This window comes from Paraburkholderia oxyphila NBRC 105797 (assembly GCF_000685075.1).
GTDB classification, from domain to species: Bacteria; Pseudomonadota; Gammaproteobacteria; order Burkholderiales; family Burkholderiaceae; genus Paraburkholderia; species Paraburkholderia oxyphila.
The window spans coordinates 1-55,909 of sequence record NZ_BAYD01000019.1 but is presented as its reverse complement, the minus strand read 5'-3'; the positions used below and the strand labels follow the sequence as shown (position 1 = coordinate 55,909).

55 protein-coding genes and 1 pseudogene (1 of these 56 cut by a window edge) are annotated in these 55,909 nt (G+C 66.9%); 32 read left to right on the top strand and 24 right to left on the bottom strand.

The annotated features are described in order from the left end of the window. On the top strand, positions 1-204 hold the 3' end of the coding sequence (locus BO1_RS15025) for an NADPH-dependent FMN reductase (protein ID WP_028218251.1). The gene continues 351 nt to the left of window position 1, outside the view; only the last 204 of its 555 coding nucleotides appear in the window; its start codon lies beyond the left edge, outside the window; it ends in the stop codon at positions 202-204. 147 nt (positions 205-351) lie between these two features. Here the strand turns inward: BO1_RS15025 and BO1_RS15020 are convergent, their stop codons facing one another. Together BO1_RS15020 and BO1_RS15015 are read right to left on the bottom strand one after the other, a co-directional pair. Then, the gene (locus BO1_RS15020) at positions 352-1,125 is read right to left on the bottom strand and encodes a hypothetical protein (RefSeq protein ID WP_028218250.1); all 774 of its coding nucleotides are present in this window, start codon (positions 1,123-1,125) and stop codon (positions 352-354) included. 143 nt (positions 1,126-1,268) lie between these two features. Then, on the bottom strand, positions 1,269-3,662 hold the full coding sequence (locus BO1_RS15015) for a response regulator (RefSeq protein ID WP_028218249.1): 2,394 nt from the start codon (positions 3,660-3,662) through the stop codon (positions 1,269-1,271). Between the two features lie 655 nt (positions 3,663-4,317). Between BO1_RS15015 and BO1_RS15010 the strand changes: the two genes are divergently transcribed. The 9 genes from BO1_RS15010 (at position 4,318) to BO1_RS14970 (ending at position 12,589) form a co-directional block, all read left to right on the top strand. Continuing rightward, entirely contained in the window at positions 4,318-4,686 is a 369-nt protein-coding gene (locus tag BO1_RS15010; RefSeq protein WP_028218248.1) for a response regulator, read from the top strand. After that, a complete protein-coding gene (locus BO1_RS15005; RefSeq protein ID WP_028218247.1) occupies positions 4,679-5,302 on the top strand; it encodes a chemotaxis protein CheC in 624 nt (207 codons plus the stop codon). Before BO1_RS15010 ends, BO1_RS15005 begins: the two co-directional genes overlap by 8 nt. Before the next feature lie 41 nt (positions 5,303-5,343). Then, positions 5,344-6,285, top strand: coding sequence for a GGDEF domain-containing protein (locus BO1_RS15000; RefSeq protein WP_028218246.1), 942 nt, complete (start codon positions 5,344-5,346; stop codon positions 6,283-6,285). A 340-nt stretch (positions 6,286-6,625) separates the two neighbouring features. Beyond that, entirely contained in the window at positions 6,626-7,477 is an 852-nt protein-coding gene (hpnD, locus tag BO1_RS14995; RefSeq protein WP_028218245.1) for a presqualene diphosphate synthase HpnD, read from the top strand. Next, complete coding sequence (gene hpnE, locus BO1_RS14990; protein ID WP_028218244.1) at positions 7,477-8,748, top strand: hydroxysqualene dehydroxylase HpnE; 1,272 nt, start codon at positions 7,477-7,479, stop codon at positions 8,746-8,748. The genes hpnD and hpnE overlap by 1 nt, the downstream gene beginning before the upstream one ends. Before the next feature lie 23 nt (positions 8,749-8,771). After that, positions 8,772-10,814 (top strand): squalene--hopene cyclase, encoded by a 2,043-nt coding sequence (shc, locus tag BO1_RS14985; RefSeq protein WP_028218243.1) that lies wholly within the window; start codon positions 8,772-8,774, stop codon positions 10,812-10,814. A 47-nt stretch (positions 10,815-10,861) separates the two neighbouring features. Continuing rightward, positions 10,862-11,566, top strand: a complete 705-nt coding sequence (locus BO1_RS14980; protein WP_028218242.1) for a phosphorylase — start codon at positions 10,862-10,864, stop codon at positions 11,564-11,566. 129 nt (positions 11,567-11,695) lie between these two features. After that, on the top strand, positions 11,696-12,181 hold the full coding sequence (locus BO1_RS14975; RefSeq protein ID WP_028218241.1) for an acyl-CoA thioesterase: 486 nt from the start codon (positions 11,696-11,698) through the stop codon (positions 12,179-12,181). Between the two features lie 159 nt (positions 12,182-12,340). Further along, positions 12,341-12,589: a type II toxin-antitoxin system Phd/YefM family antitoxin gene (locus BO1_RS14970; RefSeq protein ID WP_028218240.1), complete on the top strand. Its 249-nt coding sequence runs from the start codon at positions 12,341-12,343 to the stop codon at positions 12,587-12,589. 16 nt (positions 12,590-12,605) lie between these two features. On the opposite strand, the gene BO1_RS14965 is transcribed toward BO1_RS14970, so the two are convergent. From BO1_RS14965 to hpnN, 4 genes are all read right to left on the bottom strand, one after another. Beyond that, positions 12,606-12,986, bottom strand: a complete 381-nt coding sequence (locus BO1_RS14965; RefSeq protein ID WP_028218239.1) for a type II toxin-antitoxin system VapC family toxin — start codon at positions 12,984-12,986, stop codon at positions 12,606-12,608. Further along, positions 12,983-13,189, bottom strand: coding sequence for a type II toxin-antitoxin system VapB family antitoxin (locus BO1_RS14960; protein ID WP_028218238.1), 207 nt, complete (start codon positions 13,187-13,189; stop codon positions 12,983-12,985). Before BO1_RS14960 ends, BO1_RS14965 begins: the two co-directional genes overlap by 4 nt. A gap of 128 nt (positions 13,190-13,317) precedes the next feature. Continuing rightward, positions 13,318-14,400, bottom strand: coding sequence for an MlaA family lipoprotein (locus tag BO1_RS14955; protein ID WP_043284941.1), 1,083 nt, complete (start codon positions 14,398-14,400; stop codon positions 13,318-13,320). Next, positions 14,397-17,027, bottom strand: a complete 2,631-nt coding sequence (hpnN, locus tag BO1_RS14950) for a hopanoid transporter HpnN (RefSeq protein ID WP_028218236.1) — start codon at positions 17,025-17,027, stop codon at positions 14,397-14,399. Before hpnN ends, BO1_RS14955 begins: the two co-directional genes overlap by 4 nt. 218 nt (positions 17,028-17,245) lie before the next feature. Between hpnN and BO1_RS14945 the strand changes: the two genes are divergently transcribed. Further along, complete coding sequence (locus BO1_RS14945; RefSeq protein WP_028218235.1) at positions 17,246-17,854, top strand: MlaC/ttg2D family ABC transporter substrate-binding protein; 609 nt, start codon at positions 17,246-17,248, stop codon at positions 17,852-17,854. 95 nt (positions 17,855-17,949) lie between these two features. On the opposite strand, the gene BO1_RS14940 is transcribed toward BO1_RS14945, so the two are convergent. Both BO1_RS14940 and BO1_RS51180 read right to left on the bottom strand, forming a co-directional pair. Continuing rightward, a complete protein-coding gene (locus tag BO1_RS14940) occupies positions 17,950-18,600 on the bottom strand; it encodes a response regulator (protein ID WP_028218234.1) in 651 nt (216 codons plus the stop codon). 28 nt (positions 18,601-18,628) lie between these two features. Beyond that, the gene (locus BO1_RS51180) at positions 18,629-20,200 is read right to left on the bottom strand and encodes a cache domain-containing protein (RefSeq protein ID WP_043284963.1); all 1,572 of its coding nucleotides are present in this window, start codon (positions 20,198-20,200) and stop codon (positions 18,629-18,631) included. Between the two features lie 104 nt (positions 20,201-20,304). On the opposite strand from BO1_RS51180, the gene BO1_RS62020 reads away from it, so the two are divergent. The 6 genes and pseudogenes from BO1_RS62020 to BO1_RS14910 all read left to right on the top strand — a co-directional run bounded on the left by BO1_RS62020 (position 20,305) and on the right by BO1_RS14910 (position 26,388). Continuing rightward, positions 20,305-20,571 carry a PI-PLC domain-containing protein gene (locus BO1_RS62020; RefSeq protein WP_156992264.1) on the top strand — a complete coding sequence of 89 codons (267 nt, stop codon included), beginning with the start codon at positions 20,305-20,307 and terminating at the stop codon, positions 20,569-20,571. A gap of 148 nt (positions 20,572-20,719) precedes the next feature. Continuing rightward, a complete protein-coding gene (locus BO1_RS14925; RefSeq protein WP_028218232.1) occupies positions 20,720-22,807 on the top strand; it encodes a carbon starvation CstA family protein in 2,088 nt (695 codons plus the stop codon). Between the two features lie 36 nt (positions 22,808-22,843). Beyond that, entirely contained in the window at positions 22,844-23,050 is a 207-nt protein-coding gene (locus BO1_RS14920) for a YbdD/YjiX family protein (RefSeq protein ID WP_028218231.1), read from the top strand. Between the two features lie 205 nt (positions 23,051-23,255). After that, positions 23,256-23,708: pseudogene (locus BO1_RS57540) on the top strand (STM2901 family protein). Continuing rightward, positions 23,708-24,055, top strand: coding sequence for a DUF1493 family protein (locus tag BO1_RS14915; protein ID WP_028218230.1), 348 nt, complete (start codon positions 23,708-23,710; stop codon positions 24,053-24,055). The pseudogene BO1_RS57540 and the gene BO1_RS14915 overlap by 1 nt, the downstream one beginning before the upstream one ends. A 320-nt stretch (positions 24,056-24,375) precedes the next feature. Continuing rightward, positions 24,376-26,388 carry an SMP-30/gluconolactonase/LRE family protein gene (locus BO1_RS14910; protein WP_028218229.1) on the top strand — a complete coding sequence of 671 codons (2,013 nt, stop codon included), beginning with the start codon at positions 24,376-24,378 and terminating at the stop codon, positions 26,386-26,388. Positions 26,389-26,419: 31 nt separating this feature from the next. Here the strand turns inward: BO1_RS14910 and BO1_RS14905 are convergent, their stop codons facing one another. The 3 genes from BO1_RS14905 to ispH all read right to left on the bottom strand — a co-directional run bounded on the left by BO1_RS14905 (position 26,420) and on the right by ispH (position 31,320). After that, on the bottom strand, positions 26,420-29,059 hold the full coding sequence (locus BO1_RS14905; protein WP_052409472.1) for a tetratricopeptide repeat protein: 2,640 nt from the start codon (positions 29,057-29,059) through the stop codon (positions 26,420-26,422). Positions 29,060-29,211: 152 nt separating this feature from the next. Further along, the gene (gene hpnH / locus BO1_RS14895) at positions 29,212-30,363 is read right to left on the bottom strand and encodes an adenosyl-hopene transferase HpnH (RefSeq protein ID WP_028218227.1); all 1,152 of its coding nucleotides are present in this window, start codon (positions 30,361-30,363) and stop codon (positions 29,212-29,214) included. A 12-nt stretch (positions 30,364-30,375) separates the two neighbouring features. Next, positions 30,376-31,320, bottom strand: a complete 945-nt coding sequence (ispH, locus tag BO1_RS14890) for a 4-hydroxy-3-methylbut-2-enyl diphosphate reductase (protein ID WP_028218226.1) — start codon at positions 31,318-31,320, stop codon at positions 30,376-30,378. 381 nt (positions 31,321-31,701) lie between these two features. Here ispH and hpnC point away from each other — a divergent pair, with 381 nt between their 5' ends. Together hpnC and BO1_RS14880 are read left to right on the top strand one after the other, a co-directional pair. Further along, positions 31,702-32,571, top strand: a complete 870-nt coding sequence (gene hpnC / locus BO1_RS14885) for a squalene synthase HpnC (RefSeq protein ID WP_028218225.1) — start codon at positions 31,702-31,704, stop codon at positions 32,569-32,571. Next, complete coding sequence (locus BO1_RS14880; RefSeq protein WP_028218224.1) at positions 32,568-33,746, top strand: glycosyltransferase; 1,179 nt, start codon at positions 32,568-32,570, stop codon at positions 33,744-33,746. The genes hpnC and BO1_RS14880 overlap by 4 nt, the downstream gene beginning before the upstream one ends. A gap of 126 nt (positions 33,747-33,872) precedes the next feature. Here BO1_RS14880 and BO1_RS59135 read toward each other — a convergent pair whose 3' ends face one another. The 3 genes from BO1_RS59135 to hpnA form a co-directional block, all read right to left on the bottom strand. Beyond that, positions 33,873-34,592 carry a hypothetical protein gene (locus BO1_RS59135; RefSeq protein WP_028218223.1) on the bottom strand — a complete coding sequence of 240 codons (720 nt, stop codon included), beginning with the start codon at positions 34,590-34,592 and terminating at the stop codon, positions 33,873-33,875. Between the two features lie 150 nt (positions 34,593-34,742). After that, positions 34,743-35,141: a VOC family protein gene (locus BO1_RS14870; protein WP_028218222.1), complete on the bottom strand. Its 399-nt coding sequence runs from the start codon at positions 35,139-35,141 to the stop codon at positions 34,743-34,745. Positions 35,142-35,245: 104 nt separating this feature from the next. Beyond that, positions 35,246-36,268 (bottom strand): hopanoid-associated sugar epimerase, encoded by a 1,023-nt coding sequence (gene hpnA / locus BO1_RS14865; RefSeq protein WP_028218221.1) that lies wholly within the window; start codon positions 36,266-36,268, stop codon positions 35,246-35,248. 295 nt (positions 36,269-36,563) lie between these two features. Here hpnA and BO1_RS14860 point away from each other — a divergent pair, with 295 nt between their 5' ends. Beyond that, positions 36,564-36,860 (top strand): acylphosphatase, encoded by a 297-nt coding sequence (locus BO1_RS14860; protein ID WP_028218220.1) that lies wholly within the window; start codon positions 36,564-36,566, stop codon positions 36,858-36,860. Between the two features lie 134 nt (positions 36,861-36,994). Here the strand turns inward: BO1_RS14860 and egtD are convergent, their stop codons facing one another. After that, on the bottom strand, positions 36,995-37,996 hold the full coding sequence (egtD, locus tag BO1_RS14855; protein ID WP_043284938.1) for an L-histidine N(alpha)-methyltransferase: 1,002 nt from the start codon (positions 37,994-37,996) through the stop codon (positions 36,995-36,997). 443 nt (positions 37,997-38,439) lie between these two features. On the opposite strand from egtD, the gene rarD reads away from it, so the two are divergent. Continuing rightward, on the top strand, positions 38,440-39,339 hold the full coding sequence (gene rarD, locus BO1_RS14850; RefSeq protein WP_028218218.1) for an EamA family transporter RarD: 900 nt from the start codon (positions 38,440-38,442) through the stop codon (positions 39,337-39,339). A 57-nt stretch (positions 39,340-39,396) separates the two neighbouring features. Here the strand turns inward: rarD and BO1_RS14845 are convergent, their stop codons facing one another. Beyond that, positions 39,397-39,948 (bottom strand): Mpo1 family 2-hydroxy fatty acid dioxygenase, encoded by a 552-nt coding sequence (locus tag BO1_RS14845; RefSeq protein WP_028218217.1) that lies wholly within the window; start codon positions 39,946-39,948, stop codon positions 39,397-39,399. Positions 39,949-40,130: 182 nt separating this feature from the next. Here BO1_RS14845 and BO1_RS14840 point away from each other — a divergent pair, with 182 nt between their 5' ends. The 3 genes from BO1_RS14840 (at position 40,131) to BO1_RS14830 (ending at position 43,225) form a co-directional block, all read left to right on the top strand. Beyond that, a complete protein-coding gene (locus BO1_RS14840) occupies positions 40,131-40,931 on the top strand; it encodes a Crp/Fnr family transcriptional regulator (RefSeq protein ID WP_084687982.1) in 801 nt (266 codons plus the stop codon). 288 nt (positions 40,932-41,219) lie between these two features. Further along, positions 41,220-41,864 carry an HAD family hydrolase gene (locus BO1_RS14835; protein WP_028218215.1) on the top strand — a complete coding sequence of 215 codons (645 nt, stop codon included), beginning with the start codon at positions 41,220-41,222 and terminating at the stop codon, positions 41,862-41,864. Between the two features lie 122 nt (positions 41,865-41,986). Further along, positions 41,987-43,225 carry a dienelactone hydrolase family protein gene (locus tag BO1_RS14830; RefSeq protein WP_028218214.1) on the top strand — a complete coding sequence of 413 codons (1,239 nt, stop codon included), beginning with the start codon at positions 41,987-41,989 and terminating at the stop codon, positions 43,223-43,225. Between the two features lie 58 nt (positions 43,226-43,283). On the opposite strand, the gene BO1_RS14825 is transcribed toward BO1_RS14830, so the two are convergent. Further along, positions 43,284-43,544, bottom strand: coding sequence for a hypothetical protein (locus BO1_RS14825; protein ID WP_028218213.1), 261 nt, complete (start codon positions 43,542-43,544; stop codon positions 43,284-43,286). A 293-nt stretch (positions 43,545-43,837) separates the two neighbouring features. On the opposite strand from BO1_RS14825, the gene BO1_RS60210 reads away from it, so the two are divergent. From BO1_RS60210 to BO1_RS14810, 3 genes are read left to right on the top strand one after another with little or no spacing between them, the layout of a single operon-like run. After that, positions 43,838-44,044 carry a hypothetical protein gene (locus BO1_RS60210; protein ID WP_043284936.1) on the top strand — a complete coding sequence of 69 codons (207 nt, stop codon included), beginning with the start codon at positions 43,838-43,840 and terminating at the stop codon, positions 44,042-44,044. Between the two features lie 2 nt (positions 44,045-44,046). Then, on the top strand, positions 44,047-45,015 hold the full coding sequence (locus tag BO1_RS14815; protein WP_043284933.1) for a M23 family metallopeptidase: 969 nt from the start codon (positions 44,047-44,049) through the stop codon (positions 45,013-45,015). A gap of 22 nt (positions 45,016-45,037) precedes the next feature. Next, positions 45,038-45,652, top strand: coding sequence for a BPSL1445 family SYLF domain-containing lipoprotein (locus BO1_RS14810; protein ID WP_028218211.1), 615 nt, complete (start codon positions 45,038-45,040; stop codon positions 45,650-45,652). A gap of 90 nt (positions 45,653-45,742) precedes the next feature. On the opposite strand, the gene BO1_RS51170 is transcribed toward BO1_RS14810, so the two are convergent. Next, positions 45,743-46,528, bottom strand: a complete 786-nt coding sequence (locus BO1_RS51170) for a DNA/RNA non-specific endonuclease (RefSeq protein ID WP_043284931.1) — start codon at positions 46,526-46,528, stop codon at positions 45,743-45,745. 343 nt (positions 46,529-46,871) lie between these two features. Continuing rightward, positions 46,872-47,231, bottom strand: a complete 360-nt coding sequence (locus BO1_RS14800; RefSeq protein ID WP_028218210.1) for a DUF3564 domain-containing protein — start codon at positions 47,229-47,231, stop codon at positions 46,872-46,874. 353 nt (positions 47,232-47,584) lie between these two features. Between BO1_RS14800 and BO1_RS14795 the strand changes: the two genes are divergently transcribed. The 3 genes from BO1_RS14795 to BO1_RS14785 all read left to right on the top strand — a co-directional run bounded on the left by BO1_RS14795 (position 47,585) and on the right by BO1_RS14785 (position 50,165). Continuing rightward, the gene (locus BO1_RS14795) at positions 47,585-48,007 is read left to right on the top strand and encodes a rubrerythrin family protein (protein ID WP_028218209.1); all 423 of its coding nucleotides are present in this window, start codon (positions 47,585-47,587) and stop codon (positions 48,005-48,007) included. A gap of 141 nt (positions 48,008-48,148) precedes the next feature. Further along, complete coding sequence (locus tag BO1_RS14790; RefSeq protein WP_028218208.1) at positions 48,149-49,498, top strand: heterodisulfide reductase-related iron-sulfur binding cluster; 1,350 nt, start codon at positions 48,149-48,151, stop codon at positions 49,496-49,498. Between the two features lie 85 nt (positions 49,499-49,583). Next, entirely contained in the window at positions 49,584-50,165 is a 582-nt protein-coding gene (locus tag BO1_RS14785) for a DUF3501 family protein (RefSeq protein ID WP_028218207.1), read from the top strand. Positions 50,166-50,190: 25 nt separating this feature from the next. Here the strand turns inward: BO1_RS14785 and BO1_RS14780 are convergent, their stop codons facing one another. Beyond that, positions 50,191-50,652: a GNAT family N-acetyltransferase gene (locus BO1_RS14780; protein WP_028218206.1), complete on the bottom strand. Its 462-nt coding sequence runs from the start codon at positions 50,650-50,652 to the stop codon at positions 50,191-50,193. A gap of 50 nt (positions 50,653-50,702) precedes the next feature. Further along, positions 50,703-50,960: a hypothetical protein gene (locus BO1_RS61140; protein ID WP_028218205.1), complete on the bottom strand. Its 258-nt coding sequence runs from the start codon at positions 50,958-50,960 to the stop codon at positions 50,703-50,705. Positions 50,961-51,051: 91 nt separating this feature from the next. Here BO1_RS61140 and pdxR point away from each other — a divergent pair, with 91 nt between their 5' ends. Continuing rightward, a complete protein-coding gene (pdxR, locus tag BO1_RS14770) occupies positions 51,052-52,539 on the top strand; it encodes a MocR-like pyridoxine biosynthesis transcription factor PdxR (RefSeq protein ID WP_028218204.1) in 1,488 nt (495 codons plus the stop codon). Between the two features lie 179 nt (positions 52,540-52,718). Next, on the top strand, positions 52,719-53,072 hold the full coding sequence (locus tag BO1_RS14765) for a hypothetical protein (RefSeq protein ID WP_084687969.1): 354 nt from the start codon (positions 52,719-52,721) through the stop codon (positions 53,070-53,072). Between the two features lie 28 nt (positions 53,073-53,100). On the opposite strand, the gene BO1_RS14760 is transcribed toward BO1_RS14765, so the two are convergent. The 3 genes from BO1_RS14760 to BO1_RS57530 all read right to left on the bottom strand — a co-directional run. Further along, the gene (locus BO1_RS14760; RefSeq protein ID WP_028218202.1) at positions 53,101-54,405 is read right to left on the bottom strand and encodes an NAD(P)/FAD-dependent oxidoreductase; all 1,305 of its coding nucleotides are present in this window, start codon (positions 54,403-54,405) and stop codon (positions 53,101-53,103) included. Then, the gene (locus BO1_RS14755; RefSeq protein ID WP_028218201.1) at positions 54,405-55,697 is read right to left on the bottom strand and encodes an NAD(P)/FAD-dependent oxidoreductase; all 1,293 of its coding nucleotides are present in this window, start codon (positions 55,695-55,697) and stop codon (positions 54,405-54,407) included. The genes BO1_RS14760 and BO1_RS14755 overlap by 1 nt, the downstream gene beginning before the upstream one ends. A 60-nt stretch (positions 55,698-55,757) precedes the next feature. Then, on the bottom strand, positions 55,758-55,909 hold a 152-nt coding region (locus BO1_RS57530), incomplete at its 5' end, for a DUF3138 family protein (RefSeq protein WP_156992263.1).

Genomic DNA, 55,909 nt, shown 5'->3' with positions numbered 1-55,909 from the left:
GGCACGGCGCTTGCACAGTCGCACCTGCGCAACGTGCTCGCCTATCTCGACGTGCCGACGCTCGGCCAGCCCGAGATGTTCATCAAGCACGATGCCACGCGGATCAACGAAAAAGGCGAGATTGTGAACGACGATACGCGCAAGTTCCTGCAGGCGTTCGTCGATCGTTATGCCGAATGGATCAAGCGTCAGTTGGGCCGCTAGGCAACGGCCGCGGCGCGGCCGAGCCGGTGGGGCCGCGGCAGAGAGTGGCCGGTAGCGGCAGGTAGCGGGTCGTGCCGCGGCGCTCACACTACATGCGCCGCGGCAAGCGCTGCGCACGCAGTGTGGCGCGCGCAGGCGGCAGCTTCTTTAATGCAGCGTCGGACGCTGCCCGGTCACGGGCCGATCCGGCGCGTCCGATGCACGGTGGTCGTGCGAGTCTTCTTCGTATTCGATGAATTCGTCGGGGATGCGCGGCGCGGCAGCACCTGCGGGTTGCGTCGCCTGCGGCGCCGCAGGTACGTCGACGCGCGCCCCGACTGTCCTCCCCATCACGGCGCCCGCGCCCGGCGCACTGGCCGATGCGAGCACGGTGGCCTCGGCCTCGTTCACCGGCCGTGACGGTTGTGCCGTGGCCTCGGTTGACGAGCGCGCAGATTCACCGGCGGCGCCAGGCCGAACCTCGTTCGCTTCGTCCTGCGCCGACTGTGCTACGCGCCGACGCATGGCTTCAGCCAGATTGGCGAGGCCAAGCTCGTCGAGTGCCGAATGCTCGCGTGCAACGGGATCGGCAGCGTCCGTCGCGGCCCATGTCCAGTTGCCGCCGCGCACGGCGACTTCGAGTGCGTGCTCGCCGCGCAGCGTATTGCACGCGAGGTCCACGCGCGCTTCGTCGGCGACGCGCACGCCGATCAGCACATTGCCCGCCGGTGCTTCGGGTTCGGGCGGCGCGCCCGTATTCGCGCGCACGTCGCCCGTCGTGGAGAAGAAGCTCGCGACGATCCGCTCGATGCCGGCCAGCACACCTGACTCGTGTACCGGCAATTCGATGTCGCTGGCAGGGAAGCCGCATTGCAGCAGCGCTTCCTGCGCATGCCGCGCCTTGTCGTAGGTCTCGAAGAGACCGGTCACGGTCTGTTTCATGGCTCGTTCCTCCTCATAGCCGTTTCCACGTGCCGCAGACGGATACCGCAATCCGCGTGCCACGAAGCTCGCTCATGCGTAGCCCGCCGTGCGCACGGCGCACACCGGCCGCGTGCCCAAGGTGCCCCGCGTGCCATTTCGACCTACAGTGTCGCGTCCCGTTCCCGCCGCGCGCGCCCCTGGCGATCGTGCTGGATCGCCTCCAGCATTTTCTCCAGCAGGGCGATGTCGAACGGCTTCGAGAGCACGCGCACATCCACGCCGCGCGTGCGCTCCAGCTCTTCCGCGTAGCCCGTGACGAGGATCACCGGCAAGCCGGGCTCGCGCGTCTGCAGCGCTTCCGCGAGATCGATGCCGTTCATCGTGCCCGGCATGTGGATGTCCGAGAGCACGAGGTCGAAGTGCGGCGCATCGTCGTCGCTAGCGCGCGCGGCGCGGGCCGCATCCACGAACGCCAGCGCACTCGCCGCGTCGTTCGCGCAGGTGACGTGATGGCCCATCATCTGCAGCAGCGCCTCGGTGCCCGCCGCGACTTCGTCGTTGTCCTCGACGAGCAGCACGCTCAGCCCTTGCGGCGGATTCGTGCTGTGCTCGCGCGGCTCGGCTTCGCGTTGCGCGGCCGGCGCGGCGCTCGCGCGCGGCAGATAGAGATGCACCGAGGTGCCGGCGCCAATCGCGCTGTCGATCGCGGCCAGCCCGCCCGAGCGCTCGCAGAACGCGAAGACCTGCGGCAGCCCGAGCCCCGTGCCCATGCCCTTCGGCTTGGTCGTATAGAGCGGCTCGAAGGCGCGCGCGAGCACATCGGGCGGCATGCCGACGCCCGTGTCCTCCAGCGCGACGTGCACGAACTCGCCGTCGAGCGGGAAGCCTTCGCCCGGCCGGAACGAGATATTGCGCGCCCGCACCGTGAAGCGTCCGCCATTGGGCATGGCGTCGCGCGCATTGACGGCGAGATTGATGAGCGCGAGCTCGAACTCGGCGACGTCCACCCGCACGGGCCACACGGCTTCGTCGACGTCCATGACGAGCGCGACCTTCGCGCCGAGCGAGGCGCGCAGCAGCTCGCGCGACGCGGGCAGCCAGCGGCCCACGGGAATCGTCTCGTTGCGCAGCGGCTGCTTGCGCGCGACGCCGAGCAACTGGCGCGTGAGCGACTGTCCGCTCTTCAGCGCGCGCTCGACGGCGGAGATTTCACGCTCGAAGCCCGTCACGCCGCGCCGTCGCGCGATCTGCACATTGGCCGAGACGATCATCAGCAGATTGTTGAAGTCGTGCGCGACGCTGCCGACGAGATTGCCGAGCGCCTCCATCTTGCGCGACTGCCGGTAGGCCGATTCGATCGAGCGGCGCATCGCGGCTTCGGCCTGCCAGCGTTCCCAGGCTTCCTCCTCGGCGGCGAGGCGGCGCAGCGAAAGCCAGATCACGCACCACAGCGCGATCGACGGCGTGAACATCGAGATGATCAGCACGCTCAGGTGCCGGTACCACGCGGACCAGACCGCCGAGGTGCGGTAGAGGCAGGCGACATAGACCGGATACGCGCCCACGCGCCGGAAGGCGACGATCGCGTTGTCGCCGAGCAGCCGTGAATGCATGCGCACGACGCCCGCTTCCTTGTCGAGCGCGAGCGCGGCTGCGAGCGGCGAGTCGGCCGTGATGGCGGCCGGCGTGGCGGCGCCAGATACGCCGGTGCTGCTCGACGGCGCCGTGCTCGCCCCGGTCGCAGATCTGGCGCTATTAGAGGATGCGGCGCTCGCCGAGGCCTGCGCAAGCGTCGCGCGAGGCGCGCGTGCACCCGGCGGCGGCTCGAATGCGAGGATCGCACCGTCGCTGCGCACGAGGCCGAGCGCCATCGGCGAGTCGTCGCCCAGCAGCTCGCTGTAGAACTTGTCGAAGTAGCTGGGCCGCAGCGCGACCGAGACCAGCCCGGCGAACTGGCCCACGGCGTCGTGGCGCGCGATGCCGGTGTTGAAGACGGTTTCGCCGCTCACCTGCCCTTGCATGACGCGCGAGACGTGGTCGAGCATGCGGCCATCGCGGATGCCCACGAAGTCGTCGCGCGTGGCGATCGACACGCGCGGCGGCGGCGAATAGCGGCTGCTCGCGAGCAGCTCGCCGTCGCGGCCGAAGATCGAGACGGCCGCCACCTGCGGATAGCCGCCGCCGATCGCGTCGAGTTTCTCGTGGATCTGCGCCTCGTTCGCGCGGATGCCGTCGTCGTCGAGATCTTCCACGCCATCGACGATGCGAGCATCGAGCGCATCGTTCATGTCGAACACCTTGAGCGCATGCTCTTCCGCCACGCGCACGGTGCGCAGCGTGGCGTCGGTGGCGTCGGCCTCGCGCGTGCGCAAGTCGTTCCACGCCATCGTGGCGACATAGATGCAGGGCAGCACGATCGCGGCCAGCAGCAGCGCGATCAGCGTGCGGCGGCGTACCGTGAAATCGTGGCTGGGCGCCGCCGGAAACGGCACTTCGTCGGCGCGCGGCGGCGGCAGCGAGCGATCGTCGGGCCCTGCGGGCCGGTCGGGATTCATCGTAGGGATAAGGCTGAAGACGGCGGCGGACCTTTGACATGATAAACGACCGGGCTCGCGCTTCGGGCCGTTCGAGCCTCGGATGCGCTTTCCATCTGCGCGGACGATGCGTGCGCCGGCTAAGCAGGCGGCCATCATGCGCCGCCGCAAAGTGGATTTAAGCGCGCGCTACGGCGTGCAGTTAGAACGATTTCTCCTGGTGACCCCGTGATTGCGCGACGTTCCGCGTAGCGCAAACGTACACAAAAGCATAATCGCCGGCCTTTAATTAGGGGATGGATTGATTATTTCTTGAAATCGACAAAAACAAGTCATTTTTGTTCGTCGAACGATTGTCGACGAGTTGCATTTGGTTCAATTTGCTTCGAAAATCGCTGCCACGATAATTAACATGCGCAAAAATGGCCGTTGCCTGGCGCACAACAGGCCGTGTTTTTCGGGGTGTCCTCAATCTGTAAGGCAAAGAAAGCGGCCTAAATACGCAGCCGCTTCGCATCGGTCGGGCGCGCGTCGAGCCGCGCCATCGATTCAATCAGTCAGCCGACGGTTCCATACAGTACGCATAAAAATGTGCGCGCACGCTAAAGAACTCGCGTTCGCAGCCGTTAATACGCCTTAACGCATTCCGTCCCACGCACATTCAATCTGCATAGCCATGTCCTTGCCCATCGTGATCGCCGACGACTCGCTGCTTGCCCGCAAGGTGCTCACGAAGGCGCTGCCCGAGGGCTGGGACGTCGAGATCTCCTACGCGTCGAACGGACAAGAAGCGCTGGCGTTGTATCGCGCCGGGCGTGCGCCGGTCATGTTTCTCGACCTCACGATGCCTGACATGACGGGCTTTCAGGTGCTCGAAGCCTTGCAGCACGAGGATCTGAACACGTTCGTGATCGTCGTTTCAGCCGACGTCCAGCCGCGCGCCCAGGAGCGCGCGCTCGCGCTCGGCGCGATGGCGTTCGTGCCCAAGCCGGTCACGCAGGAGGCGCTGCTACCCATCCTCAAGGAGTACGGGTTGTATGCCTGATCGAGTGTTCACGGAATTGCAGCGCGACGCGCTCCAGGAGATCGCCAATCTCGGCATGGGCCAGGCCGCGACGCGACTGTCGGGGCTCCTCAACGCCTTCATCGAGCTCTCGGTGCCGCGTGTGCGCGTGGTCGCCGTGAGCGAGGCGGCGCTGGCGCTGCGCGAGATGACCGGCATCGACGGCCCGGTCACGGCGGTGCGCCAGGGCTTTCGCTCCGAGATCAAGGGCGAGGCGCTCGTGATCTGCCGCAGCGGCGAGATCGCCGAGCTGGGCGCGCTGATCGGCGGCCCGTACGCGCACGCCACGCGCGATGCGCTCACCGAGCAGGAGCTGATCTTCGACGTGGCTAACGTGCTCTCGGGCGCGTGCGTCTCGTCGATGCTCGATCAGCTCGGGCGCATGCCGGTGTTCTCGCAGCCGGGGCTGCTGGGCGAAGCCATCATGCTCGACGAGGTGTTCCAGCCCGGCATGCTCGCCTGGGATCTCGCGCTCCTCGTGGAAGTCAACTTCGCGCTGGAAGACCAGCGCTTTCGTGCGCATCTGGTGATGCTGATGGCCGAGGAATCGATCCATCACGTGAGCCGGGCCATCGACGCGTTGTTGCACAGCCTATGAATACCCGTGACCTGCCGGACCCGCCGCCATCGACGCCCGCCATGCCGCTGTCGCTGTCGGACCTCGTCGTGGAGCGCGTAGGCTTTGGCATCTTCGTGCTCGACCGCGACATGAACGTGCTGATGTGGAACCGCTTCATGCAGGACCACAGTGGCGTGGCGGCCGCCGACGTGATCGGCCGGCCGGTCTTCGAGCGCTTTCCCGACCTGCCACGCGCCTGGCTCACGCGCAAGGTCGAGAGCGTGTTCCAGCTCGGCAGCTTCGCGTTCAGCTCGTGGGAGCAGCGGCCCTACCTGTTCCGCTTCGATCACGACCGTCCCATCACGGGCGGCGTGGACTACATGCAGCAGGACTGCACCTTCATGCCGCTCATGCGCGAGCGCGAGGTGATCGCCGTGTGCGTGACCGTCTCCGATGTCACGCATGTGAGCGTCATGCAGCGCGAGCGCGAGGACGCGGTGGCGCGGCTGCGCGAATACGCCGACCGCGACGGCCTCACGGGCATTGCGAACCGGCGCTTTTTCGAAGGGCGGCTCGCCGACGAATTCGCGCGCTGGCAGCGCTATGGCGGCGAGATGTCGGTGTTGCTCTTCGATCTGGACCACTTCAAGAAGATCAACGACGAATTCGGCCACGTCGCCGGCGACACGGTGCTGCGCGCCATGGCGCAGCGCGTGGCGCAGGTGGTGCGCAAGCAGGACGTGTTCGGGCGCTTCGGCGGCGAGGAGTTTGCGCTGCTGTTGCCGTGCACGACGCTCGACGACGCGCTGCACGTGGCCGAGAAGATCCGTCACACGATCGGCGACGCGCCCGTGGAGGTGCAGGGCGTGGTCGTGCCCGTGACGGCGAGCGTGGGCGCCGCCGCCGCGCGGCCCGGCGCCCCCGATTATGAGGTCATGATCAATGAAGCCGACGCGGCGCTCTACCGGGCCAAGCGCCAGGGGCGCAACCGCTGCGTCGCGCTGGTTCACGAGCTTTCCTAATTTTTTGGCTGTAGATGGCCGAAAATCACGGCAATTCAAGCTGATTTGATGTAATTCGCGTCATGCGGTCATCCGTGTGATTGCGCGTCTCCTCGCGCGGCGCCTGCGCCGGGTCCAGACCCCCGCCTTTCCCCGCTCTGTCCCCGCCGCCGTTGACCGGGCCGCGACTGCGGCGGCCGGCAAAGGTTGCTATACTTTTGCCCGTTTCCGGCCTCGGACCCTGAACGGTGTTCCGGCAGGGCCGGTGCCTCGCGCGTGTCCGCGCGCGCGGGCGACCCGCGGCATGCGGGCCCGAATATCTGAAAAGCCCCGTCGAGGGCGACCCCAGCGGAGAAGCGTCTTGGCCGTTTCCAACCTCGTCGTGGACGATACACATCAAACCGACGCCGCCGCCGCTTCGTCGGGCAGCTCGTTTTATCTGGCGATGCGGATCCTGCCGGCTGCGCAGCGCGACGCCATGTATCAGGTCTACGCCTTTTGCCGTGCTGTCGACGACATCGCGGACAGCGACCTGCCGCGCGCCGAGCGTGCGGCGGGGCTCGAGCAATGGCGCGCCGACATCGACGCCTGCTACGCCGGCACGCCGCGCGCCTCGCTCGCGGCGCTCACGCGCCACATCCATACGTTCGGGCTCGCGCGCGAGGACTTTCACGCGATGATCGACGGCATGGCCATGGACGCCGCGGAGGACATCTGCGCACCGGACGAGGCCACGCTCGACCTCTACTGCGACCGCGTCGCGAGCGCGGCGGGCCGCCTGTCGGTGAGGATTTTCGGGATGGACGAGGCGCCCGGCCGCCTGCTTTCGCATCACCTCGGGCGCGCGCTGCAGCTCACGAACATCCTGCGCGACATCGACGAGGACGCGGGCATCAACCGCTGCTACCTGCCGCGCGAGCTGCTCGCGCGCGAGGGCATCGCGGCGTCGAACCCGCACGACATCGCCGCCGATCCGTCGCTGCCGCGCGTGTGCGCGACGCTCGTGAAGCGTGCGCTCGGCCACTTCGCCGAGGCCGACGCCATCATGGACCGCACGCCGCGCGCGCAGGTCAAGGCGCCGCGCATCATGTCGGGCGTGTACCGCGTGCTGCTCGAGCGCACCGTCGAGCGCGGCTTCGATCTGCCGCGCCCCAAGGTCGTCAAGCCGCGCGCGCGGCTCATGTGGATCGTCGCGCGCTACGCGTTATTCTGATGCCCCGGCTCGTCCACGTGATCGGCGCGGGGCTTGCGGGCCTCGCGGCGGCCATCCGGCTGCAGCGGCGCGGGGTCCAGGTCGCGCTGCACGAGGCAGCCTCGCAGGCAGGTGGACGTTGCCGTTCGTACTATGACCGCACGCTCGCGGCCACGCTCGACAGCGGCAATCATCTCGTGCTGGCGGGCCATGAAGCCACGCTCGACTACGTGCGCACGATCGGCGCCGCCGACGAGCTCGCGGGACCGGCCGAGCCGGCCTTCGCGTTCATGGACCTCGCGGCGCGCTCGTGCTGGACTGTGCGCTTTTCGCGCTCGCGCGTGCCGTTCTGGATCGGCGACGCCAACGCGCGCGTGCCGGGCACGAAGGTGTCGGACTATCTCGCGCTGCTGCCGCTCCTGTTCGCCAAGCCCGGCCGCACGATGGCGCAGACCATGCGCTGCGACGGCCTGCTCTGGGAGCGCCTGCTGCGCCCGCTGTTTCTCGCGGCGCTCAACGTCGAGCCGCGCGAGGCCAGCGCGGAGCTCGCGGCCACGCTGCTGCGCGACGTGCTGTCCGCGGGCGGCGAGGCGTTCCGGCCGCTGGTGGCGCGCAACGGTCTGTCGAGCGCGTTCGTCGATCCGGCGCTGCGGATGCTCCAGCACGGCGGTGCGGCGATCCGGCTCGATTCGCGCCTGAACGGGATCGCGTACGACGACGCGGCGGGCCGCGTCGTCGCACTCGATTTCGAGAGTGGCCGCGTCGCATTGGGCGCCGATGAGGCCGTCGTGCTGGCGGTGCCGGCCGCCGCCGCCGCCGCGCTCGTGCCGGCGCTGCAGACGCCGCAGCGCCACACGGCCGTCGTCACGGTGCACTTCGCCGTGACGCCGCCGCCGGGACTGGCCACGCCGATGGCGCTGGTGAGCGGCACGGCCGATTGGCTGTTCGCGGGCGCCGGCCGCATTTCGGCGACGATCCACGATGCCGCCGCCGTCCGCATGTTCAATGCGTTCGATGCGCTCGACGCGGGCACATCCGAGGCGCTTGCGCGGCGCGTCTGGGCCGACGTGGCGGGCGCGGCGTCGCTGCCGCCCGAGCCGCTGCCCGCGTGGCAGATCTCGCGCGAAGCGTGCGCGACCTTCGCGGCCGTACCGCAAGAAGAGCTGCGCCGCCCCGCGGCGCGCACCCGCTGGACCAACTTGACGCTCGCAGGCGACTGGACCGCCACCGGCCTGCCTGCGACGATCGAAGGGGCAATCCGCTCGGGCCGCAAGGCTGCGGATCTGCTTTAAGTCTTAAAAATCAGGATGTACCGATGAACGATCTTTCAGAGGCCATGCCGGCCGACGACCTCGCGAACGCGCTCGGCGCGGCGCCGACGCTCGACAACGCGAGCGCGCTTTTGCGCGCCGCGGCGCCCGCCGACGTGAGCGACGCGCTCGATGCCGCCGTCATGCGCGCGACCGACGCGATCCTCGCCGACCAGCGCGCCGATGGCCACTGGGTGTACGAGCTCGAAGCCGACGCCACGATTCCCGCCGAATACGTGCTGCTCGTCCATTACCTGGGCGAGGAGGCGAACCTCGAGCTCGAGGGGAAGATCGCGCGCTACCTGCGCCGCATCCAGCTGCCCGGCGGCGGCTGGCCGCTCTTCACCGACGGCGCGATGGACGTGAGCGCGAGCATCAAGGCTTACTTCGCACTCAAGATGATCGGCGATGCGGAAGATGCCGAGCACATGGTGCGTGCGCGCGAGGCGATCCTCGCGGCGGGCGGCGCGGAAAAGGCCAACGTGTTCACGCGCATCCTGCTCGCGCTGTACGGCGTGGTCAGCTGGTACGCGGCGCCGATGATGCCGGTCGAGATCATGCTGCTGCCCAAGTGGTTCCCGTTCCATCTCTCGAAGGTCTCGTACTGGGCGCGCACCGTGATCGTGCCGCTGCTGGTGCTGGGCGCCAGGCGCCCGGTGGCGAAGAACCCGCGCGGCGTGCGCATCGACGAGCTGTTCCGCGGCGCGCCCGTCACCGTGGGGCTGAACGAGCGCTCTCCGCACCAGAGCAAGGGCTGGTTCGGCTTCTTCCGCGCCGTGGACGGCGTGCTGCGCATCACCGATCCGTTGTTCCCGGCGTATCTGCGCCAGCGCGCGATCGACGCGGCTGTTGCGTTCGTCGACGAACGCCTGAACGGCGAAGACGGCCTGGGCGCCATTTTCCCGGCCATGGCCAACGCCGTGATGATGTACGACGTGCTCGGCTATCCCGCTGATCACCCGCATCGTGCGATCGCGCGCCAGTCGGTGGAAAAGCTCGTGACGGTCCATGCCGAGGAAGCGTACGTCCAGCCGTGCCTCTCGCCGGTGTGGGACACGTCGCTGGCCGCGCACGCCCTGATCGAAACGGGCGACGCGCGCGCGCATGAAGCGGCGCGGCGCGGCCTCGAATGGCTGCGCCCGCTGCAGATTCTCGACGTGCGCGGCGACTGGATCTCGCGCCGTGCCGACACGCGTCCGGGCGGCTGGGCATTCCAGTACGCGAACCCGCACTACCCCGACGTTGACGACACAGCCGTGGTCGTGGCGGCGATGCGCCGCGTCGACCAGATCGACAACACCAGCGATTACGACGAGCCCATTGCGCGCGCACGCGAATGGGTGGTCGGCATGCAGAGCAGCAACGGCGGCTGGGGCGCGTTCGAGCCCGAGAACACGCACGAATACCTGAACAGCATCCCGTTCTCCGATCACGGCGCACTGCTCGATCCGCCGACGGCCGACGTCTCGGGCCGCTGCCTCTCGATGCTCGCGCAGCTCGACGAGCTGCCGGCGGCGAGCGAGCCGGCGCGCCGCGCCTACAACTACATCCTCGCCGGGCAGGAAGCGGATGGCAGCTGGTACGGCCGCTGGGGCATGAACTACATCTACGGCACGTGGACGGCGCTGAGCGCGCTGAACGCGGCCGGCCTCGAGCACGCGGATTCGCGCATGAAGCGCGCGGCGCAGTGGCTCATTGCCATCCAGAACGACGACGGCGGCTGGGGCGAGGACGGCACCAGCTACAAGCTCGAGTACCGCGGCTACGAGCGCGCAGCGAGCACGGCGTCGCAGACGGCGTGGGCGCTGCTCGGCCTGATGGCGGCGGGCGAGGTGAACCATCCGGCGGTGGCGCGCGGCGTCGCCTGGCTGCAGGCCACGCAGCGCGAGCACGGGCTCTGGGACGAAACGCGCTTCACGGCCACGGGCTTCCCGCGCGTGTTCTATCTGCGCTACCACGGCTATCGCAAGTTCTTCCCGTTGTGGGCGCTCGCGCGCTACCGCAACCTCAAGCGCGACGGCATCACGCACGTGCGCGTGGGCCTGTGACGATGGTGGTTGCTTCTGCCACCCCAGCCGCTGCACGCCCACGCGCCATGAATGGCACGCTGCCCGTGATCGCCGTGACCGGCATGGCCTTCGAGGCGAGCATCGCGGCGGGCAAGGGCGCCGACGGCATCGAGGCGGTCTACGCCGCGCGCGCCGACCTGCTCGAACGCGCGCTCGCGGCCGCGCTCGATCGCGGCGCCTCGGGCGTCATCAGCTTCGGCACGGCGGGCGGCCTCGGGCCGGACCTCGAGCCGGGCACGCTCATCATCGCCAGTGCCGTGGACGGCCCGTTTGGCCGCGTCGCCTGCGATGCGGCCTGGAGCGAGCGCATGGCCGCGGCCTTGCTCGACTCGCCGCTGGCCGCGCAGACGCGGCGCGGCGTGGAAGCCGCCGTGGCTGCGCCGCTCACCGGCGCGGCGGACAAGGCCGCGCTTCACCAGTCGAGCGGCGGCGCACTGGCCGTCGACATGGAGTCGCATCTGGCGGCCGCCGCCGCCGCCGCGCGCGGCCTGCCGTTCGCGGTTTGCCGCGCGGTGGTGGATCCGGCCTGGCGCAGCCTGCCGAAGGCGGCAATGGCCGGCCTGCGCGACGACGGCTCCACCGCCGTCCTGCCGATCCTGCGCGAACTCGCGCGCGACCCGCTGCAACTGGGCGGCCTGCTGCGCGTGGCCGCCGACGCCGGCGCGGCGCGCAAGGCGCTGACGGCCGCGCGGCGCGTGCTCACTGCATCTGGCGCTTTTTTTCCTGGCTGATCCGGCGGTTTGTCGGAGCGGGCTATTGCAATACCTAGGGAAAACCCTATATCTGGTAACATACTAAGTGTTAACCCTAGGTCTGTCTTTGAGATCTGGGGGACAGAGCATGTACAGGAGTTACCAGCCATGAATTTTCATACCCGCAAATGGGTCAAGCCCGAAGACCTCAATCCCAACGGCACGCTGTTCGGCGGCAGCCTGCTGCGCTGGATCGACGAAGAAGCGGCCATCTACGCGATTTGCCAGCTCGATAACCAGCGCGTCGTGACCAAGCTGATCTCGGAGGTGAACTTCGTGAGCTCGGCGCGTCAGGGCGACATCATCGAGCTGGGCATGAAGGCAACGCACTTTGGCCGCACGTCGATCACGCTGCGCTGCGAAGTGCGCAACAAGGTCACGCGCAAGAGCATCCTGACGATCGAGAAAATGGTGTTCGTGAACCTCGGTGCGGATGGCAAGCCGGCGCCGCACGGGCGTGAGCAGATCCGTTACGCTGATGAGGCTTACGAGCGCTATCGCCAGACGGTGCAGTCGGCGGCTGATGCCACGGCGATGGCGGCGGCGAATGAGGCCGAGCGCGAGGCGGAGCGCGACGAGGAAGCGGTGCACTGAGTTGAGTGGCACGGCGCCTTGAAAAGAAAAACCCGGCAGGCTTGTGGCCTGCCGGGTTTTTTTGTGCCTGTGTCCATATCAATTGAGATTGAAACTTGAACGCGATACCTCGCCGACCAAGTTAACCTTCGATTGAGGATGAATATCATGAGGCGCTTCATGAACTACGTGAATATGCGGGATGCCAAGACGTCTTTGTCGCGGCTCGTTGAGGATGTCGAACTCAGGCGAGAAACGGAAATCATCATCGCTCGCGGCGGCCGGCCAGTTGCGCGTCTCGTGCCGCTCGCTCCGGTCACATCTGTTGAGCGGCGCATCGGTGTTGCCAAGGGAATATTCGAAGTTCCCGACGATATCGATGCCCGCGATGATGAGGTCGCCGCGCTGATCAACGGGAGGCGCGAGTGAACATGCCGTTCACTCGTCAGTGCATCTCTTTCGGAAACGCCACGTTGAACTGACGCGCAAGCCTTTCGAGGCGACGATCCAGGGTCCAAAGACTCGCGCCGGGCGTCATCAACGTCGATGCGAGCAAGGTGAGATCGACGCCTCCACAACCCCGCCCGTAAAGCTGCTCGGCTTCGACAAATTGCATGACTTCCGACGATGTCGCTTGCTGTGCACGACGGAGCAATCCGATATCGCTGAGTGTGCGGGCGCGAGGCGCAGGCGGGGTGCCGCACGCCAATTCGAGGAGTACGAGCGAGTGCGTCAGCGCCTGGTCGCTCGTGATGAGCTGGATGAGCGTCTCGTTACGCTGCCGAAAATGGTCTACCCACACTGAGGTGTCGATCAGAACGTTCATCCGGCGCTCGGCTCGCTGCGGCGTCGGGGAATCTCGGGCATGTCGGGCGCCGTTCCTCCGAGCGCTGCGAGGCGCTTTGCCGCCTGGACCCGGACGAAAGTCTGTATAGCTGCGCGGAACAGTTCAGCCTTGTCCATGCCAGGTTCGGCAAGCTCAAGTGCTTGTTCGTACAGCGCGTCGTCAATAGTGACCGTTGTTCTCATGGCAGCCCCCAAGTTGATGCGTGTATGCATCAATATTAGCATCAAATAACAAGGGGCTTGGAGAAAACGTTCCGGCAACAGGGAGGGCGCGCCGCCCGCTCACAGGCGGCGCTAACGTGAGGCGCGTATCAGGGCGCCGATGCAGGCTGCGCAGGCACTGCCGCCGCGCCTGGCGCCGAAGCGGCGGCGGGCGCCGTGGCCGAAGCCGCCACGGGCGCGGAAGCCGAATGCGCGGCCGCCGCAGCGGACGCCGGTTGCGCGGGTGCAGCCGCCCCCGACGTTTCACCCGGATCTTCGTAGTTCGGCAGCCCGTTGTTCGAACCGCCGGACCCGCCCGATCCACCCGGCGCACCGGGTGCGCCCGCACCGCCCGAATCACCCGGATCCTCGTAATTCGGCAGCCCGCTGTTCGACTTGCCAGCCGCTCCTGCAGCCCCAGCCCCAGCCCCAGCCGCCCCCGCCCCGCCCGACGTGCCCTCGCCGGCACCCGGTTCTTCGTAATTCGGCGGCGGCGCGTTGTTGTTCTGCGAGCCACGAATCAGCGATTCGCGCTGCTGGCGGTACGCGTCGCGCACGAACGAATACGGGTCGAGCGCCGCCTGCTTGAGCAGGTCGGTGGCGCCGAGCAGGTTCGCGCGCGCGCTCACGAACTGCGCGAGATACAGCGGGTTGCGCACCGCGGGCTCGATGTAATTGATGACGTTGAACTTCACGTCCACGCCCATGCCGATGCCGTCGCGAACGTCACTCGGCCCGAACAGCGGCAGCACGAGGTAGGGGCCGGCCGGCACGCCGTAGTGGCCCATCGTCAGGCCGAAGTCCTGATGGTGCTTTGGCAGCCCGGCGAGCGTGGCGAAATCGATCAGGCCGCCCAGACCGAAGGTCGAGTTCATCGCGATGCGCATGAGGTCTTCGGTGGCGTCGGTGATCTTCAACTGCAGCAGGTTGTTGGCGAAGTTGCTGACGTCGCCGAGATTCGAGAAGAAGTTCGTGATCGCCTGGCGCAGCGGCTGCGGCGTGACCTTCTGATAGCCCTTCGCGATCGGCTGCGCGACGTAGGTATCGAGTTTGTCGTTGAACTTGAAGATCGCGCGATTCGCGGGCTCGAACGGGTCGCCCGGCTTGCGCTCGGGTCCCGTGGCGCAGCCCGACGTCACGAGGAGCGCCAGGCTCGCCGCCGCCATGGTCAGCGCGGCTTGTTTTTTAATCATTGATCGATCCCCTGGATTTGCGATCGTGCGCGCTTGGCGCGCGGCTTGCCCATCAGCACCGGCTGGAACACCACGGCGCCGATCAGCGTACAGAACAAGGACAGCGCGAGCAGCTTGCCCATGCTCGAGGTGCCCGGATGATGCGAAAGCCACAGGCTGCCGAACGCCGTGGCCGTGGTGGCGGCCGAGAACAGCACTGCATGCGTGAGGCTCGAATGCAGGAGGCCCGTCTGCCCCGCGCGCCAGGCCATCACGAAGTAGATTTTGAACGCCACGCCCACGCCCAGCATCAGGGGAAGCGCGATGATGTTGGCGAAATTGAGTTGGATACCGAACACAACGCACAACTCGAGCGTCACCAGCGCGGAAACCAGCAGCGGAATCAGCGTGCGCAGCACGTCGCCGAAATGGCGCAGCGTGATCCACAGCAGCGCCGTGATGAGCAGCACCGACCAGCCCGCCGCCTGGAAGAACGCGAGGATGATCACGTTGGCCGAATGCAGGACCGAGATCGGGCCGCCGATCGCATTCGGCTCGGCTTTCTTCACCGCGTGCGCGAAGCGCGCGAGCATGACGTCGTCGTTGGGATCGACGCCCGCCGGCACGCGCGGCGCGATATCCACGATCGCCTGGCCCGTGATGGGCGAGACCCAGTCGTCCACCATGGCGCGCGGCAGGTTCTCGCGCGTTATCGGCGAGGGCTGCAGCAGCCGCGCGAGCTGCGCGAAGGCGAGCTTGAGCGGCTGGCTGAAGGCCGCTTCGGCGCGATCGCGCGTGGCCGCGTTCGCGTTGGCGAGCTTCATGAGGCCGTCGGAGAGGTGTTTTGCCTCGGCGGCGCCCGGCCCCGGGTGATCGCCTGCCGCGAGCACGAGCTGGTTGGCCGCGCGCTTGAGGATGTCCACGCGCACGGCGTCGGTGACGGGTGCGGACGGCTGCTGCGTGAGCGCGGGCAGCAATTGCTGCGCGGCGCTCGCGATCAGCATGAGCTTTTGCTGCTGGTCGTCCGGGATCAGCGCGCTGAGCGTGGTGGCGCGGGCCACTTCGGGCAGCCTGGATAGCTTTGCTGCAATCTTGTCGGCTTCGGCCAGGTTCGGCGCAAGCACGCTCACATCGTTGATCGAGATGACCGGCGAGTTCTTGAGCGCGATGAGCGTCGCCATCGACTCGGTATGCGGATCCTTCAGATGCAGCGGATTGAAGTCGAAGCGCAGATGCAGCAGCAGCGGCGTCGCGCCCAGCACCACGATCAGTGTGCTGATCAGGACCGGCTTGCGATGTTCGGCGAGCCACTTGTCCACGGGCGCGAGGAACGCGAAGCCCGGGGAGGCGCGCTCGCCCTTGGGCTTGAACACGCGGATGAGCGCGGGCAGCACCGTCATGTCCGCGAAGTACGCGACGAACATCCCCACGCCGGCGATCTGGCCGAGCTCGGAGAGGCCCTTGTAGGCGGTGGGCAGGAACGAAAAGAAACTTTCGGCGACGGCGATGGCGGCCAGCGTGAGCGGCACGCCGATGGTGCGCGCGGTCTTCAGGAGCGCGGCGTCCAGGCGGTCGTCCTCGAAGCGCTCTTCGCGGTACTTCACGCCGAACTGCACGCCGAAGTCCACGCCGAGCCCCACGAACAGCACCATGAACGCGACCGACAGCATGTTCAGCGAGCCGATCATCATGAGGCCGAGCGCGGCGGTGATGACGAGGCCGATCACGAGCGTGATGAGCACCGCGGCGATCAGGCGGCCCGAGCGCAGCGCGAGCCAGAGGATCACGAGCACGACGATGGCCGTGATGGCGCCGTTGAGGGCGGCGCCGTCCTGCACCGAGGCGAACTCCTCGTCGGCGAGCGGCTGCTCGCCGGTCAGGCGCACGCGCGCGCCGAATTCGCTGTCCAGATGCAGCGAGGCGGCCGTGTCGCGGATCGCCTGCGAGGCGCTCGCGCCGGCTTTGAGCGCCGCGAAGTTCAGCACCGGCTGAACCGTGACGAACGCGAAGGCGGGCTTCGCGGCGGCATCCTTGTCGACGAGCGCGCGCCACGAGAACGCGGCCGGCTTGCCGGCGAGCACCTGGTCGACCACGTCGGCGGCGTTGCCGAGGAGCGAGGCCATTTGCGGCAGCTTCACCTGGCCGATCGTGAGCGGCAGTTGCAGCGTGGTCGTGAGCGTGCCGGCGAGGCCTGCCAGGCTCGGATCCTTCGCGAGCTGATTCACGAGCGGGCGCGCCTGCACGAGCTGGCCCGTCGTGGAGAGCACCGTTTGCGTGGACGGAAACAGCAGCCCGTTGTGCTCGAAGAACGGCCCGCCCGCGGGCTGCGAAACGGCGCTGAATTCGCGCGTATCCTGCTTGAGGGCTTCGGCGAGCTTGTCGGCGGCGGCATCGGCGAGCTCGGGCGCCTGCGCCTCGACCACCACGAGCAGCGACGAACTGCCGTTCGGAAACGCCTTGTCCTTGGCGTCGCTGAGGGCGGCCCATTCGCCCTTGTTCTCGACGAGGCCGCTGACGTCGGTGTTGATCTTGAAATGCTTCACGACGTACACGCCGCTCAACGCGGCGAGAACGAGCGCGAATGCGATGACCCACGCCGCGCGGCGTACCGACCAGGCGACGAGGTGAATGATGAATGGCTTCAGCATAAAGGCGAGGCGGCCTTGTTAATTGACTGTTCTTGATGTGAAGCGCTCAAGTATACCGGCCTCGCACATCGCGGCGCGCCTCGCGCACACGAGCCCATGCGTCAAAGCCGTTATACTGGCCTGGCCGGGGCGGGATCGGGCCTCGGGTGAGGCCACCGATCGAAGCTTTTTTCGTGCTGCCGTGCCGGCGCCCGTTATTCACTGTTCCAAGAACGCGTATGAAACGTTATCTGACCGCATTCCTCGCCGCCGCTTTCCTGTCGGGCGTTTCTGGCGCCGCCCTCGCGCAGTCCTCGCCGGACGCCATCGTCAAGAGCGCGGTGGAAGGCACCGTGAAAGCGATGCAGGCCGACCCGCAGGCGCGTGGCGGCGACATGAACAAGATCACGAGCGTGGTCGAGACCCATTTTGTGCCGGCCACCGACTTCCAGCGCACCACGCGCATCGCGATCGGCAAGGCCTGGACCACGGCCACGCCGGAGCAGCAACAGAAGTTGTATGAGCAATTTCAGCTCCTGCTCGTGAAGACCTACGCGTCGTCGCTTTCGCAGCTGCGCGACGCCCAGGTCACCTTCAAGTTCTTGCCGTCCAACACCGGCGGAGGGGCGAAAGACACCGTCGTGCAATCGCACGTGATCAGCAACGGCGGCGACGATGCCATCGATTATCGCCTCGCGCGCACCGCCAACGGCTGGAAGATCTACGACATCAACATGATGGGCGCGTGGCTCATCCAGGTCTATCAGACCCAGTTCGCCGACCAGATCGCCAAGGGCGGCATCGACGGGCTCATCAAGTATCTCATCGAGCATAACGCACGCAGCTAAGGCGTCGCGCTGGCGCGGCCGCCGCCGCCGCGCCCACTTCGCTCTTTGCCCGTGACAGACGGCGCGTCCTCCGCAAGAGGCGCGCCGTTTGCATTTCAGGCGCCCGCGCGCTTCCTGCGGTTCTCCACCGCGAACTTGATCAACTCCGCCTGACCTTCGATATCGAGCTTGCGCTTGAGATTGAGCCGATGCGTCTCGACCGTGCGCACCGAAAGCCCCGCGCGTTGCGCGATCTGCTTGCTCGACAGGCCTTCGGCGAGCGCATCGAGAATGTCCAGCTCGCGCGGCGTGAGGCGCTCGATGGGCGTCTCCTTGAGCGATGCCTGCAGCATGCGCGCGCCCAGTCCCGCGCTGAAGTACGTCTGCCCCGCCAGCACCGCCTCGATCGCGCGCACGATCTCGGTGGCCGGCGAGTCCTTCAGCACGTAGCCGCTCGCGCCCGCGCGCACGGCTTGCGTCACGTACTCGACGTTGTCGTGCATCGAGAGCATCAGCACGCGGATCGCCGGGAAGCGCTCGTGAAAGATGCCCGCGAGCGCAATGCCGTTCATGCCGGCCATGCCCACGTCCATCAGCGCGAGATCGGGCTCGAGCGCGGCGGCGAGCCCGATGGCTTCGTCGGCGTTGCCCGCCTCGCCCGCGACTTCGAGGCCCGGCACGGCTTCGAGGCGCGCGCGCAGGCCGTCGCGCACGAGCGGATGATCGTCGACGAGCACGAGGCGCGCCGGTTTGCCTGATTCGTTCATGGCGTCTTTTCTTCTCTTGTAGCGTGGTTCAGGCCGTATCGCGCGATGCCGCGCCGGCGGCGTCCGCCGTCGTGTGTTGCGTAGCGTTCGCCATGCTGGCGGGCCGTATCGGCACCCATGCGGCGACCACGGTGTGGCCCGGCTTCGAGCTGAGCGTGAGCCGCCCGCCGAGCGGCTCCAGCCGCTCGCGCATGTTGCGCAGGCCCATGCCCGCGCGCGGATCGGCCAGCGCATGCGCCACGTCGAAGCCGCGGCCATTGTCGGCGATGGTGAGCGTCACGCTGTTCTGCGCGATCTCGAGCGTGAGCGCGGCGCGGCGTGCGCCGGCGTGCTTCACGATGTTGGTGAGCGCTTCCTGGGCGATGCGGAACAGCACCGTGTTGACGGCGTCGGGCAAGGGCGCCGCACCCATGTTCGTGCGCGGGCCGGCAGCGTTGGACTTGGCGCCCGACTGCGTGAAGCCGATCTCCATTTCCGACTCCTCGGCCAGTTCGCGCGTCAGTTGCTCGAGCGCGGCGGCAAGGCCGAGGTCGTCGAGCATCGCGGGGCGCAGCGCGTGCGAGATGCGGCGCACTTCGCGCAGCGTGTCCGAGAGCCGCGCGAGACCGGTGGACAACGAGGCTTCCGCCGCGGGGACGCGCGCCTCGCCGCGCTCGAAGCGCGCGAGCGCCGACTCGAGCAGCAGCTTCGCGGAAACGAGCATCTGGCTGATGCCGTCGTGCAGCTCGCGCGACAGGCGCGCGCGCTCCTGCTCCTGCGATTGCACCACTTGCTGCGCGAGGCGCTTGAGCTTCGCGTCGGTGCTGCGGTACTCGCTCACGTTGAGCACGAGCGCGCCGAGCGCGAACACGCCCACGCCCGCGAGGGCGATGACGCCGAGCCATTGCAGCGTGCGCTCGATATTGGCCGAGGCGCGCTCGTCGATATGCGCGAGCGCGGAGTCGACATCGTCGAGATAGATGCCGGTGCCGACCATCCAGCCCCAGCGCGGCAGCGCGACCACGTAGCCGAGCTTCGGCGCGAGTTTGCCCGTCGATGGCCGGTGCCACATGTAGCGCACGAAGCCGCCGCCGTGCGAAGCCGCGTTCACGAGTTGCTGAATCGTGAGCGCGCCTTGCGGGTCGCGCAGGTTCCAGAGATCCTGGCCGACGAGGCTGGGCTCGCGCGGATGCATGAGCGAGCGGCCGTGCATGTCGTAGACGAAGAAGTAGCCGTCCGGGCCGAAGTCCAGCTTTTGCAGCACGGCGAGCGCGGCGCGCTGGCGGGCGGCGAGGTCGGCGGGCACGGGCACGGATAGCGCGGCGGCGCTGGCCGAGGAGGCGGCATGGGTGGAGTCGGCGCCCGGGGCGGCTTTATCGCCGGCTTCGGGCGCATACAGCGGCGCGATCGCGCTCGTCGCGAGCTCGACGTAATGGCGCAGCTCGACTTCCTTGCTCGACAGATACGCCGCCTGCATCGTGGCATGTTGCGTGCGCGCGAGCGCGGTCGCCTGCTGCCGCACGCCGATCCCGATGCTCGCAATGGCGGCGAGAAACGGCACCACCGCGAGCAGGAAGATCTTCGTCTTCAGGCGGTCGTTGAAGAAAAATGGGGCGGGCATGGCGACGTTCGGATGCTGAGCCTGCAAGCATACCCGGAGATACTTGCAGGCGGCGCGCACCCACATTTTTCGAGATTACCGGGCAGGCGATGATGGCGGGCGGCGTGGCTGCGGGACCTTTCTCGCCGCGCCGAACGGGGGCAGCGCCGCTCGTGCTTCCGTCGCCGGCATCGTTCGATGCCGTCTGGACGGCGCCGGCGGTCCAGTGCTTCCGTACGAACCCGGGCGTGCACATCGTGGCGATCGCCGTGAACACCGAAGCCGACTACAAGGCGGCGGCCTGCGCGGGCGTGGACGCGGTGCTGGCCGATTCTCCCAAGCAGATGGTGCCGCTGCGCGAGGCCTTGCGACGTGGCTACACCTGCCCTTGAGGACGCAACAACCTACGTAGTTGTACGTAGATTGCTTACGTAGTTGTGCGCTTGTGGCAGGCGGTGCGAAGGCGAATACTACACGGCCATGCGGTGGGCATCGACGACCCACTCGACCTAAAACCATAAAACCGGAACAGGAGACGGCATGAGTCGGACATCCAGCCTTATCGTCTGGACGCTAGTCGCGCTGCCAGGCGCGTTCGCGTTCGGCACCATCGCGCTCGCGCACGGCGAGCGAATCAGCGCACTGTGGATCGTGATCTGCGCCGTGTGCGTCTACCTGATCGCGTACCGCTTCTATAGCCGCTTCATCGCGAGCACGGTCCTGCAGCTGGACGGTTTGCGCATGACGCCGGCCGTGCGCCACAACGACGGGCTCGACTACGTGCCCACCAACAAGTACGTGCTGTTCGGCCACCATTTCGCGGCGATCGCGGGCGCGGGCCCGCTGGTGGGCCCGGTGCTGGCCGCGCAGATGGGCTACATGCCCGGCATGCTGTGGATACTCGCGGGCGTGGTGTTCGCGGGCGCCGTGCAGGACTTCGTGGTGCTGTTCCTCTCCACGCGCCGCGATGGCCGCTCGCTCGGCGACCTCGTGAAGATGGAGCTCGGGCCGATCCCCGGCGTGATCGCGCTGTTCGGCACCTTCCTCATCATGATCATCATCCTCGCGGTGCTCGCGCTGATCGTGGTGAAGGCGCTCACGAACTCGCCGTGGGGCACGTTCACCGTGGCCGCGACGATTCCCATCGCGATCTTCATGGGCCTCTATGTGCGCTACATCCGCCCGGGCAAGATCGGCGAGATCTCGATCATCGGCTTCGTGCTGCTGATGGCGTCCATCGCGTTCGGCCAGCACGTGCATGATTCGCCCACGCTCGCCGCGATGTTCACGTTCACGGGCACGCAGCTCACGTGGATCCTGATCGGCTACGGCTTCGTGGCCTCGGTGCTGCCGGTGTGGCTGCTGCTCGCGCCGCGCGACTACCTCTCGACGTTCCTGAAGATCGGCACGATCCTCGCGCTCGCGATCGGCATCCTGATCGTCGCGCCGGAGCTGAAGATGCCGGCCTTCACGAAGTTCATCGACGGCACAGGCCCGGTCTGGTCGGGCAACCTGTTCCCGTTCCTCTTCATTACGATCGCGTGCGGCTCGGTCTCGGGCTTCCATGCGCTGATCTCGTCGGGCACGACGCCCAAGCTGCTCGACAACGAAACCAACGCGCGCTTCATCGGCTATGGCGCGATGCTGATGGAATCGTTCGTCGCGATCATGGCGCTCGTGGCCGCCTCGGTGATCGAGCCGGGTGTGTACTTCGCGATGAACGCGCCGCTCGCCGTGCTCGGCACGACGCCCGACGCCGTCGCGCACACGGTGGGCCAATGGGGCTTCATGCTCACGCCGGATATGCTCACGCACACCGCGCAGGCCGTGGGCGAGACCACCATCGTCGCGCGCGCGGGCGGCGCGCCCACGCTGGCCGTGGGCATGGCGCAGATCCTGCACCAGGTGATCGGCGGCGAGGCGATGATGGCGTTCTGGTATCACTTCGCGATCCTCTTCGAAGCGCTCTTCATCCTGACCGCCGTGGACGCGGGCACGCGTGCGGGCCGCTTCATGCTGCAAGACCTGCTCGGCACGTTCCACCCGGCGCTCAAGCGCACGGAGTCGTTGCCTGCGAACCTGATCGCGACCGCCTTGTGCGTGGCCGCCTGGGGCTACTTCCTCTATCAGGGCGTGGTCGATCCGCTCGGCGGCATCAACACGCTGTGGCCGCTGTTCGGCATCTCGAACCAGATGCTTGCCGGCATCGCGCTGATGCTTGCCACCGTCGTGCTCTTCAAGATGAAGCGCGAGAAGTTCGCATGGGTCACCGCCCTGCCCACGTTGTGGCTGCTCATCTGCACGCTTACGGCGGGCTGGCAGAAGATTTTCGACAGCAATCCCAAGGTGAGCTTTGTCGCGCACGCGCAGAAGCTTTCGGCGGCCATCGCGGACGGCAAGATCGTCGCGCCCGCGAAGTCGCTCGAGCAAATGCAGCGCATGGTCTTCAACGACTATGTGGACGCGGCGCTCTCGGGGCTCTTCATCTTCGTGGTGGTGAGCATCGTGGTGTACGGGCTGATTGCGATTGCGCGCGCACGCCGCATCGACCGTCCGACTGTGCAGGAAACGCCGTATGAAGCGATGCCGGCGGGCGGCGCGGCCGTCGCGGCGAATCGCGTGCATTGAGCCGGCGCCACGGACTGGAACTGGACGGAGCACATCATGTTCTCGGGACTTCGCGACAACGTGCAAACGGCGGGCCGCTATCTGGGCCAGGCGATGCGTCTGATGGTAGGGCTGCCGGATTACGAGGGCTACGTCGCGCACATGCGCGCGACGCATCCCGACCGGGCGCCGATGACCTACGAGGAATTTTTCCGCGAGCGGCAGAACGCGCGTTATGGGTCGGGCGCGGGGAAATGCTGCTGAGGACCGATTGAACGGAGACGTTCGCTAACCTGGCCATGTACGATACGAAGCGCGACGGTGAAGACCGCCGCGCTTTTTTATTCCTGGTTGCGGATTGGTGATGAATGTGGAAAGACGTTGATCGGGAGTCGTTGATCAGGTTCTGCGTCGTTGAATCAATTTTGATTGACGGATATATTTATCAGCTGAATCTATCAGGTGAAATATGAGCACTGACAACGCTGCATCTGCCAATGTGTATCAATTTGGCGTCCATCAGAATCTCAGCCCTGCGGAATTGTTTTTCTAAGTTGCCGTCGAGGAGACATGCAAACAGCTCGGGGTAGAAGATGTTGAGGCCGTCGTGGCAATTCTTTGTGGACAAAACTGGATACCCACGCGCGCCAAACCAAACGGGGTTACGAAAGGAACATCCGTTGCGTCTCTGGTATCGCGCAAGCTATTGAATTACGATCTCAAACGCAAAATTTTGCCGACACTGACCAATGCGAGCGTCAAAAAGCTCAAAGTGATGATGGTCAGAAACGTTGGCACTTTTGTAGGACGTACCGTTCCGGTAGTAGGATGGGCCATCGTCTCTCATGACGTGGTCATGATCGGTATCAATTCGGTTCAGCATTACAATCGACTCGTCAAACGAGAAGACAGGGTTTTCTAATGACGACTCAGACCTGGATGGAGCTCGAATCTTTCACCAGAACAGAGGCAGGTGTTCGGGCGAGCAAGCCGGTCACTGCGTCTGACCGGTTGGAGGATGATCTGGACTTGACTGGAGACGATGCCGATGAATTCATGGGCAAGTTCTTCGAGCGATTTCCGGTAAAACCCGGTGACTACGAATTCAGTCGATATTTCTCGGAAGAAGGTTTTAACCTGCTAGCCATTCTCGCCATGCCGTTTTCAAGGAAGCAACAAAAAAAATACGATAAACAACCACTGACGGTGGGTATGTTGGAACGCGCGATTAACCTCGGCGTGTGGGACAGTGAAAAATTGGCAGGTTGAGCAGCACTACCCACATGTTCGAATGACCTCGCGGTAGTGACAACCGGCCGCGATCAGGCCGTGCCGAAAAGGCACGATCGAGACGCTTCGTTGCGACACCAGGCACGATCGCAGGCGCCACCTCTACGCGAGGCGCAGCGCTCAATTTCCGCCCCGCCTCGCCGTTAACCCGAACGAGATTCCACACCAATTCGACGCATGACGCCGCTGTGGCGTGATGCAAGGATTCGAATCGTCGGGAAAGCGGATTGCAAGTTTGCCGGGGCAACACCTCACCTTGCACGCCACGCACAGCATGGCGTCCTATGAAGAAATCACTCATGGTCTTGCATCGACTGGGCGCCGCCTCGCTTGCGCTCATCCTGGCCGCAACGGTTGCACCCGTTTGCGAAGCTCAATACACCACTGACTGGGTGGCCAACACTTACGGCACCAATGCGACCCGCGTGGGCAACGTCGCGCGCTCGATGTGGGTCGCACCCGAAGGCATGATCTACACCTCGTCGATGTGGGACGAGAACGAGGGCGGCGTTGCCCTCTACCAGAACGGCCAGAGCCAGGGCTCGATCGGCGGCCACGGCGATTTCCAGGGCGGCGCGATCACGGGCAACGCCACGTCACTGTTCGTCGCGATGCAGTACAGCACCGCTTACGGCAGCGGCAACGTCGGCCGCTACAACCGCGCGAGCGGCACGCGCGATCTGCTCATTCCCGTGAGCGCCGACACGACCGAGAAACTCGCCGATGTCATCACCGGGCTCGCGACCTCCGGCACGCTGCTCTATGCCAGCGACTTCCCCGGCAACCGCGTGCGCGTGTACACCACGGCCGGCGTCTGGCAGAGCGACATCGGCGTGACCGGGCCGGGCGCGCTCGCCGTGGACGCCGGGGGCAACCTCTGGGTCGCGCAAAAGAGCGCGGGCGCGGTGCTAGAGTTCAGTCCGGGCGGTCAGCTTCTGAATACCATTCAGCTGGCTTCCACCGCGCAGCCGTCGTCGCTGTATTTCGATTCGCAGAACGTACAGTTGATGATCGGCGACTCCGGTCCCGACATGAACATCAAGATCTACAACGTGACGGGCACGCCCGCTCTTGCCGGCACGTTCGGCATTCAGGGCGGCTATCTCGACACGACCACCGGCATCAAGGGGCAAGTGGGCGCCAAACGCTTTACGCGCGTAGCCGGCATCGGCAAGGACGCCGCGGGGAACCTGTACGTGCTGAACAATCCGTGGGGCGGCTCGTGGGATCTCGGCCGCAATGGCGGCACCGATCTGCACGCCTACGATGGCAGCGGCAATCTGCGCTGGATGCTCCAGTCGGTGAACTTCGAAGGCAACGCGGTGCCGGACCCGGCCACCGACGGCGCGATGTTCTACAGCGGCATGAACGTGTATTCGGGCACGGCCGGGGGCACCTTCGTGGCCAACACCATCGACCCGATCACCTATCCGAACGACCCGCGCATCAATCTCGCCGACCCCGCGCGCGGCGAGCATTTCGCGCAATTCGCGAACGTGGGCGGACAGCGCATTCTCGTGGCCGCCGGCCAGAATCCCGATACGTTCTACTTCTTCCACTTCAATCCGGCGGGCGGCTATATCGCCATTCCCGACTACACGCTGCCGGGGCCGGCGTTCAACACGACGGCGCCGGTCCGCAATGGCTTTTGCCTCGACAGCAAGGGCGATCTCTGGGTGGGGCTCGACAAGACCAACGTCATTTCCCACTATCCGCTGACCGGTTTCAATGCAAGCGGCCAACCGCAATGGGGCGCCGCGATCACCACGCCGACGCCGGCCACGCTCTCGCGTCTCACGCGCATCATCTACCTGCCCGAAAGCGACACGATGATCCTCGCGGGCATTACCGGCAGCACCGACTGGACCGCGGTGGGCTCGCGCGTCGAGGTGTATCACGGCTGGCTCGCCGGCAATACGACGGCGCCGAATCCGGTGATCACCCTCACGAGCGCGAATCCCAAGTCGATTACGGCCGCCGGCAATGAGCTGTTCGTGGGATACGTGCACACCGTGCCCAATATCGACGCCTTCAACCTCACCACGGGCGCGCTCGATACCACGCTCATCGACAGCAGCCCGAATACGGTCTACGTGGGCAACGACGTGGACTCGATGTACGGCCTGCGGGCGTATCTGCGTTCGACCGGCGAGTACGTCGTGACGAAGGACAACTACAACGGCTCGAGCATCGTGGTCCAGCGCTGGACGCCGCCGGCCGCAAGCACGGCCGCAAGCACGACCGCGACCGGCGTGAGCGCGGCCATGACGGCGGTGAAGGCGCTGCTGGTTTCGCCGTTCAGCGCGAAGTAATGGCATCGCCGGGCCGCCGCGACGGCGATGCCTACGCAGCCTCGCGCCGCGCGGCGTCGTCGCAGTGCCTGAGCCACATGTGCCGATACGCGCTTTCGATATTCGCGGCAAAGCGCGGTGCATCCATGAGCGGCGAAGCCTCCATGCGGGCGCGCAGCCCGGCGCGCAGCCCGGCCAGCCGCGGCCGGTCGCGCGCCAGTTCGACGGCGATGCGCACGAACTCGTCATCGGTGTGCGCGACGAGCTCGGGTACGCCGAGGTTCGCCGCGATGCTCCAGCCGCCGCGGCTTGCCGCCGAGCGGCCCGTGCGCGTGACGACGGGCACGCCCATCCAGAACGCGTCGAGACTCGTGGTGTGGCCGTTATACGGAAACGAGTCGAGCGCGAGGTCGATGCGGTGGTAGGTCTCCAGATACTGGTGGCGCGTCTGATGGCCGACGAACGCCACGCGCTCCGGGTCGATGCCCTGCGCTCGCGCGCGCTCTCTGAGCGTCTCGCGCGGTACGCCCGGCGGCGCGAGCAGCAGCAGGCGCGCATCCGGCACGGCGGCCAGCACGCCGCTCCACAGGCGCAGCGCGTGGTCGGTGAGCTTGGCCGGATTGTTCAGGCAGCCGAAGGTGAGCGGCGCGCCCGCCGCCGCCGGCAGGGCGTTGACCTCGAGGCCGGCAACCTGCGCCTCGTAGCACCAGAACGCGTCCGGCAGGCGTAACGAGCGCTCGCTATAGAGCGCGTCGCGGCCGGGCTCGCCGGCCGGGTCGAGCCATGGGTCGGTGAGCCGGTAGTCCATCGCCGTGCTGCCGGTCGTGCCCGGGTACGCGAGCCACGCGAGCTGCACCGGCGCGGGCCGCCGCGCGAACACCAGGCGCCGTCCGGCGGCCATGTGCATCGTGAGGTCGACGAGGATGTCGATGCGGTCGTCGCGGATCTGCTGCGCGAGCGCTGCGTCGTCGAGCGTGTGCACGTCGCGCCAGACATCGACGAGTGTCTTGATGTGCTGCGTCATGGCGTCGGGCTTCGCGACGCTCGCATAGCAGACGATCTCGAACGCCGCGTGGTCGTGATGCGTGAGCAGCGGCACCGTGAAAAGCGCTTGGCAATGCGAACGGAAATCGGGCGAAACGTAGCCGATGCGCAAGCGCCGTCCGGGCGCGAGCGCGTCTTCGCGGGGCGGCGGCGCATCGTGCGGCGCGCTTCGAGATGCCGCTTCGAGCAACGGCGCATCGTGCGGCTGTGTGCGTGCCGCTTCGATCAACGGCGCCTCGAAGCACGCCGCGAAACGCCGGCACTCGTCGAGCAACGCCTGCGGGTCGTCGGTCTGGAAGGCGAGCGCGAAGATCAAGTCGTAATGCGCGATGACGATGTCGTTGCTGCGGTCGTTTGTGGCGCTTGCCAGCGCAAGCGTTTCCCGATACGACGCCACCGACTCGTCGAGCCGCCCCATGTCGAGCAGCACATTGCCGAGCACTGCGTGTGTGGCCGGGTCCGTGCGATCCAGTTCGATCGCGCGGCGCAGCGCCGCTTCGGCCTCGTGCAGCCGCTCGCCCTTCAGCACGAGGCCGAGGTGATGCCATGCGAGCCGGTGATCGGGCTGCAGCACGACGGCGCGGCGCAACGCGCTGGCGGCCTCGTCGGGACGCGCGACGCCGATCAGCGTGCCGAGGTTGTAGTGCGCATCCGCGAGTCCCGGAGCGAGCGCGACGGCTTCGCGCGCCGCGGCTTCGGCTTCCTCGCGATGCGTTTTCGCGAGCGTGTGCGCGAGATTGACCCAGGCGACGGCGAAGTCCGGCTTGAGCGCCACCGCGCGCCGCAAGGCCTGCGCCGCTTCGTCGGGGCGGCGCTCGCAGAGCAGATTGCCGAGGTTGAAGTGCGCCGCGACGAGTTCGGGGTCCAGCTCGATCGCTCGGCGCAGCGCGGCTTCGGCCTGGTCGGGGTGCGTATCGGCGAGCAGGTGCCCGAGACGGTTCCACGCGGGCGCGAAGCCCGGATCGAGCTCGAGCGCGCGGCGCAGCGCGGCCTCGGCGGCGTCAGGCTGCGCGGACACGAGCAGCGTGCCGAGGTTGAAGTGCGCGTGCATGAAATCGGGGCGCAGCTCGATCGCGCGTTCGAACGCCGCTTGCGCCTCTTTGGGCCGCGCCGTGCGCAGCAGGTTGCCGAGGTTGTTGTGCGCTTCCGCGAACGCGGGATCGAGGCAGAGGGCCGCGCGCAGATGTGTATCGGCCTGCGCGGCCTCGTCCGGGCCGAAGGTGTTGGACAGATAGAAGTGCGCGGCAGCCAGTGTCGGATCGAGCGCGAGCGCGCGGCGCAGCGCGGCGCGCGTGTCGTCGATACGGCCCTGCATGCACAAGGCGGTGGCGAAATCGACGAGGCGCTGCGCGTTCTGGTGCGGGGCGAGCGATTCGCGCAATAGCGCGGCGGCCTCGGCCGTGCGGCCCTGCTGGTGGGCGATCAGGGTGCGCAGGTGCAGCGCTTCGGCATGCTCGGGCGAGTGTGCGAGCACGGCGCGGCAGTGCTCATCGGCAGCGGTCAGCTGCCCGGCGCGCCAGGCGGCGAGTGCGGCTTCGTACATGGTGGCTAGCGTGGCTTTCGTGGCGATCGGCATGGCCAGGCCGGCGGCGCGCGCGGTCGCAACGCCGGGCCGGGCGCGGCATCCGGTGGATGGAAAACCCGACATTGTGCTGGCGCCGCCATCCCGAAAACGGCTGCCGTCGCGCCGCCGCGATCTGCCGCAACAAAAACAGAAAGGGCGCAACGGCGTGAACCGTTGCGCCCTCTCGAGCACCGTGCAAAGGCCGTCGTCCTTGCGGACGCGGCCTTCAACGCCGCTTAGCTCGCCGCGACAGTCGCGGGCTTTTTGGTCTTGGCCGCGTTCTTGATCTCTTCGAGCTTGATCTCGACGTGACGCGAGAACACGTAGTCAGCCGGACGCTGGCTGTCGAGCGGGATGTCCTTGGCGAACGCGCCCGTGGTGCGCGGGCCCGACAGCGCGACGCGCGCGGCCTTGAGCGGATGCGCGACCGTGTCCATCACGGCGGTAGCCTCGAAGCCGCAGTGGACCATGCAGTCCGCGCACTTCTCGTACTTGCCCGTGCCGTACTTGTCCCAGTCGGTGGTTTCCATCAGCTCCTTGAAGGTCTTCACGTAACCTTCGCCGACCAGATAGCAGGGCTTCTGCCAGCCGAACACCGTGCGCGCCGGGTTGCCCCAGGGCGTGCATTCGTAGGTCTGGTTGCCGGCCAGGAAATCGAGGAACAGGCTCGACTGGCTGAACGACCACTTCTTGCCGTTGTTGCCGCGCTTGAAGATCTCGCGGAACAGGTTCTTGGTCTTGTCGCGGTTCAGGAAGTGCTGCTGGTCCGGTGCGCGCTCATAGGCATAGCCCGGCGAGACCGTGATGCCGTCGACGCCGATCTCGCCGACCGTGTCGAAGAACTTTGCCACGCGCTCGGGCACGGCGTCGTTGAACAGCGTGCAGTTGATGTTCACGCGGAAGCCGCGGCGCTTGGCTTCCTTGATGGCCGCGACGGCCTTGTCGTAGACGCCTTCCTGCGAAACCGAGTGGTCGTGCGCTTCGCGGTCGCCGTCGAGGTGCACCGACCAGACGAAGTACGGATTCGGCTCGTAGTCGTCCATCTTCTTTTCCATGAGCAGCGCGTTCGTGCAGAGATACACGAACTTCTTGCGCGCCATGATGCCCTTCACGATCTGCGGCATTTCCTTGTGCAGCAGCGGCTCGCCGCCGGCGATGGAAACGACCGGTGCGCCGCACTCGTCGACGGCTTCGAGGCACTCTGCCAGCGACAGGCGCTGGTTCAGGATGGGATCCGGATAGTCGATCTTGCCGCAGCCATTGCAGGCGAGGTTGCAGCGGAACAACGGCTCGAGCATGAGCGCGAGCGGATAGCGTTTATTGCCGCTGAAATGCTGGCGGAAGATGTACGCGCCAACGCGGACTTTTTGTAGCAGCGGAATAGACAAAGCGTGTCCTCCTTAAACTTCGCGTGCGACGAGCGGTTGCAAGAGCTTCGACGGCAGCTTGAATTCGACTTTTTCTTCACGGCCCGCCATCGTCGACACCTCGACAGGCCCCAACGCGCGCAGCGCGTCGATCACGTTTTCCACCATTTCCTCGGGCGCCGACGCGCCGGCCGTGATGCCGACGGTTTGCGCATGGGCGAACCACTCGGCCTTCACTTCCGAGCCGTCCGCCACGAGGTAGCTCGGCAGACCCGATTCGCTGCCGATCTCGCGCAGGCGATTCGAGTTCGAACTGTTCGTCGCGCCCACGACCAGCAGCACGTCCACTTGCGAAGACAGCTCGCGCACCGCGGCCTGGCGGTTTTGCGTGGCATAGCAGATGTCACGCGTGTCCGGGCCGACGATGTCGGAGAAGCGCTTGAGCAACGCGTCGATGATGCCGCGCGTGTCGTCCACCGAAAGCGTGGTTTGCGTCACGTACGCGAGCGGCGCGTCGAGCGGCAGGTCCAGCCTGGCCACGTCCGCCTCGCTCTGCACCAGCAGCACGGTGCCCGGAATCTGGCCGATCGTGCCTTCCACCTCCGGGTGACCGGCATGGCCGATCAGGATCAGCGTGCGGCCCGCCGCGACGTACTGGCGGCCCTGCACGTGCACCTTGGTGACGAGCGGACAGGTGGCGTCCAGCACGTCGAGGCTGCGTTCGTCGGCGGCGCGCTCGACGGTCTTGGCGACGCCGTGCGCGCTGAAAATGGCGACCGCGCCCTCGGGCACTTCGTCGAGCTCTTCCACGAAACGCGCACCCTTCTCGCGCAGGTTCTCGACCACGTGGCGATTGTGGACGATCTCATGACGCACGTAGACGGGCGCGCCGTGCTTCTGCAATGCACGATCGACAATCTCGATCGCGCGGACAACCCCCGCACAAAAGCCGCGGGGTTGGGCAAGGATGACTCGCATAGGGTGGCGAACTCCGACTGCCGCGGATTCCGAAAGAGCCATCAAGACCCGTTCGCCGCGACCATCATATTAATAAGGTGCTGATATCTGCATGCATCCGCCAGAGGGGGGCGGAAAAAACCAGACGCGCATTTTAACCCCATCGCCGCCGCTTTGCTGCGTAGCGAACGGGAAGGTGCGGCGCGCACGCGACGCCAATCGGAATCGGCCCCCCAATCAGCCCCATTTTGCGGCGTTCCAGCAGCGGGTTTACCGGTGACACAGCCTGTGACACTCTCGGGGGTATTGCGCAGTGCAACAGGATGCGGGAACCCTTAAACTAACGTCCCCCGCACCAGGCCGCATTGCGTCTTGCGGGACCGACCCCATTCTGGACGCTTCATGGAACCCGATCAATACGACGATTTTCCGGTAGCGCGCATTTTGCTGCCGAAGGCGCTCCGAGCGCCTGTCGGCGTGATCTACCATGTCGCGCGCACCCTCGATGACATTGCCGACGAAGGCGACTGGAGCGCCGAGGAGCGCCACCTGCGCCTCGCCGACTTCCGCGCCGGGCTCGACGCTGTGGCGCAAGGCCGTCTCGCGCCCGTGCATCCCGCGCTGTTCGCGGAGCTCGCGAAGGTGATGGTTCAGTGCCGGCTGCCGCTGGAGCCGTTCTACGACCTCGTGTCGGCGTTCGATCAGGACATCGATGCCACGCGCTATGCCGACCGCTTCGAGCTGCTCGACTTCTGCCGCCGCTCGGCAAACCCGATCGGTCACCTTATGTTGCATTTGATCGACGAGGCCACGCCCGAGAACCTCGCCGATTCGGACGCCATCTGCACCGCCTTGCAGCTCATCACCTTCTTGCAGGATGTGCCGGCCGACTGGAAACGGGGCCGCATCTACCTCCCGCAGGCCGACCGCGAGCGCATGAAAGTGAGCGAGGCGCAGATCGCCGCGGGCAGGGTGGATGGCGCATGGCGCGCGCTGATGGAGCACGAAGTGGCGCGGGCGCGCGCGCTCATGGTGAGCGGCGCGCCGCTCGCGCTGCGCGTGCCGGGCCGCTTCGGCCTCGAGCTGTGCAGCGTCGTGCACGGCGGCCTGCGCATGCTCGAAGTCATCGAGCGGGCGGACTACGACGTATTTCGTGCGCGTCCCCGGCTGGCCGCCGCCGACTGGGCTGTGGTGCTGATGCGCACGGCGGCCATGTGGCTGTCGCGCCGCGTGGGTGCGCGCATGCCTTCGATCGAGAGTAACAACGCATGATGACAACGATTTTCTTTGCCGTGTCCTGCCTTTCGCTCGTGATCTGGCTGGTCCTGCTGTTCGGCCGCGGCGGCTTCTGGCGCGCGCGCCCCGCCGCGCCGCTGCCGCTGGTCGAGCCCGCGGCGGGCTGGCCGGCGGCGTGCGCCGTGGTGCCGGCGCGCAACGAGGCGGACGCGATCGGCGAGGCCGTCACGTCGCTGCTCGAGCAGGACTATGGCGGCGAGTTTCACGTCATCGTGATCGACGACCACAGCACCGACGGCACCGCCGAAGCCGCGCGCGCCGCCGCGCTCGCGCTGCGCTGCCCGGAGAAGCTCACGGTGGTGAGCGCCAGGCCGCTGCCCGCGGGCTGGTCGGGCAAGGTGTGGGCGCAGTCGCAGGGCATCGAGGCCGTGCGCACGCTGGGCCTGAACGCCGACTACCTGCTGCTGACGGACGCCGACATCGGCCACCCGCCCGAGGCTCTCGCGCAGCTCGTGGTGCGCGCGCAGGCGGAAAAGCGCGACCTCGTCTCGCTGATGGTGCGCCTGCGCTGCGACTCGTTCTGGGAGAAGGCGCTGATCCCGGCGTTCGTGTTCTTCTTCGCGAAGCTCTATCCGTTCTCGTGGGTCAACAATCCGCGTAACAAGACGGCGGCGGCGGCCGGCGGCTGCATGCTGGTGCGCCGCAAGGCGCTGGAGGAGGCGGGCGGCATCGAGTCGATCCGCGCCGAGCTCATCGACGATTGCAGTCTGGCCGCGCGCATCAAGCATCGCGGCGAGGGGCGGCATCCGATCCGCCTCGACGTGGCCGCGAAGAGCGTCTCGCTGCGCCCGTACGACTCGTGGAAAGACATCTGGAACATGATCGCGCGCACAGCGTTCACGCAGCTTCACTATTCGGCGTGGCAGCTCGCGGGCACGATCGTCGGCATGACGGTCATCTACCTCGCGCCGCCCGTTGTCGCGCTCGTGCTCGGCCCGCTCGGCTGGCCCGCATGGGTGGCCTGGGCGCTCATGTGCTGCGCCTACGCGCCGATGCTCGCGTACTATCGCCGCTCGCCACTGTGGGCGCCGTTCCTGCCACTCGTCGCGCTGTTCTATGTGGGCGCGACCTTCGCTTCGGCCTGGCGCTTCTGGCGTGGCAAGGGCGGGCAGTGGAAGTCGCGCGTGCAGGCGCCTGCGCAGGGGCGCTGAAGCGGCATCGCGCGGGCCTCCAGAGCCGCGTGCCACACGCAATAAAAAAAGCCGCCGCGGTCGACCGCGGCGGCTTTTGCTTTTGGTGCGCGCGCTGCTTGAGCGCCCGACTCCCGGACGCGCCGATTAACGCTGCGTCAACATCATGTACATCTGCACGACCATGTCGGGCGAGAACACGAACGGCACCCAGCCGTGACCCGTGTGCCGCAGCACCAGCAAGCGGTCGCCATTCGACTGCTTCTGCACGGCCATCATCGGATTCTTCGTCGATGCGAAACGCCAGCCGGGCGGAATCGCGGGCGGCGGCTCGGGCTGCATGGAGGCGCGCGCGTTCGCGAGTTCCTCGATCAGCTGCCCGACCTGCAGCGGATGCAGCGACACCGTCTGGCCGCCGATCGACATCGTGATCTCGTTCTGCGACGGCCGCCCGACTTCCAGCATCACCTTGCGGTCTTCGGCTTCCTGCTCGGCTTGCGCGGGTTCCACGGCGTCGACCGGTTCGGTAGCGGTTGCCACTTCGGCCGTGACTTCGGCCCCAACTTCCGTCGCCACTTCGGCCGTGTCGGCTTCAGCTTCGGCTGCGGTTTCGGGCTCAGCTCCGACTTCAGCTTCGGTTTCGACGACAGCCGCCTGCGGCTCGTGCGGATGCGCCGCCGCAACGGCTGGCGTATCCGGCTCGAGTTCGGCAGGTTGCGTGGCCGCTTCCGGCGCGGCGGCATCCGCCGCGTGGGTCTGTTCGGGCGCTGCCGCAACGACTGGGCGCGGCGCAAGCGCGACGCTGGCGGCCTGGATCAGCTGATCGACGCCCGCTTCGAGCGCGCCGATCTGGTCTTGAAGATTCATGCGAGGCTTCTCTGATAAGACCCGCGATTTTACCCATAGCGCACGCGACTGTCCCGCGCAGCGTTGTAAGCAGGTCGCAACAAAAGTTGTAACAATTTGCTCTCGCATTAAGCAGCCGTTGCGCGCCAGGGTCAGCGAGCGCCTGCAAAACTACTGTGGAGCGGGGGTGTGGCAGCACACGCAGAGCTTGTTTCCCTCAGGATCCCGGAAATACGCGCCGTAATAGTCCGGGTGGTAGTGAGTCCTCAAACCGGGTGCGCCTTCGCACGAACCGCCGTTCGCGAGCGCGCTGGCGTAGGCGTTGTCGACCGATTGCCGATCGGGCGCGAGCAACGCCACCATTTGACCGTTGCCGCAAGTTGCGGCGTTGCCGTCGTATGGGCTGCCGACAATGAAGAGCGGGCGTGGCATGCCCTCGGCCATCCAGCCTGCCCAAGGCTTATCGGGCTCACAAAACTTCAATCGATGCCCGAGCTCATTCATGACGGCCGAATAGAACTTGAAGGCACGGTCAAAGTCGTTAGCACCCACAAAAACATGCGAGATCATCGTGTTCTTCCCTTGAGCGGCCGGTGACGGTCGTCCAGGTTACCACGACGCAGATCCCTTGAGCACGCGCCGCAAGCCGCAAAAAGAGCGGCCTCGCGCAGCGCTTACTTTGTGCCCAGATACCCCGCTTCGCGGAACCATGTGAGCGCATCCTTGAGGCCCTCGCGATAGGGCCGCGCGCGGTAGCCGAGTTCGCGCTCCGCCTTCGCCGACGTGAAATACATCTTGTTCTTCGACATCTTGAGGGCATCGACGGTCACGAACGGCTCGCGCTTCGTGAAGCGCGCGACGGCCTCGGCGCCCATCGCGAGCGGGTAGAGCGGCCAGCGCGGCAGCGCGATGGTGGGCGGCTTGCGGCCCACCATGCCGGCGATGTCGCCGAGCATCTGCTGCAGCGGCAGGTTCTCGCCGCCGAGGATATAGCGCTCGCCAATGCGCCCGCGCTCGAGCGCAAGGAAGTGGCCGTTGGCGACGTCGTCCACGTGCACGAGGTTCAGGCCCGTATCGACGAAGGCGGGAATCTTGCCCGTGGCCGCCTCCACGATGATGCGGCCCGTGGGCGTGGGCTTCACGTCGCGCGGCCCGATCGGCGTGGACGGATTGACGATCACGGCGGGCAGGCCGTCACGCTCGATCATGCGCTCCACGGCGCGCTCGGAGAGCACCTTGCTGCGCTTGTACACGCCTATCGCCTGCTCGGCCGTGAGCGGCGAGGTTTCGTCGGCGGAGTTGCCCGAGTTCGTGACCTTGAGCGTGGCCACGCTGCTCGTGTAGACGATGCGCTCCACGCCCGCGTCGAGCGCGGCGCGCATGGTGGCTTCGGCGCCCTCGAGATTGGCGCGCTCGATCTCGTGCGGATCGGGCGCCCACAGCCGATAGTCGGCGGCCACGTGGAACAGATAGCGCACGCCGTCGAGCGCCTTGCGCATCGAGGCGGCGTCGCGCATGTCGCCGGTGACGATTTCGGCGTCGAGCGCCTCGAGATTCTTGCGCGGGCTCGTCGCGCGCACCAGCACGCGCACGGCATAGCCCTTTTCCTGCGCGATGCGGGCGACGGCCGAGCCGACGAAGCCGGACGCGCCGGTGATCAGCACGAGGTCCTTGTTGGCGCGGGAGGTGTCGGTCATTCGAAATTCGCTTTTCAGTTCGGATGTCGGTGCGGCGCGCGGCGCGCGCTGCTGGCGTGGCACGGATTGTACGTGGGGCGCGGCGATGGGGTAACGGCGTCGGGCTTGCGGCGCGGGCGGGGCATCGAGCGGAGTATCGAGCGGGGTATCGAGCGGAGTATCAAGCGGGACGCGGGGCGAGGCGCACGGTTTGCGCGCCGTGCGAGCGCGTGCATTCGTGCGCAAGGCGACGCCCGCGCGTCATGGCGTCTACAATGCCTGGCGTATCGGCAGCAAGACAATGGGAGATCAACCGATGAGCGAACCGGATCTGGATGCGCGCGTGGAAACGTATTACGTGCGCGTGCGCGGAACGGTGCAGGGCGTGGGCTTTCGTCACGCGACGGTGCGCCAGGCGCACGCGCTGCGCATTCGCGGCTATGTCGCCAATCTGGAGGACGGCTCGGTGGAGGCCGTGATCCAGGGCACGGCGAATCAGGTGGACCGCATGCTCTCGTGGCTGCGCCATGGCCCGCCCGCGGCGCGCGTGAGCTCGGTGGAGAGCGAGGAGCGCCACACCGATAAGCGTTACGAGCGTTTCGAGCAGCACTGAAACCTGGCACTGTAAAAAAAGCGGAGCGCCCTGAAAAAAAGCGCTCCGCTTTTTGTTTGCCTGACGTTTCGCTTACCGTGCGTGCAAGAACCCATCGGCCCTGAACCGCGGTCTGCGCCCGGACTGACCTCGGCTCACGCCGCGCTCAACAGGCTCTCCGCGAATCCCCATTCCTTCTCGACCCACTGATGCGCGCACTCGAAGCCCGCATCCGCCGCGATCGCGGGGATTTCGTCGGCGTGGTATTTGTGGCTGCTCTCGGTCCAAATGGTCTCGCCGGCCTCGAGTTCGACCGCGAGCCGCGCCGCGCCCACCCGCGCGTTGACATGGCGTCTCGCGCGCAGATGCATCTCGACGCTGCGCGCATCGGGATTGAAGCGCGCGACGTGCTCGAAGTCGCGCAGGTCGAAGTCGCCGTCGAGCTCGCGGTTGATGCGCGCGAGCAGGTTCAGGTTGAACGCCGCGGTCGCGCCGATGGCATCGTCGTAGGCGGCGATCAGCGTGGGCACGGGCTTCACGAGGTCGGTGCCGAGCAAGAGCGTGTCGCCCGGGCGCAGCATCGCGCGGATGTCGCGCAAAAAGCGCGTGGCCGCGAGGCGCGCGAAATTGCCGATCGTGCTGCCGAGAAAGAGCACGCAAAGGCGCTCGCCGTCCTTGCGCTGGCGGCTCACCTCGGCGAGCCCGGCCAGGTAGTCGCGCTCGTAGCCGACGATGGAGATGCGCTCGATGTCGGCCAGCTCGCGCCGGCATAGCTGCAAGGCGGTGCGCGAGATCTCGATCGGGCAATACGAAGTGGGCGAAGTGGGGCGCTTGCGCGAGAGCGCTTCGAGAATGCGGCGCGTCTTGCGGCCGCTGCCGCTGCCGAGCTCGGCGACGACGACGTCCGCCGGCAGCGCCTCGACGATTTCGGCGGCGTAGCACGTGAGCAGACGTTCCTCGGCGCGCGTGACGCCGTATTCGGGCAGCACCGTGATCACCTCGAACAGCGCCGAGCCGACTTCGTCATACAGATATTTCGACGGCAGCTCTTTTTGCGGCGCGTGAGTGAGACCCGCACGGACAGCGGTGGCAAATTCGGCGGCAGAGCCGGACGGGGCATGCGGCTGCAGCGTGGGGCGGGACGCAGATCGGGTCATTCGCTCTCCTGTCGGCCAGAGTTAGTGCAAAACGCCTCGCTCTCGCCTCATGCAACGGGGTTGCAGTGGGGTTGGACGGCGGGCCGCCGGTGCGCGAATGCCTGCTTCGCGCGCACCACGGCCTTCGTGGCGACTCCGCAGCAAGATTTACGTTCTAGTCCATCGCGGCGGGCAATTCACGGACTAAATCGCGGAGCTCGCCGCGCCGGCAGTAGCAGCATCGCCCGTGCCCGCCGTTCCAGCGGGCCGCGCGGCGCATTAAAATTCTGGCTGGCGGCGCCGCTTGGCGAGCCGCCTTTTATTCAATAACCGATTCAAATGACAACGCTTTTTCCAGCCCCCCTTGGGCTTTTCGTGGAGGCCGTGACGCGGTTAGCCGCGCCGTTTGCCCTTCGCGCCCGCACTCGCGCCGCGGTTTTCTCCCTTCCGCGCGGCGCCTCGACATGTTGGTGAACACCTACGAGCCCAAGCGCGGCATCACGCTTTCCGTGGGCGCGTCCACGCTATTCGCGCTGATGTCGGCCTATACGCTGCTGCTCGCCCCGCTTGGCGGGCTCGACATCTTCGCCTGGCGTGTGATCTGGACCGCGCCCGGCGCGCTCGCGCTGGTGGTCCTGCGCTCGCGCGCGCCGCAACTCGCGCAACTGGTGGCGCGCGCGTTCAAGGAGCCGCGCGTCGCGCTCATGCTGGCGGGCAGCGCCGCGCTGCTCGGCATGCAGCTCTGGGTGTTCCTCTGGGCGCCGCTGCACGGCCGCCTGCTGGAAGTGTCGCTCGGCTATTTCATGCTGCCGCTCGTCATGGTGCTGGTGGGGCGCTACTACTACCACGAGCGGCTCGAAGCACTGCAATGGATTGCTGTGGCCTGCGCGGCCGTGGGTGTCATGCACGAGTTGTGGGTGACGCACGCATTCTCGTGGCCGACGCTGCTCGTCGCGCTCGGCTATCCGCCGTACTTCGTCTTGCGCCGCAAGATTCACGCGGACTCGCTCGTGACCTTCTCGGTCGAAATGGTCCTGCTGCTGCCCGTGGCCGCCATCGAGGTGCACGCGGGCGGCTCGCTGAAGCTGCTCGACGCGCATGCGCTGCTGGCCTGGGTGCTGCTGCCGGGGCTCGGCGTGCTGAGTACGGTGGCGCTCGCGTGCTATCTGAAGGCGAGCCGCCTTTTGCCGATGGCGCTGTTCGGCATCCTCGGCTATGTCGAGCCGGTGCTGCTCGTGATCGTCTCCGTCGTGCTGCTGCGCGAGCCGTTCGGGCTGCGCGAACTGGGGACCTATGTGCCGATCTGGATTGCCGTCGCGTTGACGGCAATCCATGGTGCGCGGCTGGTGAGGCTCGCGCGCTAGGTGCGGCCCGGGCTGCGAGACTGGCGCGCCGGCCCAGCGAAGCGCGTGACTGGGCCGCTATCGGACCGCATGCTCGCGCGGGGGATTGATGCGCGTCGGTCCGGCCTTGGCCTCGATGGCCGCGCGCAGGGCCGGTCGCCAGCCGAGGCCGAACAGCGCTTCGGCGAGCACGAACAGCGGGCCGACGACGAGGCCGATCAGATCGTCGGCGAAAGCGGGCTTGCGGTGCTCCCACGCGATGTGCCCGACGAACTGGAAGATCCACCCCACCACGAACAGACCAATGCCGCCCGCGAGCCAGGCCGCCGTGCCTTGCTGCGCGAGCCACGCGCCGAACCCGAGGCAGCCCGCCGAGACGGCGGCCATCATGAGGCCGAGCGGCACGTCGAGCACGAGGTAATAGAGCGTCGTGGCGCCGAACAGGAGCCATGCGGGCGAGAGCGGCACGGCATGCAGCGGCCACGCGGTGACGCTCACCCAGGCGGGCCGCGAAAGCAGCACGGCGAGCGCGAGCACGATCATCGGAATGCCGACGAAGTGCGTGGCGATATTGCGGGCATCGCGATGGTATTCGGCGTATTGGGTGAGCTGCTCGGTCAGGTTTCTCATGGATGCCTCCCTGTCTCCAAAATGATTATGATCCCGGGACGCCGCGCCGCTGACCTTCGGCTAGCCGACAATTGGCGCAGTCGGTGCAGTCGCGCCCTTGCGTTCGCGCGCTTGCCATCCGCTCGCAATCATTTTTCGCCGATGCGCACAGGGATTCCGCCCGTGCCGCGCTCAAACCTTCGATGACCTCACGTCCCGTCTCTGCTGCCTCTTCCGCTTCCGCCGACGCGCTTCCCAGCGCCGGCGCGCAGGCGGACGCCGCCGCGCCCTCCGTGTCCGCCGTGACGGCGCTGCTGGAGCGCAGCGCGTGGTTCGTCGGCGCGCCCGAGGCGCTGCGCGCCGGCTTGCGCGCGGCGGGCCGCGTGCGCACCCTGCGCGCCGGCGAGCGCCTGTTCCTGCGCGGCGACCCCGCCGACGGCATTTATTGCGTGCTCGAAGGGGCGATGCGCGTGGGCGCCGCAAGCGCGGCCGGACGCGAGGCGCTGCTGGCCGTGGTGGGGCCGGCGCAATGGTTCGGCGAGATTGCGCTCTTCGATGCGGGTGTGCGTACGCATGACGCCTATGCCGAGCGCGACGCCACGCTCTTTCACGTCCCGCGCGCGGCGCTGGCGGCGCTGCTGGACGCCACGCCCGCCTGGTGGCATGCGTTCGGTCTGCTGCTCGCGCAGAAGCTGCGGCTCGCGTTCGACGCCATCGAGGAGAGCGCGCTTCTGCCCGCCGCGCCGCGCGTGGCGCGGCGTCTCCTGTTGCTGGCCACAGGCTATGGGGAGGCGGGCCGCGAGAGCGGCCACGATGTGGCCCAGAAGATGGGCGGCGCGGGCGTGGTGCGCGTGCCCCAGGAGGACCTGGCGCTCATGCTCGCGCTTTCGCGCCAGACGGTGAACCAGATCCTGCGCCAGTTCGAACGGGACGGCCTTGTGGCGCTGCGCTACGGTGAAATCGAAATCGTCGATGCGGCGCGGCTCGAACAGCAGGCGCAGTGAAGCCACGTCGTGGGACACATGGCGTGCCGGGCGGCGGCGCGCCCGCATCGCGCAGCGTTTCGATCGCATGTATCGATATTGATCGATAGCATCAACATCGATACATGAAGCGAGGCTGTGTGCGCTGGCGAACGGCCGTGCCATTGCGGCAGCGCGCCATTTGCGCCGACAATGACGCCGGCTTGCAACGGGCTTGCGCTGCCGGCCTTGCCCGAGCGTCGAGCGCGCGCTTGCCGCGATACCTCTAACCTCGCGCCCCTGACCGTGGCGCTTTCCGTGTCCCGCCTCATGAACGACCGCGTCGTAGCCGCCTTCGATTTCGACGGCACCATCACCACGTCCGACAGCTTCCGCGCCTTCATGCTCGATGCCGCCGGCAGTACCGGCTTCGTGCTCGCCGCGCTGCGCTGCCTGCCGTGGCTCGCCGGCATCGCGCCCGGCTGGGCCGACCGGGGCCGCACCAAGGCGCGCTTCCTCTATGCCGCGCTCGGCCCGGTGCGCCGCGAGGCGCTCGAAGCCGCCGCGCAGCGTTTCGTCGACACGCGCCTGCCCGGCTTGCTGCGTCCCGAGATGCTCGCGCGTATCCGCGAGCACCAGGCGCTCGGCCACGAGGTGGTGCTCGTGAGCGCATCGCCTTCGGTGTATCTGCGCAAGTGGGCGCCGAGCGTGGGTATCGGCACGGTGCTCGCGAGCGAGCTGGAATGGCGCGATGGGGTCTACACTGGGCGGCTTGCGGGCCGCAATTGCTGGGGCCCGGAAAAGGTCGCGCGGCTGCGCGCATGGTGGGGCGAGCGCGCACCCGCCACGCTCTACGCCTATGGCGACAGCCGCGGCGACCGCGAAATGGCCCAGCTCGCGAATCACGCGTGGATCCGCGGCGAATCCGGGCTGCCACCGCTCGCGGCCACGGGCGGTTTTGGCGCGCCGGCATAGGACCTGTTTCGTGCCAGGGCCTGTTATTAAGCAAGAGCAGGCCCGCACGCCCGCAGGCGCTGCGCGCCGCCTGCTCTCGACCCGACGAGCAGCCGACCACAAGGACAGAAGGAGACAAGCCGATGAACGGACAATGGACCCAGGTGAAGTCGCGCGACGGCGGCGAATTCCGCGCCTACACGGCGCTGCCGCCGGAAGGCAGCGGCCCGGGCCTCGTGCTGCTGCAGGAGATCTTCGGCGTGAACGCATCCATGCGCGCGCTGGCCGATCGTTACGCGGAAGAAGGCTACGTGGTGATGGTGCCGGACCTGTTCTGGCGCCTCGAGCCCGGCGTCGATCTGGGCTATGAGGGCGCCGACATGGCGAAGGCGCTCGAGCTGCACGACCGCTTCGACGTCGACCTCGCGATGGACGATGTCGCGCAGACGCTGGCCGCGCTGCGCGCGCATCCTTCGCAGCGCGGCAAGGTGGGCGCGATCGGGTACTGCCTGGGCGGCCGGCTCGCGTATCTGGCGGCGGCGCGCACCGATGTCGATTGCGCGATCGGTTATTACGCCGTGGGACTCGAAAACTACCTGAACGAGGCCGCTACGATCCGCTGCCCGCTCATGCTGCACTTCGGCGAGATCGACCGCTGGTGCGACGCCGCCACGCGCGAGCGCATCGAAGCGGCGCTGGCGGGCAAGCCGGGCGTCGAGCTCTACACGTATCCCGGCTGCGATCACGCGTTCGCCGCGCCCTCGCGGCCCCAGTACGACAAACCGGCGGCGATGATGGCGTACTCGCGCTCGCTCGCCATGCTGCGCCGCGTGCTCGGTCCCATCTACGACTTCAACGCGCTGTGGGAGGAGCACTGCTACCACGAGTTCGTCACGCGCAACCCGGACGACGTGATGCCGACGATGGTCGCGCAGCCTTACGTCAACCACATCCCGACGATGACGGGCGGCGTGGGCCACGACGAGCTCAAGCGTTTCTACACGCACCACTTCGTGCATTCGAATCCCGCCGATACGCGCCTGATCCCGATCTCGCGCACGATCGGCTCGGACCGCGTGGTGGACGAGTTCATCTTCTGCTGCACGCACGACCGCGAGATCGACTGGCTGCTGCCGGGTCTCGCGCCCACCGGCAAGTACTTCGAAGTGCCGATGCTCGCCGTGATCTGCTTTCGCGGCAGCAAGCTCTATAACGAGCACATCTATTGGGATCAGGCCTCGGTGCTCGCGCAGATCGGCGCCATCGATCCGACCGGGCTGCCCATCGCGGGCGCCGCGAGCGCGAAGAAGCTGCTCGACGAAACGTTGCCGTCCAACACGCTCATGCCCGCGTGGAAGACGAGTGAAGGCAAGCCGTTTTAGAACGGCTTGGCGCGCGCCGAGTTGCCGGCTGTCGTGCGGCGATCGGTTGGCGTCGCGATCACTTAAACGGATTGTCGACGACGCCGGGCTTCGCGTCCGGCTCTTCCTTGACCTGCGCGGGCAGGTGCGGATCGGCCTGCAGTTTCGCGACCACGCTGTCGAGCGCCGCCTTCAGCGCGAGCGCGGCGGCGAGGCCGCGCTTGTCGCGCGTGAGTTCGAGCGTGCCCGAGAGCGTCACGCGCGTGGTGCCGTTCGTGAGCGTGAGTGCGTCGCCTTGTACGTTCAGGACGTCGTCGTCGTTTGCGTATGCGTCGAACACCTTGAGTTCCTCCTTGAGCGTGATGCGCCACGGCGCGAGGCCGCGCCGCGCGGGCTCGCATTATAAGAAGCGGCCCGCCACGTCATCAATTGTCATCGCAAAATCCGGTGCACTCCGGATCCGGCGCGCGTGAATGTGAAACCCGGGTCACGGGGGCCGCGCCGCACACCGTTCACCTTGACGTGAATCAGAACCGGCACGCGAATCTGCTGCACTTCGCGGCAAACCCATGATCATGACGCACCTGCGCCGCGCGGCGCAGGTATTCCAGCAGGTCGAACAAGGAGCGCGTCATGGGAATTCTAGACAAGGGCGCCGGCATTGCCGCCGTGGCCACCGTCGAGGCATGCAGGCAACTCAACCGCCAGGCGTCGCCGCTGGCCGGCGACAGCGTTGCCACGAGCGGTCGCGGCGACCCGCGCGGTCGGGCGCGAGCCGCGCGCGCCGAAACGAAGCCGCACGAAGCGGGCGCGACCCGCGCGGCCGGCCAGCGAGTCTGACGATGCGGACTTTGCGTTTCCCGCTTGCGCAGCGCGCATGCGCCATGTCGATCGCCGTGGCATCTGTTTTAATGCTCGGCGCCTGCACGGTCACGCCGTGGCAGTCGTCCGCGCAACGCGGCGACGACGCCTCAGTGGCCGACAGCGCGGCCGCCGCGTCATTGACTCCCCCGACCGAAACGCCGATCGAGACGCAAGTCCCGGTCGTCGTTGCCGAAGTGCCTGCGTCCAGCGCGGCCGCCGATTTTTATCGCGTCAAGGCCGGCGACACGCTCAACCGTATCGCCGCCGCCCACAAGCAACGCGCCGCCGATATTGCCGCCTGGAACAAGCTGCCGGCCTCCGGCACGGTGAAGGTGGGGCAACTGCTGCGTGTGGCGCCGCCGGCGAAGGGGCTTGCGACTGCGCCCGCAGCGGCACCAGCGAAAAGCGTGGCCGCTTCCCCTGCGGCCCCGGCAATCGCGCCTGCGACGTCCGCCTCATCGGCGCCTGCTGTTGTATCCGCTAGCGCGCGTGCTTCTTCAACGCCTTCCGCCACTGCGCCTGCGGCTTCGGCCTCGACCAAGCCCGCGCCCGCGCCGGCCGCCGCCGCGCGCGCCAACGCCCGCCTCGCCTGGCCGGTGAGCGGCAGCGTCGTCACGCCGTTCGCGGCGGGCAAGTCGCGCAGCATCGTCATCGCGTGCGCGCCTGGCGCGCCCGTGAAGGCTGCTGCCGCGGGCCGCGTGATGTACGCGGGAAGCGGCATGAAGGGCTACGGCAAGCTCGTCATCGTCAAGCACGACGCGCACCTGATCACCGCCTATGGCCGCAACGGCAGGCTGCTCGTGAAGGAGGGCGAAACCGTGAAGCTCGGCCAGCAGATCGCCACGAGCGGCGCGGACGCCGCGGGCGTGGGCGCGCTGCTCTTCGAAGTGCGCGAGAACGGCAAGCCCGTCGATCCCGTCGCGCAACTGCCGCGCAAGCAGCCATAGTTGAATGGGAGTGCGAAGCAAAATGAACAGAAGACGATTTCTCGCGGCCGGCGGCAGCGCCGCATCGCTGGCGGTGCTGGCGGGACTCCCAGCGCTGAGCGCTTGCACGGTGACAGGCTCCGGCAGCAGCGGCAACGCCGCTGAAGCCGCACAAGAGAACGCGCGCCGGCGCCGCGAGATCGACGCCGATGTCGATGCGGCACTCGAGCGTCTCTATGGCACGGTGAACGGCTCGCGCGAGCTGATCGGCAAGTCCAGCGCCGTGCTCGTGTTTCCCGACGTGGTCGGCGCGGCCATTGGCGTGGGCGGCCAGTACGGACGCGGCGCGCTGCGTGCCGGCGGCCGCACGGTAGGCTATTTCAGCACGACGGCCGGCTCGTTCGGCTTCCAGATTGGCGCGCAGTCGCGCGCCGTCTACTACGCCTTCATGACCCAGGGCGCCTTCGAACGCTTCAAGCGCAGCAGCGGCTGGAAGGTGGGAGCGGACGCCACCGTCGCGCTCGTGAAGATGGGCGTGAACGGTCAGGTCGATACCTCCACGGCCGTCAATCCGATCGAGGCCTTCGTGCTCACCAACGCCGGCCTGATGGCGGGTGCCTCGCTCGAAGGCTCGAAGGTCTCCCGGCTGGATCTGTAGTGGCGGGGGGCGCTTCGATCATCGAGGTCATGCGGGCGAGGCGGGCGCGGCGCGCGAGTGTGTCGCGCCTCACCTCACTTTCGCCGATTCTTACCAGCCCCATTTGCGCACGGCAAACGCGCGCCCGTTGAACGACACTTTCGTTTGCGCGGCCACGCTCGCGGGAATCCCCGGGAACGCAATGCCGCTTTGCGCTTCGAGATCGCGCACCGAGCGGACCTCGTAGCGATCGGCGCTCGCGTTGTCGGCCACGATGGCGAACGCGAGCTGCTGCGAGGGCACGTACACCACCTTGAAAATCTGCGTGGGCACCAGCACGCGCGACGCGCCGATCGTCTGCAACTGTGCGCCCGAGAAGAGCGGGCCGGTCACGACATAGGCGTCGCCGTATTTCGTCGCGAGCTTGCGCACCGCCGTTTCGATATGCGACCACAGGCGCTGATTGTTCTCGCGGTTCTGCGGCACCACGTTGGCGAGCGAGAACGATTCGGCCATGGCCTGCGGGTTCCAGCGATTGCCCGCGGGACTCATGTGACCACGGTCGAAGCCGCTGCGCTTGTAATCGGCGAGCGTCGCGCCATCGCCTTCGGGCAAGCGGTCGTCTTCGAAGAACCGGTTCGTGCGCGTCATGTCCTTCGCGGCTTCGAGATGGTCGCGCGTGATGTGCTCCGCCGACCAGAGCGGCCCATGTGTGACACCCGAGTGCAGCACCACGTAATCGGAATAGCAGAGCATGTGCGTCTTCGGCGCCATGCGCTGGTTGGTCAGCGTGGGGAACTGGCCGTCGGGAACGAATTGGGCACAAGCGGGTGCGGCGGGTGCGGCGAACGCATGGCCGGCAAGGGCCATGGCGAGGCAGGCAAACAGCTTCTTCATCGGCAAATCAGCGAGTCGGGAATGGCCAGGGAACACACAAGGCGCGCGTGTCATGCGCGCCGTGTCGCGTTCCTGAAAGGACATGAAAGGGCGTGAAAGTATAGCGGGCGCGATCGCGCGCGGCCACATCGAACAGAGGCCGCATGGAGTGCCGATTGAGACGCCGAGCGCGATGACGCCAGCGCACGCCGATCACGCTCGCCTGCGATGCGAGTGTTCACTCACGCGCCGCGCGTGCGTTCAACGCGCGCGCACCAAAACAAAGCGGCGTCGCCAAAAGGGCGACGCCGCATCATGGGAAGAGGGACGGAATGAATAAACGCGCCGGCGTGGCGCGGCGCCGTCAGCCTGCGAACAGCGCGTTTTCGGCGTGGACCATCTGCCGGTCCACGGCCTGCAGACGCCATTGACCTTCCATCGGCGCGTGCGAGGTCTCGCACGACCACGTGGCGTCACCGTGTGCCGAGCTGATCTCCTGGCGGCGGTTCACGTGCAGGCCGCGCAGGGTGCAGAGGGGGGAATCGTCGAGCGGCGCGCACAGCGCCGTTACACCGTTTGCATCGCGCATCTCGCCCCATGCAGGGAGGTCGATGCCTTCGTGCGACTCGCGCGACCAGCGTTGCTGGTCAGTGTCGAGCCAGAGCACGGCATAGTCATGGTTGACGGTCGGGTCAGGGCCGTTGATCAAAATGGTCAATCGCATGTGAGCTCCGAAAGGGCTTCGAATGGGCGCGTCGGGCGGGGCGCGCGAATCTGGCCGAAGTATTAGTGTAGGACGTATGGAACTGGGTTCAAGGCGTTAATTCTTATATTGAGACAGGCTCTCTGTATGCGCTGGCCACATAAGGGTTCCCGCGCGTGCGGCATGGCGTCGCCCCGCGGCCGACCGGCCGGTTAGTCGACGGGCTATCGGCGGGATTGAAAATCACAATTGGGAACGCAAAGGACATTTCCTAGATTGATAGAGCGGCGTAGTCCGCACTCGTGTCCTGCTGCACCGCACGAAGATGCGCAGCGCCGCGTCCCCCCAAATCCGGAAGATTGAAGGAGGCATAGATGGCACAGCTCAAAGGCTCGAAGACGGAACAAAATCTCAAGGACGCCTTCGCAGGCGAATCGCAGGCGAACCGCCGCTACCTCTATTTCGCGGCCAAGGCCGACGTGGAAGGCCAGAACGACGTCGCCGCGCTGTTCCGCTCGACCGCCGAAGGCGAAACCGGCCACGCGCACGGCCACCTCGAGTATCTGGAAGCCGTCGGCGACCCGGCCACGGGCCTGCCCTTCGGCAGCTCGCGCCTGAACCTGCAGTCGGCGATCGCGGGCGAAACGCACGAATACACCGATATGTACCCGGGCATGGCCAAAGTCGCGCGCGACGAAGGCTTCGACGAAATCGCCAACTGGTTCGAGACGCTCGCGAAGGCCGAGCGCAGCCACGCGAACCGCTATACGAAGGCGCTGGAAGTGCTGGCCGACTAGGGCCGGCCGCATACGGCCTGCGCGCGCGTTCGCGCAGCGCCTGCACGCCGCGCGCGGATGCGCCCGCGCGCGTGCGCTCGTGCGTGTCGCCGCGCGAACGCTCCCTTATAACCAGAAGAAACAACTAGAACTGGAGACGTCATGCCCCACAAGGAAGGCAGTCTCGAAGCGCCGACTCGCCACCCGCTCGACTGGCGATCCGACGCGTTCTACGACCAGGCGCAGCTCGATACCGAGCTCGCCCGCGTATTCGACATCTGCGCGGGCTGCCGGCGATGCGTTTCGCTGTGCGGTGCGTTTCCCGCGCTGTTCGATCTCGTCGACGAAACCGATAGCGGCGAAGCCCACGACGTCGACAAGGCCCAATTTCCGAAAGTGGTCGACCAGTGCTATCTGTGCGACCTCTGCTACATGACGAAGTGTCCCTATGTGCCGCCGCATCCGTGGAACGTGGATTTCCCGCACCTGATGCTGCGCGCGAAGGCCATTCACTACCGCAACGGCGAGGTGCAGCTGCGCGACCGCGTGCTCTCGAACACCGACGCGCTCGGCCATCTCGCGGGCATTCCCGTGGTTACGCAAACCGTCAACGCCGTGAACGGCACGAAGGCGATGCGCGCCGTGATGGAAGATGCGCTGGGCGTGGACCGCCACGCTTGGCTACCGTCGTTCGCCACGCGCAAGTTCCGCAGCGCGGCGCGCAAGGCCACGGCCAGCGAGGTGCGTGACGGCGAGCGCACGCCGGGCAAGGTCGCGATCTACGCCACCTGCTATGTGAACTTCAACGAGCCGGGCATCGGCCACGATCTGCTCGCGGTGCTCGATCACAACGCCATTCCCTACGTGCTGGTGAAGAGCGAGGCGTGCTGCGGCATGCCGCTGCTCGAGCAGGGCAACCTGGAGGGCGTGGCGAAGAAACAGGCCGCGAACATGCCGGTGCTCGCGCAGTACGCGCGCGAGGGCTACGCGCTGCTTGGCGCGGTGCCGAGCTGCGTGCTGATGTACAAGCACGAGCTGCCGCTGATGTTTCCCGACGACGCCGACACGCGCGCCGTGAGCGAAGCGTTCTGGGACCCGTTCGAGTACTTCGTGGCGCGCAATCGCGACGGCCTGCTCAAAACCGATTTCCGCACGCCGCTCGGCAACGTCTCGTATCACGTGCCGTGCCACGCGCGCGTGCAGAACATTGGCCGCAAGACCTCCGACCTGCTCTCGCTCGTGCCCGGAACCAAGGTCAACGTGGTGGAGCGCTGCTCCGGGCACGCGGGCACGTTCGGCGTGAAGAAGGAGTTTCACGCGATGGCGATGAAGATCGGCACGCCCGTGTTCAAGCAGATGGCGCAGGGCGAGCCCGATTTCATCTCCTCGGATTGCCAGCTCGCGGGACATCACATCGAGCAGGGCATCGAAGAGAACAAGCTCGGCAAAGCGCAGGGCGGCCCGCCGCTTGCGCATCCGCTCACGCTGCTGCGCCGCGCTTACGGAATTTGATGAGGATAACCCCATAAATTGGCTCCGGCGTATTGGGCCGGGCCGAAATGTTCACGCCGCCGTTTTCACGCATGAGGCACACTTGATGACGATCGCAAGAAACTCGCTGCTCTCGCTGGAAGCCTATGCAAAGCAGCGCACCGAGATGCGCAACCGCATCATCGAGCACAAGAAGCGCCGCGCCGTGGCGCTGGGCAATCACCTGACTTTTCTCTTCGAGGACGAAGCGACGATCCGCTATCAGATCCAGGAGATGCTGCACATCGAGAAGATCTTCGACGAAGAGGGCATCCAGGGCGAGCTCGACGCCTATCTGCCGCTCGTGCCGGAAGGCAGCAACCTGAAGGCGACCCTGCAGATCGAGTACGAAAACGAAATCGAGCGGCGCGCGGCGCTGGGGCGGCTCATTGGCATCGAGGACCGCGTATTCCTGCAGGTGGGCGGCGAGCCACCCGTCTACGCGATCGCCGACGAGGACCTCGAGCGCGACAATGCGGAGAAGACCTCGGCCGTGCACTTCGTGCGCTTCGAACTCACGCCGGAAATGAAAAAGCGCCTGCGCGAGGGCGCGGCGCTCACGATCGGCTGCGATCATCCGAACTATCGCGTGCCGGACCAGATCATCGACGGCGAGGTGCGCGAGTCGCTCCTGAGCGACCTGCGATGAGGGCGCGCTTGAGGCTGCCTGGGCCTCACACGTTCTTGCGGTACATGACGAAGCCCGGCTTCTCGGCGACGCCGTCATAAAGGCGCATGGCCGTGTGATTCGTCTCGTGCGTGTGCCAGTAGACGCGCTCCGAGTTCGCAGCCTTCGCGTGCGCATAGACCGCTTCGATCAGCGCGCGGCCCACGCCCTTGCCGCGCGCGTCCTCGCTCGTGAAGAGATCCTGCAAATAGCAGATCGGGCCGTCGAGCGTGGTGCTGCGGTGATAGAGGAAGTGCACGAGGCCGACGACGCGCTCGCCTTGCAGCGCGAGGAAGGCATGCATGGGTTCGTAGCCGTCGAAGAAGCGCGTCCAGGTGGTCTGCGTGAGCGCCTCGGGCAGCGCGGTCGGGCCGAAGCGGCCATAGAAGCGGTTATAGCCGTCCCAGAGCGGGCGCCATGCGTCGTAGTCCGCGGGCGTGACGGGGCGTACGTGGATCGTCGGGCTCAAATTCGTTCTCCTTGGGTTCGTAGGTTCGCATCGGCGCCGACGCCCTGGCGTCAACGCTTTGCCGCACAATCGGTCAGTGTCTCGAGTGCCTGCTCGCGGCGCCTTGCATCCTGCGCGTGCAAGGCGCTCGCGGCATCGCCCGCACAGGCGCGGTACGCGTCGCGCGCGAGCGCAGCCGGGTCCGCACGCCAGTACGCCAGCGCCGCAAGCACGAACGCGATGACGATCACGCATGCAGTGCGCGCGCCGGCGTAACGCCGGCCAGGCGCGGTTCGCGCGCGGTGCGAGGCGGTCCGCGTGATCTCCATGTCATTCTCCACTCGAAGACAGGCGTCAGCGTAAGCGTTTTGTGGCACCATTGTTAGTCCCACTCAAGCCACAAAACATGGAGCCACGAGATTGGACTACGCGCTGATGATGGCGGCTTACGAGCGCCGTGCGCGCGCGAGCGCGTCGCGACGGCTCACGCAACAGGACTTGCTCTACGAGAGCCTGCGCCGCGCAATTCTCGACGGCGATATCGTGTGCGGCACGCGCCTCGCTTCGAGCCGCACGCTGGCCGAGGAGCTGGGCATCGCGCGCAATTCGGTGCTCTACGCGTATGAGCGGCTCGTGGAGGAGGGCTTCGTCACGGCCACGCGCCATGGCTCCATCGTCAACCACGTGAAGCCTGCCGCTGCGCAGCCAGCCGCGCGCGCGGAGCCGCGCGACGACACCAGGCGTCTGCTCTCGCGCCGCGTGCGCGAGCTGCCGCCACGCCGCGCGTCGGGCGACGCGGCAACGGCGCTGCGGCCCGGCACGCCCGCGCTCGATGCCTTTCCGCTCGCGCAGTGGCGCACGGCGGTGGAGCGCGCCATGCGCGAGGTGGACGCGAGCGAATTGGGCTATGGCGACAGCGCGGGCCTGCCGGCGTTGCGCCATGCCATCGCGCAATACGTGCGCGTCTCGCGCGGCGTGCGCTGCCAGCCCGACCAGGTGTTCATCACGGACGGCACGCAAACGAGCCTCGATCTTTGCGCGCGCTTCTTCGCGGACGCGGGCGAGCGCGTCTGGATCGAGAACCCCGGCTACATGGGCGCGCGCGTGACGATGCTGACTGCCGGGCTAACGCTCGTGCCGGTGCCCGTGGATGCGGCGGGCATGGCCGCGCGCGAGGAGGACTGGCGCGAGGCGCCCCCGCGTCTCGTGTATCTCACGCCCTCGCATCAATATCCGCTCGGCTGCGTGCTGAGCCTGGAGCGGCGGCTCGCGCTGATCGAGCATGCACGCGCGTGCGGCGCGTGGATCATCGAAGACGATTACGACAGCGAGCTGCGCCACGACGGCCCACCGCTGCCATCGATCCAGGGCCTCGCGGACGATACGCCCGTGATCTACCTCGGCACCTTCAGCAAGACGCTCTTTCCGGCGCTGCGCATCGGCTTCATGGTCGTGCCGCGCCAGGTGGCGGCGCAGGTGGCGACGGCGCATCGCACGCTCATGCGTCAGGGCCGCGTGGCCGAGCAGGCGGCGCTGGCGGACTTCATCGAAAGCGGGCGCTATGCGCGGCATCTACGCCGCATGCGCAAGCTCTACGAAGCGCGCCGCGATGGGCTCGTGGCTGCAATCGAGAAGCATCTGGCGGGGCTCATCACGGTGTCCGCCGACGCGGGTGGCATGCACCTGAGCGTGCGCCTGGACGCGCCGCTTGCCGACGTGAACGTGAGCGAGGCAGCGCGCGCGCATGGCCTCGCGCTTTCGCCGCTCAGCGCGTTTTGCCTTGATGGCCCGGATGGGTGGGAGCCAGTGCGATACAACGGCTTTCTGCTCGGCTATGCGGAGGCTACTCCGGAGGCGTCGGATGCGCTCATGGCGACGCTGGCGGGGGTGTTGCGGTCGCTGCTTTAGCGGACAAGGGACTCCCCTGTCTTTCGATTCGAACGCGGCGAGGTTTCGCGCGGCGGCTTCCTGATTCACGGTGACAGCACTGCACACCCCGGTCAAGCGTCCAATGGTTGCATCATTGAACGAATTGCGGTTCGCAGCCAAATCTGGGGCAGCGGCGATCATATTCTAAAGGTTGTTCAATGATGCGAAAGCTCCTTGCAGTTTTTCTGGCTCTACCCGGAGCGTGCTTTGCCGGGCTACCCACCGGACTACCCTGCGCAAGTTGGCCGACCAATGTCGCTGAGGTCAAATTGCAGAATGCCGGTATCGTGAAAATTACCCAGTTGGACGAATCGAAGACAAAGGCGATCCCAGTTGCTATTCAGAAGATCGGGAAGGACCTCTATAGGCAAGTTTTCGATATCGTGCTTCATGCAAAGGCGGGCGAAGAGTTTCACGTCATGACCGTAAACAATGCTTCATCACAGGAATGTTCGATGAGTGACGTGGACGTGTATCTGGTCTCCCGAAAATTTGATGCCCAGGTGCCGTGATTCTCAGTGAATGTGGGGGGGGCGTCCTTCAGAACATCTCCATCACCCGGTGATACATCATGCCGATCTCGAGTGCGGGCCTGCGCCATGCGGGCCCGCCCGGGAAACGCGCATGACGTACGCGCGAAAACAGCTCGAACGACGCTCGCTCGCCGGCAATGGCCTGCGCGACCACACGCCCGGCAATGCCCGTGAGCGCCACGCCGTGCCCCGAAAAGCCCTGCACGTAGTAATAGTTCGGATCGACGGCGCCGAAGTCGGGCGCGCGATTGCGCGTGACGTCCACGAAGCCGCCCCACGCGTATTCCACGCTTACGCCTTCTAGCTGCGGAAACACGCCGGTCATGCGCTGCTTCATGGCCTCGGTGAGCTGCGTGGGCGCGGCACCCGTCGAATCGGCGCGGCCGCCGAACAGCAGGCGGTCGTCAGCGGAAAGGCGGAAGTAGTCGAGAAAGAAATTGTTGTCGCAAATGGCTGCGCGACCGGGAATCAGCGCATCGGCGCGCGCGCGTCCGAGCGGCTCGGTTGCGATAATGTACGAGGCAATGGGCGCGATGCGCGCGGCCACGGGCGCAGGCAGCACGCCGCCCGGCGCGGCGTTGCAGCACGACACCGCGAAGCGGCAGCGCACCTCGCCGCGCGCGGTTTTCACGACCGGCCGCGCGCCGCGCACCACGTCGAGCGCGCGCGAGTGCGCGAAGAGCTGAGCGCCTTCCTTGCGCGCGGCATCGGCCAGACCCAGACAGTATTTGAGCGGATGCAGGTGCCCCGAGACGGGATCGTAGACGCCCGCCAGATAGCGCTGCGAATTCACACGTGCGCGCGTGGCATCCGTGTCGAGCCATTCGAGCTTGTCGTAGCCCCAGCGCGTGCGCGCGGCGTCCATCCATGCACGCAGGTCGGGCACGCGCTTCGGTTTTGTCGCGACCGTCATGTAGCCCGGCGTGAAATCGCACGCGATGCCGTAGCGCGCGATGCGCTCGCGCACCAGGGCCACGCCCTCGATGGACAGCGCCCACGCCGCGCGGATGCCCTGCTCGCCAAGCTGCTTTTCGAGCACCTCGTCTTTGGCGAAGCCCACGAGCGTCTGTCCGCCATTGCGCCCGGACGCGCCCCAGCCGGGCCGGTGCGCGTCGAGCACCACGACCGAGAGCCCGCGTGCGCGGCACTCCAGCGCCACCGAGAGGCCCGCGAAGCCCGCGCCGATCACGCACACGTCGGCCTCGATCGCGCCCTCGAGCACGGGGTCGTCGTCGGCGGGGCGCGTGGCAGTGGCTTCGTAGTACGAGTGGCGGGCGAGCACGTCCGCCTGGGCGTCGAGGTCGAGTGTCATCAGAGCAGATCCTTCATTCGATACCAGGCCATCGCGAGCACGAGGGCCGGGGTCCGCAGTGTAGCGCCGCCGGGGAAGTCGCGGTGGCGGATCTTTCCGAACAGGTCGAAGCGTGCGGCCTGGCCGTGAATCGCGTCGGCGATCAGCGTGCCTGCGAGGCCCGTGGTGTTCACGCCGTGCCCCGAAAAGCCCTGCGCGAAATACACGGTGGGCGAGAGGCGGCCGAAGTGCGGTGCGCGGTTCATCGTGATGTCGACGAAGCCGCCCCACGCGTATTCGACCTTCACGTCGGCGAGCTGCGGGAACGTCTTGAGCATGTCGTTGCGCATCGCCTCGCCCAAATTGCGCGGCGCCAGCTTCGAATAGCTCACCTTGCCGCCCCACAGGAGGCGTGTGTCGGGCGCGGGGCGGAAGTAGTCGAGCACGAAGCGGCTATCGCAGACGGCGGCCTGCGCCGGCATCAGCGTTGCCATGCGCGCGGCGCCGAGCGGTTCGGTCGCGATCACATAGGTGCCGACCGGCATGATCTTGCGCGCGAGCTGCGGCGCAAGCGCGCCGAGCCAGGTGTTGCACGCGAGCACGACGAACTTCGCGCGCACCTGGCCCTGCGCCGTCTCGATCGTATGGCCGCCGTGCTCGTCGCGAATGCGCGTGACCGCGCTGTTTTCGAAGATCTGCACGCCCGCGTCGCGCGCCGCGCGCGCAAGGCCGAGCGTGTAGTTGAGCGGATGCAGATGCCCGCTATCGGGGTCGTAGAGGCCGCCCGGATAGCGCGCCGATTTCACATAGTGGCCCACGCCGGCGCCATCGACATAACGGAACCGCTCGTAGCCGAAGCGCTTTGTCGCTTCGTCGCGCCAGCGCTTGAGTTCGTCCACGTCGCGCGGCTTGTTCGCGGCGGTGAAGTAGCCGGGCGTGAGCGCGCAATCGATCTTGTGCCGCGCCACGCGCGACTTCACGATGTCGAGCGTTTCGAGGCCCATCGCCCAGATCTGCTTGACCTCGCCCTCGTTCATGAATTGCGCGAACGTGTCCATGCCGCACGCGAAGCCGCCGATCAACTGGCCGCCGTTGCGCCCGCTCGCGGCCCATCCGACTTTCGACGCCTCGAGGAGCGCGACGCGATAGCCGCGTTCGGCGAGATTGAGCGCCGCCGAAACACCAGTGAGACCCGCGCCGATCACACAGACGTCGGCATCCAGCGTGCCTTGCAGGGCGGGGTGGTGAATCGTGTCGTTGACGGTGGCCGCGTACCACGACGGCGCATGAGGCTGATTGGCGAATTTGAGCATAGAGGGAGCGTACAAAAAATGCGGGCGGCGGGGTGTAACCCGCCGCCCGCGGCGTACCCGTTAGAACGAGTAGATGAACTGCGCGCCCAGCAGGTCGTTGCTCTTGCTGTACGAGCCGTCGTCGCGCAGGAACACCTTCTGCGTGGCCCAGTCGTGACGATATTCGACCTTCACGGTGATCTGCTGCGTCGGATAGAACAGCAGATCGAGCG

Coding starts and splice junctions, on each gene's coding strand:
- BO1_RS15020 (WP_028218250.1), bottom strand. CDS start 1,125: ATGAAACAGACCGTGACCGGTCTCTTCGAGACCTACGACAAGGCGCGG.
- BO1_RS15015 (WP_028218249.1), bottom strand. CDS start 3,662: ATGAATCCCGACCGGCCCGCAGGGCCCGACGATCGCTCGCTGCCGCCG.
- BO1_RS15010 (WP_028218248.1), top strand. CDS start 4,318: ATGTCCTTGCCCATCGTGATCGCCGACGACTCGCTGCTTGCCCGCAAG.
- BO1_RS15005 (WP_028218247.1), top strand. CDS start 4,679: ATGCCTGATCGAGTGTTCACGGAATTGCAGCGCGACGCGCTCCAGGAG.
- BO1_RS15000 (WP_028218246.1), top strand. CDS start 5,344: ATGCCGCTGTCGCTGTCGGACCTCGTCGTGGAGCGCGTAGGCTTTGGC.
- hpnE (WP_028218244.1), top strand. CDS start 7,477: ATGCCCCGGCTCGTCCACGTGATCGGCGCGGGGCTTGCGGGCCTCGCG.
- shc (WP_028218243.1), top strand. CDS start 8,772: ATGAACGATCTTTCAGAGGCCATGCCGGCCGACGACCTCGCGAACGCG.
- BO1_RS14980 (WP_028218242.1), top strand. CDS start 10,862: ATGAATGGCACGCTGCCCGTGATCGCCGTGACCGGCATGGCCTTCGAG.
- BO1_RS14975 (WP_028218241.1), top strand. CDS start 11,696: ATGAATTTTCATACCCGCAAATGGGTCAAGCCCGAAGACCTCAATCCC.
- BO1_RS14970 (WP_028218240.1), top strand. CDS start 12,341: ATGAACTACGTGAATATGCGGGATGCCAAGACGTCTTTGTCGCGGCTC.
- BO1_RS14965 (WP_028218239.1), bottom strand. CDS start 12,986: ATGAACGTTCTGATCGACACCTCAGTGTGGGTAGACCATTTTCGGCAG.
- BO1_RS14960 (WP_028218238.1), bottom strand. CDS start 13,189: ATGAGAACAACGGTCACTATTGACGACGCGCTGTACGAACAAGCACTT.
- BO1_RS14955 (WP_043284941.1), bottom strand. CDS start 14,400: ATGATTAAAAAACAAGCCGCGCTGACCATGGCGGCGGCGAGCCTGGCG.
- hpnN (WP_028218236.1), bottom strand. CDS start 17,027: ATGCTGAAGCCATTCATCATTCACCTCGTCGCCTGGTCGGTACGCCGC.
- BO1_RS14945 (WP_028218235.1), top strand. CDS start 17,246: ATGAAACGTTATCTGACCGCATTCCTCGCCGCCGCTTTCCTGTCGGGC.
- BO1_RS14940 (WP_028218234.1), bottom strand. CDS start 18,600: ATGAACGAATCAGGCAAACCGGCGCGCCTCGTGCTCGTCGACGATCAT.
- BO1_RS51180 (WP_043284963.1), bottom strand. CDS start 20,200: ATGCCCGCCCCATTTTTCTTCAACGACCGCCTGAAGACGAAGATCTTC.
- BO1_RS14925 (WP_028218232.1), top strand. CDS start 20,720: ATGAGTCGGACATCCAGCCTTATCGTCTGGACGCTAGTCGCGCTGCCA.
- BO1_RS14920 (WP_028218231.1), top strand. CDS start 22,844: ATGTTCTCGGGACTTCGCGACAACGTGCAAACGGCGGGCCGCTATCTG.
- BO1_RS14915 (WP_028218230.1), top strand. CDS start 23,708: ATGACGACTCAGACCTGGATGGAGCTCGAATCTTTCACCAGAACAGAG.
- BO1_RS14910 (WP_028218229.1), top strand. CDS start 24,376: ATGGTCTTGCATCGACTGGGCGCCGCCTCGCTTGCGCTCATCCTGGCC.
- BO1_RS14905 (WP_052409472.1), bottom strand. CDS start 29,059: ATGTCGGGTTTTCCATCCACCGGATGCCGCGCCCGGCCCGGCGTTGCG.
- ispH (WP_028218226.1), bottom strand. CDS start 31,320: ATGCGAGTCATCCTTGCCCAACCCCGCGGCTTTTGTGCGGGGGTTGTC.
- hpnC (WP_028218225.1), top strand. CDS start 31,702: ATGGAACCCGATCAATACGACGATTTTCCGGTAGCGCGCATTTTGCTG.
- BO1_RS14880 (WP_028218224.1), top strand. CDS start 32,568: ATGATGACAACGATTTTCTTTGCCGTGTCCTGCCTTTCGCTCGTGATC.
- BO1_RS59135 (WP_028218223.1), bottom strand. CDS start 34,592: ATGAATCTTCAAGACCAGATCGGCGCGCTCGAAGCGGGCGTCGATCAG.
- BO1_RS14870 (WP_028218222.1), bottom strand. CDS start 35,141: ATGATCTCGCATGTTTTTGTGGGTGCTAACGACTTTGACCGTGCCTTC.
- hpnA (WP_028218221.1), bottom strand. CDS start 36,268: ATGACCGACACCTCCCGCGCCAACAAGGACCTCGTGCTGATCACCGGC.
- BO1_RS14860 (WP_028218220.1), top strand. CDS start 36,564: ATGAGCGAACCGGATCTGGATGCGCGCGTGGAAACGTATTACGTGCGC.
- egtD (WP_043284938.1), bottom strand. CDS start 37,996: ATGACCCGATCTGCGTCCCGCCCCACGCTGCAGCCGCATGCCCCGTCC.
- rarD (WP_028218218.1), top strand. CDS start 38,440: ATGTTGGTGAACACCTACGAGCCCAAGCGCGGCATCACGCTTTCCGTG.
- BO1_RS14845 (WP_028218217.1), bottom strand. CDS start 39,948: ATGAGAAACCTGACCGAGCAGCTCACCCAATACGCCGAATACCATCGC.
- BO1_RS14840 (WP_084687982.1), top strand. CDS start 40,131: ATGACCTCACGTCCCGTCTCTGCTGCCTCTTCCGCTTCCGCCGACGCG.
- BO1_RS14835 (WP_028218215.1), top strand. CDS start 41,220: ATGAACGACCGCGTCGTAGCCGCCTTCGATTTCGACGGCACCATCACC.
- BO1_RS14830 (WP_028218214.1), top strand. CDS start 41,987: ATGAACGGACAATGGACCCAGGTGAAGTCGCGCGACGGCGGCGAATTC.
- BO1_RS60210 (WP_043284936.1), top strand. CDS start 43,838: ATGGGAATTCTAGACAAGGGCGCCGGCATTGCCGCCGTGGCCACCGTC.
- BO1_RS14815 (WP_043284933.1), top strand. CDS start 44,047: ATGCGGACTTTGCGTTTCCCGCTTGCGCAGCGCGCATGCGCCATGTCG.
- BO1_RS14810 (WP_028218211.1), top strand. CDS start 45,038: ATGAACAGAAGACGATTTCTCGCGGCCGGCGGCAGCGCCGCATCGCTG.
- BO1_RS51170 (WP_043284931.1), bottom strand. CDS start 46,528: ATGAAGAAGCTGTTTGCCTGCCTCGCCATGGCCCTTGCCGGCCATGCG.
- BO1_RS14800 (WP_028218210.1), bottom strand. CDS start 47,231: ATGCGATTGACCATTTTGATCAACGGCCCTGACCCGACCGTCAACCAT.
- BO1_RS14795 (WP_028218209.1), top strand. CDS start 47,585: ATGGCACAGCTCAAAGGCTCGAAGACGGAACAAAATCTCAAGGACGCC.
- BO1_RS14790 (WP_028218208.1), top strand. CDS start 48,149: ATGCCCCACAAGGAAGGCAGTCTCGAAGCGCCGACTCGCCACCCGCTC.
- BO1_RS14785 (WP_028218207.1), top strand. CDS start 49,584: ATGACGATCGCAAGAAACTCGCTGCTCTCGCTGGAAGCCTATGCAAAG.
- BO1_RS61140 (WP_028218205.1), bottom strand. CDS start 50,960: ATGGAGATCACGCGGACCGCCTCGCACCGCGCGCGAACCGCGCCTGGC.
- BO1_RS14765 (WP_084687969.1), top strand. CDS start 52,719: ATGATGCGAAAGCTCCTTGCAGTTTTTCTGGCTCTACCCGGAGCGTGC.
- BO1_RS14760 (WP_028218202.1), bottom strand. CDS start 54,405: ATGACACTCGACCTCGACGCCCAGGCGGACGTGCTCGCCCGCCACTCG.
- BO1_RS14755 (WP_028218201.1), bottom strand. CDS start 55,697: ATGCTCAAATTCGCCAATCAGCCTCATGCGCCGTCGTGGTACGCGGCC.